Source organism: Pseudoalteromonas sp. Of7M-16, assembly GCF_022347805.1.
Classification (GTDB): domain Bacteria; phylum Pseudomonadota; class Gammaproteobacteria; order Enterobacterales; family Alteromonadaceae; genus Pseudoalteromonas; species Pseudoalteromonas luteoviolacea_F.
Genome location: NZ_JAKRFY010000034.1, coordinates 1 through 57,671, shown reverse-complemented (window position 1 = coordinate 57,671; position 57,671 = coordinate 1). Strand labels below are relative to the sequence as shown.

Genomic DNA, 57,671 nt, shown 5'->3' with positions numbered 1-57,671 from the left:
CCCGTGGGGTGTATGGCGACGTATATCCGAACGGCCTAATAGCGCTTGTTTAAGTGATAAAACAATCAACTAAGGCTTAAAGATTTTTATTCATACTTACCATGTACCAAAGGGTCAAAACCAGACCCTTTTTTAACTTAAATTGACGTAATATTTAAGAGCAAAACTTCAATGTAAATGTCATTATTAACTCTATACATGACGAGTTAATAAAGTGCATAGCACCAATCGCATATTCGCCGGCTTTAAGCCCTACGCCTACATATCCTTGCTCAGTGAAACTCTATATTTTCCACAGTGCAATAGGCATAAAGTCCCAATAAAACATCACACAATACCACTGTAAAAACATCAACAAGGCAAACACATGATATTTACTATCTTTGAAAGTACGCTGGCGAATTAATAACACCGCAGCAGTCAAAACAGATAACGGCAGTAACGCACTGCAAACGAACAGAGACAGGCTCGCCAGTGTTTTATCTCCTAGCTGTAAATAGTGTTGTTGGCTAAGTAAGTAAATAGGCACTGCGAATGCTATAAAGTTAATTACAGGTAATACTAATGCCCTATTCTGGCTTGTTTTAAGTCGTATTAACTTGTATAAACCGATCAACAATAAATAGACAAAACTAAGTAAGCCAACGCTCAAGCTCACCCAATAAAATGTAAACTTCACAATCGATATTTTTGAGTAGGTCTTAAACCCATCCGTTAGATATTGCTCACCGCGAGCTTCGTAAATAACATGTGATGGAGTGCGGCGTGTTATATCCCTATAAATACCATCACCTAGAGGCAATAATACCCGGTCTTTTGCCTGCAGCGATTGAACAGTTAGTTGCCCCCCATTTTGCGAAAGATATACCGAATGAAACATTAAATCAGGTAATGCAAAGTGAACCATTTTGTTGGGTGCCAATACATACACGCCCTCAATTTCCGGGTTTTGAACCGGTAGCGCTTCGGGCTCGACAAGCTCGGCAGGTTCTAAATCTAATTGCTCGATAAAAAGTTGGTTAAGTTTATCCAAATTTGCAGATTCGTTGTCTGTATTTACAGCCCAAAAATATGCTTTATTGTGTTCAGGGAAAATACACAAATAAGCATTGTAGCCATAGGCGCTGCCGGGGCGACACGCACCCATTGCGTCATGACGATCTCGTCCCGATAGAATTAGGCCCTGCCCTATTTTAAGCCCATGTTTAGTTGATTCAGTCTCTTGCGGAGTTGACATCAAGCTCAGCAACTGCGGAGCAATAAAGTTTGATTTTGTGTCGTGCTCCTCTGTCAGTAAAAATCGAAGAAACTTAGCCATATCAGGTGCAGTCGTGACAAACTGCCCCGCAGGCCTGAGCACAGTGCTGACTGGCGTCTGTCTTACTTGATTTTCATAGTGACCAATGGCAAGCATGGGGTCATGTTCATCAACAAAATGAAAACTACTGTGATGCATCTTTAGTGGTTTTAGTACTTGATCTAACAGGTAGTCCTCATATCGCTCAGCTGCCACTTTTTCAATCACCATACCAAGCAATGTAAACCCCATATTTGAATAGGAAAAGCGGCGTCCTGGCTGGTTTCTCACATCAAGAGTGCTGCTATCTCTAAAAGCCAACTCCAGAGGCATATCTGGGTCGGTCTGAGTGGTCAACAGTTGATGTAATCGAATGTCATCAAGTCCAGATGTATGTGTTAGTAAATGCCTAACCGTTATCGGATGCGTTTTTGACCAAGGGTTATTGATCTCAAGGCTCGGCAACATTTCAGACACGCGAGTATCGAGGCTTAGTTTTTGCTCAGTGATCAAACGCAACACACCCACAGCCAATACTGCTTTTGTTACTGATCCTACATACATTTTATGCAGTTCAGTCATTGCTTTTTGGCTTTGGGCGTCGCTCACACCTTGTGCGCCTGTTACATTGCGATCACTCTCTACCATGGCCCAAACTATGCCATCCAATTGCTGTTCTGTTAAAACCTGCTCAATTTTCTGATCAATGCCTGACACTGCATCATTGTTGCTTGTTGCATACACTGGGCTCAAGCATGAAATAACGACAGCAAATAAAGTAAATACAAGTTGGTGGGTTGTTATTATGTTTTTCACTTATTCTCCCAAACTAATTTCTTACCAATTGTGACATTCGCATCGAACGTCTAAATACATGTAAAGACTAATCGTGCTACAAGTATCTGATTAACGACGTGAAAAAAATGTGAAAAGGGGTTTGCAGTGGACCAGAATAGTGAATTAATGTCTATGTTTTTTAAAACAAGATGTTAGGCTAAATTGCTTGCAAACAAATACATCGCGGCGCGATAGCGTTTATATAGTGATTTATTTTTTTGGTATTCATACGTCACGTCAATTCGGCAGACAAAAAACGAGATTTTAGACATCGCAGCCATATGTACAAAAATACCTTCGAGCAGATTTAATATACCAATACTACTCAATTTACCTCACTACTTAGTAAGTTAATTGGGTAAGTTATGTGGTGATAGATTTTAAAGCGAACACCCGAGTAATTACAACCAAAAACGCAACAATAAAAATTCAATTGGAATACAATATACTAAAAAAAGACTCAAAAATATGCTTTAAAAGTAATAGAGGGAAACTAAATACAACAGTCTCCCAGCATTTTTATGCGTTCAAATAAACCCTTTAAACAAGCTTATTTAACAGCAGTGCTTAGTTTACGTGTCTTTGTGAAATTAGAGCGTAAATTCCCCAACCACCCATATGTGTTGATGGGCAAGTTACGTGTCCTGATAAATATCTGGTCGCGTAATCTGAACCAGGAGGCCTAACATAGTCAGGAGCACCCTGAGTCATTTTATATTTACAAATGGTAAATGGAGAGCCCGCCGCATTCGCAGTTGAAATCGCAGAAACAGCTGTAGCTAGCGCAAATGTTACACCAATAAGTAGAGTTTTCACTTTATCATTTCCTTTTTTTGAAAAATAGAGCCAATAGTAAACGCTGAACAGCGGCTGAATTCAACCTCTCAAAATTGATTAATTTTCATACTCGCAAACTTATAAAATTAGCCTAAACAAGTTAATTACCGCCTCCATATGACTCAAAAATCGCCAATTATATTGCGCAATTTATTACTTCGTTATTGCTGATTCTTTTCTGCAAAAATACCTCTGAAAAATTTATATTACTTTTAATAATGGGAAGTTGCGCCACATTCTGTGATTACCCTATTTACCTTGAGTTACACTCCCAACAATAAAATCAAGGTCCTTTGTATTAAAAACAATCAATGGGAAATATTATTCCAATATTCCAAAGAGTCATATTGATATACAAAAACAATCCTCACCTTATTAAATCAATATAAAACAATAGCTTATAGATTTAATCTTACCCATTTTAGATAATCATGAGATAATTTCACCTTTACAATCATTGCATACAATATACACTAAATTCGAAAGACTGTTAAAGGAACACGAGAAATTGATTAATTATTTGTGACTTTTTTAGCCTTTTTACCATGAGAAAAATGCCTTCGGGTATGTCAACTCACAATTTGGAGAACATGTAAAGTGAATATTAAACGAACAAAACAATTGTTATTAATGGGGTCCTGTCTATTGCCCAGCGCCCTTATATGCAGCAACGCACTCGCGACCACAGGCGCAGTCCCACAAAACAACTATTGCGCCAGTTCAGGGGGCGGAAACTATGAGCATATCGCTGGTGTATCTGCAGGAGGAGTAAACAACACCTCGTCTGGTCAGTCGGCATACACTGACTATACCAATCTTACGGCTGAACTTAGTGTTGGGCAAAATCAAATCACCCTAACTCCGGGATTCGTCAACAACGCCTATACCGAGTACTGGAGCGTGTATATTGACCTCAATAATGATGGAGACTTTAGTGATATCGATGAATTGGTTGGCTCAGGTAACGGCCGTTCGGCATTGACAACAACCTTAGATATCCCTGCTTCCGCAGAGGGCGTAACGTCGCGAATGCGTATTGCTATGAAATACAATTCACCCGTTGCAAATGCCTGTGAAAACTTTAATTCAGGTGAAGTTGAAGACTACTCTGTGACCATCAAAAAACGTGATACAACACAACTTGAAAATACTTGTCTAAGTCAAACGCCGACAGATCAGTCTGCACTCGTAGATGGCGTTCCTGTCTGCGTTAAATCTTCATCTCAGTTTCAAAGCTTCTCAGTTCCCGGAGCTGACACCGCTGGCAGTGTTGCGATCACCACATCCTATGGTCAGGGTAACTTGACCTTAGAAGCTCGCAACGGAGAAGGAGGCTACCCTCGACCCGGCGACGATAGTATACGCTCGAAACACATTGGAAATACTGAGTGTGTTGTCATCTCAAACCCAACTAAATATTGGACTAACATCGTAATGCGGGGCCTCTTCAAAGGTGCCACCATTGTCGCTGACTTAGGTGCCACCAGCTGCCGTAAAGAACCAGGCCCTATCGACCCGGGCAATGTTGCATATGAGTTTTCACACGTAAATGTGATCATTTTTCCTATTAGCTTTAATGGCACACCACTGCCTTGGTCAAGAGATCAAATCAATGCCGATATGGAAACTGTCAAGCAGTACTATGCTGAGCAATCCTATGGTCGATTCAATGTAACTTGGGAGATCAAGCCTGAAATTTACATTAATGAGCCTAAGTCAAAGTATGATTCTGACACCAAAGCTTGGCACCAACTTTATGCAGACAAAATCGCAGAAGCAGGTGTTGATATGAACTTCCCAGGTGAGGCAAATCTTGTCATGATGGCTGCCCCACAAGTATCAACTATTAACTCGCAAGCTGGCCCTCCATTTATCCAGCTATATCACCACAAACCAGGCACCATTGCACATGAAATGGGACATGCAATGGGACTGCGTCACTCAATGTCTGTTGAGGCAGGGAACCATGTAATAAATTCAGGTAACGATACGATCCGTAACTATGGTAATCCACATGCTATGATGGGGATGGGAGCGCATACGCTAGAAGAGTACAATCTGATGTACAAGAGCTACTTTAAAGGCTGGCTCACCGATGCCGAAGTACCATTGATCACATCTTCTGGTACATATCGTATTTACGCCTTTGACCATGGTACAGCAAACGGCACCAATGCCCCTGGCAATATTGGGCTGCGCTTAATGTCTGGAAATGGCGATTACACATACTGGCTTGAGTACCGCACAACAAACGACAGATATAATACCAATACTAAAAATGGTGTATTGGTCAATATCAAAGGCTATATGGAAAATGAACCTTTACCTTCGTTTTGGAATCATCGTTCAGCACTTTTGGATATGACCCCCAACTCTAAAGATAACTCTCGCTGGGCACAAGAAGATGAAACGGACGCTGAGTTAGCTATTGGCAAGAGCTTTACCGATCCTTGGAATGGTTTCAAAATCACGCCAATTGCTCGAGGTGGTCAAGAAGACTCTGCAAATGCATGGATAGATGTAAAAGTAGAGAAACTGTAAGTTCTAACTAGTGCGCATATAGGAACTATAAAAAGGATATATTTGGCAACCCCTCAAGCTGAGTCAAAACAATTTGGCTCAGCTTTATAAACAATTTTACCTTTGTTTATTCGTAGTTTAGCTTTATCACAACAAAGAATATGAGTGTTAAAATCAGCCCCTTTAAAGCGGCTTTATTGCCTTTCCCAATTTGTTACCGCGCCAATAGTCCATAGATAGCCGAGTCTGAAACCACTCCGTTAATTTCCCAGCGTTGTTTTAACACCCCCTCCTTTTCAAAACCTAATCTCTCAAGTGCTTTGCTTGACGAGATATTGTCAGGATCTATTTCAGCTTCAATTCTACGTAGCCCTAGATGGTTAAATGCGTGCTCGACCAATGCTTGTCCAGCTTCCGAGACGATTCCTTTACCCCAATAGCGGCGGCTGATCCCAAACCCAATTTCTGCTCGCTTAGATGGTTTATCATAACTAAAGAGCATAATCTTACCCAATAGCTCTCCTGTCTCCTTCCAGTAAATTCCTAACGTCATTTGAGTATTATTTTCAAGTGTTGCTGTACTTTTAGCTATAAAGCAGGTTGCTTGTTCCATTGAACCCCACGGCTCTGTATTCCAATATTTCATCACTTCATGATCTGAGAATATTGCAAATAAGGCCCTAGCATCCTCTTTAGTTAACGCCTTTAATATTAGTCGTTCAGTTTCTATAACTGTTGTTGCCATTTAGCACCTTTCCTTTAGTAGCTTGTTTGAACACAACGGCTGTTCAAAGTAAAAATTATGGGTTTTAGCAAATGAAGAGTGGCCTACCTTGAAGCACGCAGATGCACTCACAAAACACTATTTCTCGTAATACTGATAAGGTTCTATCGAGTCACTATAGTTACCTAGTTTGAAAGCCCTGTGCTCAGGAGAATATAAAAGCTCAACGAAAACTCTGCCCTTATTGGTTTTGGGATCTGATTCTTTCTCTCCGGTGTCAATTAAATCAGCCTCGAATACAATATCATTGTAACCATCCGAGTTTATGTCTTTCAGTCTTTGTCTCATTAGGCATGGTGAGTATAAAAAGCCATTGTCATGACAATCGAATACCCTAACCCACAGCCCATCTCTCACTTTAACACTGCCATTTCCCTTTTGACTGAACTCAAATTTAATCGTAGCAAATACAGACTCTCGAATAGATACTTTTTTATCTATTTTCCAGTAAATAGGCTGCTCTGATTCAAAAACTTCTTTTGGGGTTAATATTTGGTTTGCAATTGAAATGCATGGGGATATTAATAATAAAAGCAATATATACTTCATATTGTTCTCTCGATCTACTGCGCCCACATTTGAAAAATGTAATATGGTAACGACTGGCTAAAATTCACTCAAAACTAACACAATACTCAATGTCTACTAAAGTCGAGACCGTAACTGTGGCAAGTCAAACAGCAAAACATATAGCTAGCTTATATTATTTGACTTACCAACCCTCTTTGATTACTCAATCAATTCTCGCTCTAAAATAGCAATCATTTTTTCAGATTGCCCCATATTAGATGAAGCAGGCAGCACCATTTGGTTTAGTCGCCAACCCTTAGCCCCTTCAACATTCAGCACCTCATCTATATCAGGTGTACCCTGTTTAAAAAAACCAAATTTAAACGGAAGTTCTACAGTTTTATATTCGTACTTTTTCATTTTAGGTTGTTCCTCGTAATCAAGGTCTCGAACATCAAGTTCAAATGCGGATGCTAGTGCTTTCTTCGACTGCAAAGATGCTGTCGCCTCTGACTCAATTCTTTGAATCGTCCTCAGGTTAAGTCCAGAAGCAATTGCCAGCTCATCTTGAGACCAAGATTTTTCTTTTCTCATTCTTAGAATTAATTCTGCATTTATTCTCATAATGTATTTGACCGTTATCTGTGACTGCTTAATTATTTTGGTAAACCCATGAAAGTAAAACGAAACTTATACGCACCTTTTACGACAACTATACGAAAGTTATACGACACTTAGGTGTTATTAGCGCTAAATACACTTATACCGTAAATTGCTCGGCAAAAACAGATGGCGAATGTTTATGATATACGAAGAATACTTAAGATCCACTGCCCAAAGCGTACACCGACTGTACATAAACTTGAATAACAAAACGCTAAAAAACTCACTGTTAAAACTGTCTCTATCAGTCGCAACAAAAAACATCATACTATTGATTTTTATGCTTATTTTAACAAATAAGTTATACTATGATCAGGATTTCAGGTGCCTTTACAATCGTTAACAGCATTTATACTTCAAACATTGAACCTTACTTCAAGCAAAGTATGCAAAGTGCTAATATTGAGAAAAATATAATGGAATAATAACAATGAATAAACAACGGCTTACTATTACAGCACTTACTCTTGCTGTTTTGACTGGATGTCAGTCATCACCCTCTCCCCCTGCGGTAGAATTACCAGCTCAAAATGAGCAAGCTGTAACAACTACACCAAAAGCTAAAGCTGTAACAACTACGCCGAAAGCCCAAACTGAAATAGCGACCACTCCAAGTCAACAAAAATTAAGTTGTGAACCGCTTAGGTATCAGTGCCACTTGATGCAGCCAGAACAAGATATAAGCGAAAGTACAGCCAAAGATATATCCTTTGCTTTAAATATCGCAACCCATGGCTACTATAGCGCCGCAGTCATAAGGTTAGAAAAAATCAAAAGCCAAAATGTTTATGAGCAGGCAATTGTGGATTATCACCTAGCTAATATGAATATGAAGCGGATCGGAGAAGATGCACATGCCTTAGATTATGCTTTAAAAGCAATAGACAGTGAGAGCTTACCAGCAGAAGAATATAAATCGGCGCAGCTTCTGGCAATAAAACTGCTTGTTAAGCATGGTTGGTTCGAGCTTGGAGAAGAAAAATCATTAAATTATTTGGCATATATTGGTGAATCGTTTGACTTTGACATCTTTGAAATTTTCGATCAAATAGCACAGCAGAAAAAAGACCAAACACGTTACGAGTTACTGCTTGATATTCAAACAATGATTGATGGAGAAGCGCAAAATAAGGCCGCTCAACGCGTGCTCGATGAGATAAAAACTCGGATAGCAAAACAGTATGCTGATCAAATCCAATTTGAGAAACACATAAAGCCAACCGACAAACTAAAAAACAAAACATGTCAAACCCTGACCTATCAATGTCACAGCCAACGAGCAAAAAAGGTGCTGCCTGCGAATATTAAACAAGCCATTGATACGGCGACCAAGCAACAGCAAGATAACAATGCAATGGCAGCAAAAGAAACGCTTGAATCCATAAAGACAAACTCAGACTTTGAAACAGCCATGATCAATCGTAAATTGGCCTATTTATATAGTGACGTTAAGCTACATGAGCTATCGGTGCGTCATGCCAGCGCAGCGATCAATAGTGGTGCTCTAAACGCTGAGGATCACAGATACCAAATGAGATTGGAAGTATTTGGACTCTACTTACTAGGAGAGTTTGAGCAGGCAAAACAAAAAATTGAGGCTTACTTGAATTACATTGAGAAAGCATCAGACACCTACCTAGATGGCGTATTGCTTAAAATAGCCAAACAACAAGGTGATCAGCGCTTTTTTAAATATCTGCAAGATAAAACGCTTCAAAACCCCAAGCGCGCAGAAATTATACAGAGCTACATTGATTTTGGCTACTTTGGAGAAATTAAAGAAAAGAAAAAAAGCGCAGATACACCAAGAAGTTATAAGCCTGTAGTCATCTTTAGCAAAGAATACGACTATCCAATTGAAGCTGCAAAACAAGGTATTACCGGCAGCGTAACTTTAGAGTTTGACCTTAATGCGAAAGGCGAACCTGTTAATATTCGGGTAATTGAAGCAAGCCCTGAAGGCTACTTTGAACAAGCAGGGATAAATGCTTTAGAGCAATGGCGTTATAAAGTTAATCTCGACGATACAGGCAATGTGATTGAAGGAACAGGTATTCAAGTTCAGTTTGGATGGAATTTAGGTTCCGGCCAATAACGGTTTTTTCGTTTGGAGGTGTCAGAGCCTGTCCAAATTAATTCAAACAATGAAACCCCATTAATAACACCTTTGCAATAAAAGCTAGTTATATACCTAGCTTTTATTGCAGAACAAACACGCTAGCTGTTGCGATGGCAATGGATACTCGCGATAGGACATGTCAGCTCATAAAGCTTTAGCCAACATTGAGTTCATTAACTTTGATGAACTTTGTCTCCATTGGCAAATTAACCAAGCCGTGCTGTAAAAATGTAGGTTTTAATTCGATACTGGATAAATCAGTCAAAGAGAACCATTTAAACTCAAGGTCGACCTCTTCTTCAATTCCACAAAAAACTTCCTTCATAGGGAAATGGTTCGGCTCACTGAGTTGCGCCAAAAAGTAATTGGCAATTTCATGATATTGCTTATTTGAATACTCAAAAAAGTTTTCAACATACCAAAGGTGACGTTTTACGACTATTTCAACTCCCAGCTCTTCGAGCAACTCGCGATTTAACGTAGCATCCGAATTTTCAAAAAACTCTACTCTGCCGCCCGGCAGTGCCCAAAATGGATCGCCCACAGCCCTATGCAATAATACGTGATTGTCGTGAATAACAACCGCAACGCTTCGGAAGTTAAAACGGGCACTCCCTTGATCAAATTTCAGCATATCGATACTCCTAAACACATCAGTCTATATAAGACTGAGACACAACTCGTGGTCGTCATATAAACCTCTAAATCATTAGTACCCAATTTAAATCGTTTATCCAAGCAATGTTTATTGTTCTAATAGGCTTTTATGATTAAAGAATTTTTTCACTGTATTACACACCTGACCCGGTTTTGCATTCATGTTTTTATAGTGATATTCAGTCGCGTATTCGCCCTTAGGAATGACCATATCAACAAACAACTCTGTTTCATTTAGGCGTTTAATCTTATCGCCAATTTTAGTGCCGTATTCAAGTAAAGTGTTGGTATTGTGTATTGTCGAATGAATGACTCCGTTTTCGACTTTCCACTTATTCCAATACATATCCACTTCAAGTGAATAAACTAAAGAAAAAGATATTTCACACTTGTCACCTGATTTTTGATATTCAATAAAGCTATAGTCAACTTGCTTATTGTCATGATTGATGACCCATGTGCCGATTAAGTGATGAATACTATGGTTAGCTGACAGTACGCATGAAGAAAATAAAAATAAAAACAGTGATGTTAAAGCTTTCAAAGTGCCTCCTTTTGCACTAAAACCTCGCCTTACTATCGAAACGCTGCGAGTTAAGCGAGTTTATTTTCGCTTGTGAAAATAAAGTGACCTCTTGAATGAATTAGGTTTTGCTTGATATCTTTTGACCTGAGCATGTTCATTCATTACCTCCAAATGTATTTTGAATAATGTGCAGCAGATGCTATAGCAAGAAGTTACATTCACTTAGCTTTACATGAAAAAGAGATATCAGGCACTTTTGCTCTGAAGCCTAAATGGGCTTCATCGCAGCACAAACCAAATTCCCAAATCAAGCCCGATACCAACTGTGAATCAAACCGAATAATATCCCAAGGAAGATTGAGCTGTGCAAATGCATTGACTTCGCCACTGGTGACTTCAAAATACATAATCTCAGACACTTCAAAAGTGGCCAAGGCTTCGTTGTCTAAATCATCCCAAGGAGCAACAACAAGCTTTAGTTCTGATTGTGATAACGACAATACCTTAAGGGCATGAGTGCCCAAAGAGCGAAATAATAATTCAGAAATATTCTTATCCATATTTGTCTTCTTGGCTCAGCTAATACAATAAGATACTGAACTGCCGTTCACACTCTTTGGGCGTAACACTATTGGTCAGTATGAATTGCGCTTTTTATTTTTCTATATTTTACAAAACAGCCAATAAAACTTACCACACATACTGCTTTCAACGCTAACAGGCTAAAAGGGCGCCACCAGGCCCCTGTACTTGCTTCGATTATGTCTGATATGCCAAAGGCAATAAAAGCTAATGAAGCAATTATGCTCACCGTGAAATAGGCGTCTTTATGGCCTTTTAAAAGCAAATTTATGATTAAAGTAAGCGCCATGGCAGACCACAACATCGACTCAATATAGTTAAATTCCGCAATCGTCATCGCAAGTTCTCACCCATTATTATTGGCTCCCAAAAATAAACTCGACTGCATTTAAAGCCACCTTTCCGTATACCTAGCATGCGATGAGTTTACTCTTTAATATCGCATGTTTTAAGCTTAATGCTCAAAGGCCTAAACACGCATTCACTTAATAACGCAGCATAAAATAAAACCACTAAATTGACGGATATCGCCCTTAGCAAGGAAAAGTTTTCATAGGTGTCAATATTGCTAAGTATTGCGATTAAGCCTACAACTAAGCCGATCAATGCGCCACCATACAAGAACTTAACTTGGCTTTTATATAGTTCTGCCAGATATCTAGCTTTCTCTCCACCAACCATCTCTTCTGTGAATATGTATTTAAGCCCTGACAAAGACTTAAACATGCCATTTGTACCAAAAGTCACCATGGTTGCTGCATACAAAAATAAGATGAGAAATACGCCAGAAGTAACATCTAGATAATTTCGTAAGCTTGCACCGAGAAAAATCAACATGCCGACAGCACAAGATATCATTAACAATCCCACTAAACTTTTCATAATTACTTTCCTCGTCCACTTAATTTGAATGTCTGTTGAGGTTGCCTTCAGCGCTTGAGGAGAAAGTTCATACACAGATGCGAGTGCTAGCGTAGATTCAGCAGAAGCCTTACCGTCAGCTTCTATACGCTGAATTGTGCGTACAGATAAACCCGTTGCTTTGGCAAGTACTTCCTGTGACCAGCCTTTTTCTTTGCGTAGTGTCTTTAACTTACTTATTGAAAGAAACAATTTGAGCTCCTTAAAAACTTTGAAAACAACGAACGTAATTATGCGTGCGCCCCCATGAACGTCTATTTTTATATAACGACATTTAAACGCCACAATATGACAAAGCTTTAAAATCATTATGTTATAAGAGGATTGAATGCTTTTAGGTTACAGTTAAAGGCGCCTGCTCAGATAGCCCAAGAAGTTACGCTCTGGTTAAATAAAATCACAATAGCTTGCGTGTGCCACTCACGACACTAGTAAATATTTAGGAGTAAAAGGCTCGATACTTCATGGGCTGCTTTCGAGCAATTGCTAATTAAGAAGATACGTGACATAAATAAGTAGCCCACTGTTATTTTGAAGGAGCAATATTCATGATAAAAACCGCCATTCTATTGCTAGTTACAGCCCAATTGATTGCATGCTCAAGCACAAAAACAAGTCCTGTAGAAACCATCCCGCCTGTTGAAAAATTATTTAACCATGCTGCTTTTGAACACCAACCCACAATTGACGAGCATGATATATTTTCTTTGCCCAAACAAGAGCAACATAAATTTTTGACTTACTATAATGCAGAGCTCAATAAAGGTATTCGTCCAGACAGAGCTGTACTTAATTACCTCGAGCAACGCCTTGACCGATTTACTTTCGATGGCGCAACTCTAACAGCACGAGAATCTCTAGAAAAAAACGAAGGCAATTGCATATCTCTGGCAATATTAACTCAGGCCTATGCATCGCTAGCGAAAATAGAAACCACATTTAGAGAAGTAGGCACGGTTCCTGTTTTTCGTAAAAACAACAATACCATATTGATCTCTAATCACTTTCGCACTAAATTGTTAGCGCCGAGTTCATCGAATGAAGCCAATCAATTTGAGATCATTCGCGCCGGCACAGTTGTCGACTATTTCCCTGCCCAAGACAGCTTTTTCATCGATACCGCTAGTTATGATGACCTAGTTGCTAAATATTATGCCAACAAAGCCGTTGATTCGCTGCTAGACAAGAATTTCAATAATAGCTATAGCTTTTTAATAAGTGCACTGAACTACAGCCCTAACGATGCGGAATTGATCAACGTCGCGGCAGTTTTACACCGTAGAAGAGGGCTACAAAACGACGCCCTAGAAATATTTAAATTTGCTGATAAACATCATTTGACTAGCCAAAACTTAATTTCGAACTATCTATCGTTAGCAAAAACCCAAGAAGATACACAGCTGGTCAATCACCTTGAGAACCTACTCGACAACAGCGTTTCGACTCCATTCGATAAAATTCAATTGGCGCAAAGGTCAATCAGAAAAGGAAGCTATAACAAAGCGATAAGAGAGCTAAAAGAAATCATTGTAGAAACGCCTTATATTCCAGAGCCCTATTTTGAGCTGGCACGTATTTATTATACTAAAGGCGATATAGAGAACACTGAGCGATTACTTGCGCTTGCAATCGAAAAGTCTTCAGATCCTCAAAAGCGCTCTCTGTTTCAAGCCAAACGTGACGCGATATCTAAAAGGAAGCATTAATGTGTGGTAGCTACATGTTGTAAATACCTAATCACATGTGGAGCTATTTTGTATGAGCGAAATAGCTAATTTACATCGAATACTTCGCTCATATCAGGTTGGAAAACAGCCAATCGTTAAGGCGGCAAAGATCGACAAAGTTTAAGTCACACTGGCAACCTACACAGCTTCGCTACCAAGCTCAATTCATGGGCCACATACCCTTTATCTTCGTATTATTTGGCATACTGATGGCTGCGAACCTGTTGTCTAGTAAAGATTTTATTGGTAATTTTCCAGCCTTGGTTAAGCTTCAATAGCAGGAAATAGTCAGTATATACCATGTTACGGTTGGTAATTGTTGCTTTTGCCATAGCCGAGTCACCCGTTACATCAATCGCGATTATCTCACCCACACGGTTGTTTTTTCTACCCTCTTCAATACCACTGATGTAGGTTTGTCCCGACCAGCGTTTAAACGCACCGCTGCTGTCAACATACTGAAGCTCTAAACTGGGTAAAAATGCCTGTTCAACTAAGGCGGGCTTTCCTTGCGCAGTGCCATCAAAGTACCATTGAATCACTTGCTTTATTTGTTCAATATCTTCATTTGCGCCAGCTGTGCTTATCTGCAACATACCAGCCAAAGACACCACCATTGCTTGAGTTATTCGTTTCATATTTATTCCTTGTTTTCTTTAAAAATATACATATTGCAAGAAGATAGATTTTGGATTGTGGGGTAATGTACAATCTTGGTACGTCGCATGTCATGGCTGACAAGTGACCGAACGTGACTTTTAATTATTCGCATATTTATCAAACAATTATAAAAATTAAAAAGGAAGAAAATGCGCTGGAAGTTAGGCCAATTTTATTTTGATGCCAATAACAACATACTGAGCAAGGGGCAGCAAGAACACCTGCTAGAACCTAAAGTGGCTGAGCTATTGAGTTATTTTTGTCAAAACCCTCAGCGCGCGATTAGTCGAGATGAGTTAATTGAACAAGTTTGGTTTGGACAGGTTGTAAGTGACAGCGCCATTAATCGCATGGTCGTAAAATTACGTAAGGCCCTTGACGATAATAACAAAATAAAACGATTTGTCGTCACCGTGCCAAAAGTGGGTTATAAGTTTGCCATCAAAGTTGAAGCGACACCCCATGATGATGAGCTTCGTATAGAATACCAAGCTGACAAGAAAACATTGCTACGCAAGCCAGCCCCTATTTTCAGCCCCAGATACTTCTACTTAGTACTGTTTTTCATCGCTGCTTGTATCACATATACAGTATTTGTTGCTCAAACGGATAACCCCCCTACTTACATCGATGCTAAGGTTTCACCTTTATCTAGGCTCTCCACTACCCAATTCGAAGGGGCCATGTCTCCAGACCTACGATACTTAGCTTTTTCAGCGCCAACCGCCTTAGGTGTAAATCAGCTGCATATCCATGATAATCAAAGCAACATAACTCACATAGTCAGCCCTGAAGGTGGAAAAGCCCATGATGCTTATTGGTCGGATGATGGGCAAAAGTTGTTTTATTTGTTTGACCACGGACAAGAGTGTGAGATCCACCAAATAGACATATCAGAGGCAGTATTCAGCGCTCCCAAGGTTATATATCAATGTGCAGATAGTCAGCTTAAAACAGTGATTCATTTACCAGCAGAGCAAAAATTATTGTTCATTGAAAGAGATGCAGATTATGCACCTTGGCAAGCCTACAGCATGTCTTTAAACACTGTGGAAAAGCGAAAAGTTGCTCAGCCTATGGCCATGGGTAAAGGAAACTATTATCTAGATAGAGATAGAAAGACAAATCGCATCTTACTATTACAGGAATCGGCCCCTGGCATTAGCCAAGCTTTTGAATTGAACATCTCAGATAACACTTATCTTAGCTTATTGACCTTACCATATATGGTTCGCTCTGCACTGTGGGGCCATGATCTCAAAACCTTGGTTCACCCCGGGGAACATCCCTCATTTGATTTAGTGGCAACGAGTATAGCCTCAGGGCAGCAGCAAGTTTTATATAGTGATTCTAGACGCATTACAGATCTCAATCGGATCAACAATGGTAAAGACTATTTGTTTTCGTCATACATAATAAACCGAGATATTCAAATTGATGGTGACGTTAATGGGCTATCTAATTCATCCGTGATGGATTACCTTCCTGCAATTTCGAATGACGCTAAGCAGCTTGCATTCATCTCCAAGCGCTCCGGATATAGCAAGTTATGGCTGCAACACATTGGCACCAATCAACTGCGCTCAATTGAACTTGAAGATCAAGGGCGCTTATTTTATCACCTAGATTGGTCTTTTGATGATAAACGGCTCCTTGCCAATACAAATAAGGGGATGGTGATATACGATATAGAGCGCCTAGAAGTGCAAAAAGTGATTGATATCTCACAAACCGTTACGGCCGCAGGTTGGTACTCTGATGAGGAGATCCATTATAGCGAGTGGCACAAGCAAGGTTGGCAGCTCAACCTGCTCAACATAAAAACCAACCAACATCAGGTGCTGGATAAAGCATATGCCTTTGTGCTTGCAGACAAAATGTCTGACAAGATGCACTATGTGTATTTTGACCAGCAGCTATCTGCAACATGGCAAGGCACAGTGATAGATTCTAGTATTTGCTCAGATGTTTTGCGCCGATACCGCATTAGTTGGCAGTTCCACAATAACCGACTTTATTGTCGAAACTCGCAAAGTAACGCCATAATAGCAATTGATAACAAGGGACAAACTTCGACTTTTCAACAAGCTAACGATATACCTTATCACTTTTCCGTATCACAACCTCATTGGGCAACTTGGCAAGTGTCATCTTATGTTAGCGATATAATAAGAACCAACTTTAGTGATAAGTCATAAAAAGTCATTTTTAATCATTGCAAGGTAACGTTTTAAAACTGCATGGTTGGCAATAATTATCCTGTCAAATTAAAACGATAGGAGAATTCTATGTTTAAAGTTATCGGGTTGCTGTGGTTCATGCTATTAAGTGCTTTCACTGAGCAAGCTTTAGCAAATATGAATAACAGTGGAAAAGTGCTGTTTATTTTATCTGCTGACAAACATGGCTACTATTTGCCTGAAGTCGTTGAACCTTATCAACATATCATTAATAACGGGTATTCGGTCGAATTTGCCAGTCCAGACGGCAGACCAGGCCGACCAGTTGCCTACAAGCTACTTTCTAAACAGGCTCAGGCTGACTACAAAATCATGCGAAAGAACAGCAATATTGACCTGCCAACACCATTAAAATCGATACAACCGAAAGACTACATCGCATTTTATGTTCCAGGTGGAGCAGGCCCTATGTTTGACCTTGCAGGGCACCCTGAAATGGCCAGATTATCCTTAGCATTTTTAGCCCAAGATAAGATCATTTCAGCCGTATGTCATGGTCCTGCAGCATTTGTAGATATAAAAAATGCAGACGGCAATTACCTAGTGTCTGGGCTCAAAGTTACAGCAAAATCAAACGCAGAAGAAGGACGTTGGGCACGGCAGAATTACGCTTTTTTATTACAAGATAAACTCCAAGCACAAGGCGCTCAATTTACGTATACTTCGCCGGGCGAGCCCTATGTCATTCACGATAATGGAGTGTTGACGGGCCAAAACCCTAAATCAGCACTTCCCACTGCCATTGTTTTGATTAAATTATTGCAAAAAGATCGCTCTTAAGCTCAAGCAGCCTGCCACATGGCAGGCTCAATGGCATGAGTTGAGGCTTCAATGACTCGGCAACTATTAACATCTCTCGCGATTTAGTTATCAAAACGGTAATTTATTATCGCCAACCCTACAGTTTAAAAACAATAGCAATACCATTGCCACTCTAGGACATCTGAATCATTCTGCCTTATAAACATCTTTGGTTTTAAGCATATCAAAAACCCGCTTCTCCCGAGTTTCGTCAAAGCCAACATCTTTAACATACGATTTGGGATTACAAAATGTGCCAAATAATAAATCCCACACCGCAAACCCATAGTTTTGAGCATGGTGTAAACTCTTGTGATGAACCCTATGCATTTCTGGGCGCTGGAGTACATACCCTAGCCAATACGGCGTTTTTAAATCCGCATGTATAAAAATATTGTACAGTGCTGCAAAAATTAAACTAACAGCAGTTCCTGACGCATCGAGGCCCAATATAAAATAGCAACAAAAGGCATTTAAAAAAGTTGCTGCAGCGCCATCAAATGGGTGCATATAGAATGAAGTAAGCGCCTCAATACGCCTTGGGCTATGGTGTAACTGATGAAATGTTCGCCATAAAAAGTCAAATTTATGCATCGCTCTGTGCCACCAGTAGGCAACAAAACTAGTTAAGATAAAACCCAATACACCTTGAACAAAAAAGTGTATATCTCGAAACTCAAATATCGATACTTCACGAAATAGATCAACGAATAAAAGTCCTATGCCTATGGTCGAGAGTGACTGAAATAAGCTGATAGAAGAAGCTAAAATCAGCCAGCGACGATCGCATTCATTCTTTGAAGCTGGCGCGATAACTTCTAACGTAAACACACCAAGAAAAGCGATGATGACAACAATCAGGGTGAGTAATTCCATTTTGACCTCATATCCAACGTGATGGTATGAACAGTCTCAAAAACAACAGGTTAAATCAATTGTTTTTCACAAATGAGAAAACGGATCTAGCTTGTTTTCTCAATACCCATAATATGCATTTTTTAAAAACGCATCACGCCTTGGCAAGAGATAGATGCCTATGCGACGAGCCCTGTGCAATAAAATTTCTCATTGCACAAACCAGTATACCCTGTTCGATGTTAAACTAACGGTGCTTGTATTGAGATGGACAATAACCTCGGCTAACGTCTTTACTGCGTAGCATGAAATGCTTCGTCTTGCGCCCGGACACTCTTGCACGCCAAAGCTTAAAACTAGACACTTTTAGCCTTTTGTTCATGAACTCGATAACTTGCTTTTCATTGAGCCCAAACTGGAGCTCAATGGCTTCAAATGGAGTGCGATCTTCCCATGCCATTTCAATGATTCTAGATTCGTCCTCTGCTGAAAACTGCATTTCTTTCTCTCTCTTATAAAGCCTTGTTCTACGGCCCTATATTCAATCTGGATCAGTCGTAAGAAGGGACTAAGCCCACAATTGGCCAGGCAGAAGCTTAGGCTCTATTCACCTAACCCACACTTTTTATTTCACTTGCCCAACAAGCCCACGAAATACTGCGACCTGGAAACGCAATTCGTGAAAAAGGCCACTGCTCTTGGAGCCAGATTAAGACAGTTTCATATAGCACCTTATCAAGGTCAATACTGTCATCTCTAATCCATAAATACACCTCACAGTCATAGCTTGGCGATTGGCTTGGGTCGATATAAACAGAACCAAGGCACTTATCCTTTGACTCATTGAATACTGAATAAGCAAATGCCAATCGTGACTCAAACTCCTTTTTATGCACCTGTAAACTCTCTATATTTTCGTCAAGTGTCATGTCGCTTTTTGGCCACTGTGAACCTGGGCCAAATATTCCTTGCAGTCTTTGCTGGCTCGACATCACAGCATCAAAGTCAAACTTTGCAACCTGTTCTTCTAACACCACGAAGTAAAAGTCCGCCGAATCAAAATACAATGGTGGATCAAAAGTATCGGGAATAAAGGGGTTTGTCATATTCAAATATGTCCGTAGTTTTCAACCCTCATAAAATCTGGGTCGTAGTGTTGATATGTCGCAATCTCTTTTTTCACAAAATGAACCCTAAGAGCTAGGCGAGTTTATGTCTTTAATTGATTTTATTGCCTACTGTGGCGCATTGACGACCCACAACAATACAATCACTCCAAATAATGAGCCAACAATAAGCTCAATGCTTAGATAACCCAAGGCATACAAACCTAAATTAAGTCAGTTGGCTCTTTACCTTTGGCATTATTCGCCTACTCACAGGAACGGTAACTCCTGTAGTCAATATAAGGTTGCCCCCCCCTGATGGTAACTTCTCTAATGATTGAATAAAGCGCTTGTTAACAATAAATGAGCGATGTACCCGTAAAAACGTGGCTGGTAGCTTCTCTTCCATGACCGCAAGACCCTGATTATGTAAAATGCAGCGGTTATCAGACATCATGATTTCGACATAGTCTCGGGCTCCCTTTAAACAACATATATAATCACACGAAGTCCACTCTACTTTTTGGCCGTTATTTATTTGGATTTTTGACGGTTGCTGCAACTCATTATACTCATCGAGCGCTTGTTGTAGACGTTCAGCCCTTGATTGAGCCACTAATTTAAGTGACCTTTCGGTTTTATATGCAATTGCGTGTTGAATGAAGAAAAACAGCAGAAGTGAAGCCACAAAATAATAAAAATAGATATCCAAGAACTTGTCTGGCTGTATCGCAATTGCACTTGAGAACACCAACAGCGCTATCGCACTTCTGGCCGCAGCTTCATTTTTCTGAAACGCTTGATAAGCAGCGATTATAAAGCTTATCCACGCAGGCACCTGAATAACAATCACGGTTTTACTCTCCATTGACTCACCTAAGTAAATCCCCACAAGCGTTAGCAGCATAGAAAGGAAAAAGTACTTTCGGTGAGCTTTTGTAAGAAAGCTTTTTACAATATGGAGCAATAAACACTGACCACTTAATGTGCCCAACAGCAAAATGAACAGTAAGCGAATATCATGATAAGAATAATCATAAGGGATAAGCCCTCTCGATACCTCGGTTAATAACTGTAGAACAACGAATAGCGTAAATAAGGGAAGAAGTACATTTCGTTGATTCTTTGACTGTAGGGCCGCTAACGTGCTCGAAAAAATCAAACCAATAACCAAAACGCCTAGCGGCAGCAACGACGGTAAGTAGTGACGCAGCACCATATTTTGTGGCGAATCGTAGTGTGTAATTATTGCTCGCTGGATAAAACCGCCTAAATTGACAATCCCATGATGTGCAGAGAGCTTGATAACTAATTCATTTTGCTGCTTTTTGATCAATTCCAATGGTATATATATGACCGAATCCATCGCCCCTGCTCGTTCACCTTTTTTTTCTACAGAGGGATATCCGTTTCGACCAATTAATTCGCCATTTAAATAAAACTCAGCAGCCGCTTTGGCAGAGAAAAACAGTCCAAGTGGTTTGTTGATGCCCTTCGTTGTGTCTAAGTCAAAAGTTGCGACTATCCAGGTTAGGCTGTTATTGGGTTCAACTTCACCAAGTGTTGTCTTTTTACAGTTTTGCCTAGGAATAGCACCAATAGATTGGGTTTCTTGTTTGTCATAACAAACCATAACCTCTTGAATAAAAAGCTTATTAAAACCATTGGCGCTCACACTTGCTGAAAAAGCACTCCAAATGATCACCAAAAATATAAAACTGATGGCCCTAAACGCCGATAACTTTGGTGTTGCTATGGTTGAGTAATGTGAGCGACTCCTTTTTACTGCCACTTGCAGAAAAAAACCTACCGCTTGCATATAAGTGCTAGAAAAATAAGAAGTAATTGTTAATGTCCTTACTAGGTAATAAATCGCTTTAAGAGGCCTAATTTAATGAACTATATCAAAAAATCAGTTATCACGGGGACCATCTTGTCACAATTACTGTTAACGTCATTATGCGCAAGTGCAAAGTTAAAACATGAACAAATAGATGCTCTTGTTGAAAAAGCACAGGTTGAGCTTAATGTTCCAGGAATAGCCTTAGCTATTGTTAAAGGTGACGAAGTCATCCACGCAAAAGGCTATGGGGTTCAGTCAATCGATAGCAACACACCTACTAGCACAGACACTTTGTTTCAAGTTGGTTCTATTTCTAAATCCTTTAGAACCGCTGCGCTTTCACTACTTGTTGACCAAAATAAAATAGGCTGGGATGACAAAGTCATTGACTATCTCCCCCACTTTAGAATGTATGATCCGTGGGTAACGCAAGAATTTACAATTCGAGATTTATTATCCCACCGATCAGGCTTACCGCTCGGCGCGGGAGACTTGCTGCAGTGGCCGGACGCTCGAGCGACGCCAGATGAAATCATCAAGGCATTACGTTACCTGAAACCTGAGAGTTCATTTAGATCAGAGTATGCATACGACAACTTGATGTATATTGTCGCCGAGGAGATCATCCGCGTTGTCACTAGAATGCCTTGGCATAAATATGTCGAAAAAGCGCTGATTTCTCCACTCCAAATGACAGGCTGTGTTGCAAGTCCGTCGCGTATCTCGGAACCAAGCAAACGCGCTACTGCGCATATGGAAGTAAATGGTGAACTAAAAACCACCTTTTTTAAAGATGACGATTTAGTGAATTGCGATATTTTGGGCATGGCAAAGTGGGCGCAATTGTTCCTTGCCAAAGGCAAGTTACCGAATGGCCAAGTACTCATTTCAGAACAACAGCTGCAAGAGATGTGGAAGCCAGTTACATTGCAAAAAGTGCCTTACATGGCCAAGAAATACTCGCAAACTCATTTCCAAGCTTATGGTCTAGGTTGGCGATTAAAAGATTTTCATGGTCATTTGCATGTCTCTCACGGTGGTGCCGTACAGGGAATGACGTCTCATATCGCTTTTTTACCGGAAAAGGACCTTGCAGTTATTGCACTCACCAATCAATGGTCAAGAGCTGCACAAGGGCTGACTGCAACGATATTAGAAAGCTATATAGAGGAGCAACCAACAAATTACATAGACCTCTATATCGAAGGTAATGCCCGCTACAAAGCGTATAAAAAGCAGCAAAAAAACGACAGTGAGCCAACTTCAGTTAATGCAGCAATACCGCCTTTAGATATCAATCAATATGCGGGGACTTATCATGATGATTGGTATGGTAAAGTATACGTCAAGGTATCCGGACCCAAGCTCAAAATTAAGTTTTCTCGAAGTGAAGCACTAAGCGGCTCTCTTACTCACCTAGAAGGAAACCGATTTGTTGCCAAGTGGACTGATCGAACGCTCAACGCGGATGCATACGTCAATTTTGAAGTGGATTTTAAAGGCAGTATTACAGGGTTAAAAATGAAGGCAGTGAGTCGTAGTACTGACTTTTCGTATAATTTCCACGATTTGAACTTAAAAAAGAAACTCTAACACGCACTGGGCCCAACGCATTTAATGTATAGCGCAGTTGGAAGCTGCGCTAGGCTTTTCAGATTCAAGAAACTTCCATTGGTGTCTTAATATGTCGACAGCTTCACTCTCGGCGCTCAACGACATATCTTCTGAGCATGCCCTTGAGGGTGAGCTGCATGTTGGCATTGCACTAAATCAGCGCTATGCAACTGAACAGGCGGATGCATACAAGGTAAAGTATGTCCTTGAGGATGACATGCCACTGCGCCCCAAGGGCCTGAACAAAGATGCTTACACGGTGTAAAGTCGCCATTTGGATGAGGCTGCACAAAATGAGAACAATTAACCTTGTCCCCACTAGGATGTGCAGCATGACCACAGGGTGTAGTAACCGTTTTACACTGCCTACTGCCACCTAAACAATTGAGTATATTCTGTGCTCTTTGACTGCCCGAAGGGTAACCACCAGCTGAAAAATGGCCAGCATTGGCATGATCCAAGATAGTTCTATTAATGTCGTAATTGAGTCCAATTGATGCTAATTTTCTCGCCGCCCAGCAATCGGCTTCAAGCTCTTGCTTGGCCGTACCGCCATAAAACCTCTCTAGCTGTCCTAAACGGGAGGTATGTCCAACAAGGTGATGCGCACATTCATGAGCAAGTGTGAACACTCTTGAGACTGTCCAGTTTTGCATTGCTTTAGGATCAATATGGATGTATTTGTTTCCTATTTGGTCGGTCCTTGCGGTTGCAACTTGCGCGTCGGGACCAACTACAACTGGTAAGCCGCAAAAATCATCATAGCCTGCAAATATGCCAGCTTTACTTTGCAGTGCATAGCAAAACAAAAAAAGGAAAATCAAACAATTTCTCATACCTACCGACCTTATAAAAAGTCTAGGCTCAAATAATCATCAGGTGTGTTTTTGTCGCGCTCACCCGCTCCAAAGCCATACCTTATTTACTATCACCTCTTAGACGCCAGTAAGTATAGTCTGCTACTCTTCCTTTGTTTGACTTTAGCTCACAATCACAAGCAGTAAACTCAATTTCCACCACTCAAGATAGCTTGTTCATGAAATAAAAATTAAGCTGTTCAAGCTGTCTTTTGCATGGATTGATGATTAATAAACAGTACTAAGTCTTTCATCGATTTGACCTTCTCAAAATATAGACAGGCTCTTTATTGAGCTATTAGATCTGCCAATCTTTTGAGAAATTTGGTTTAGCAGCTCTATCAAAGGGAAAGGTAATATTCAGCATAAAAGCTTTCCATAAAATATAAAGCGTCTTCTTCAGACCAGCGGTGCTCTTCCTCAATAAGGTTTTTGAGTTTCTGCTGAAACTCCGATGTGCCTTTAAACGCTTGGAACTTTCTCGCCTTGTATTTTGCGAATTCTTCACCACTTAAATTTAAAAATTCAACGACTGTTCCCTTATTTACCCGAATCACAATATATTCTTCGTAACTCGATCCATATCCCATGTGCACTAACCTCGTTCGTTTTCCATGAGGGACAACCAGCGCGCCAGAATACCAGTTTGCTTTAACCACCTTACTGCCTGGAAACAACTCATGCAGAATACTTTTAGTTTCGTCGCGCTGCTGCGCCTTATGGTAAAGGTCAATCGTGACATCCGTAAGCAGCAAGGCCCCCGCTTCAACTTTCCAAGAAGCTAAGTAACCCCGTCAATTTGCAGTCGAGATCGATATATTGTCAGGCTGCTGCCAATTTATTTTAGCAAGGTAGTTTTTCAGCGGATTGGTATGTAACCGATACTCAATATTTTTAATTGTGATCGAGTCCGGAATTTGCCCCGTTGCAAAGCACTTTAGCGATACGGATATCATCAATAAAATTAATAAATTAAAAATTTTCATAAAGCCTCTTTAGCCCCTGCTTTATCAGCAAGCCTGTCTCTCACTTCCATCAGTGCAAATCCCAATAAATTGAGACCTTTCCATGAGTCAGGGTTTTCAGATGCTGGATTATCTTGTACCAACCCTATACCCCATATTTTGTCTACAGGACTCGCTTCAACCAAAACTCGGTTACCGGTACTAAGCAAAAAAGCCTTTAAGTCGGCGTTTTGAGAAAACTTCGCCAGATTAGCATTGACGACTATCTCGAAACGTTTTTCGTCCCATAGAGTTTGTTCGAACCCAAGCACCTCACGACCAATCGCCTTCGCTTTTGCTGGGCTTCGGGCACTAAGCACCTTCTCACAAGCATCATAATCACCAAATAGCTTAGCTTTGTGATACATCATGTAATGCTCAGCGGTGAAAAATTCATTCCCATCTTCTTGAAACTTTGATTCATACCACTGACTGAAACAGCTCTTTGATACTTGTCCGCTTTTTTCTTGATGCCCCCAGAAAAAAACATACTTAACTTTATTTCCCTGATTGACAAAGTCAGCCAGTTTTTCTTTCGTTCTAACTTTCAAATTTCTTCTCAAACTTAACGTATTAACGCGTTTCACAAACCGGCTAGACAAGTGGCTAAATCCAATCGCCTTAAGCACGGTAAATATGTTTTTAAAACACAACCAGAAGCCTGTTCTTAGGCTCACTTAACTGGGAACCAGACACTAAAATTGAAGCAGCTGCTATCTATACTTCGTCATTAATTTTGTACTTGGAGTGTGGCTTTAAGTTCTACCTCAATGAACCGAGCTGTAAAGACTCAAACTCATCCATTGAATTTCTAGTAGAAACACCTAGTTGGGATAGCACAGAGTTTATGGCCAGCTGACCTTGGGGGTTTTGATAGTACTGATTTAAGTTTGAGCACCACTTAATTTCAGTTTTCAACGGCCCTAACACTGTTTCACCATTAGCATAAAGCACTGCTGACTGTGCGCCTACGCTACCAAAATAGTCACTTTCAATATAGGCAAATGTTTTAGTAATAGATTCACTTTGAAGCAGTTCGTGAAGTGAAGAAGAGAGTTTCAAAAACTCTGGATAGGGAGCATCTTTTTCAGAATTTACAAGCTCGTTTATGTCATCTAACAGCTCATCTGATACTTGGATAAGTGAATACCCTTGTCTGAGATCCACTTTTTTTGCGACTACCCAGTTTGATGTGATTTTAGTAATAGCATCACTCTTACCCACAATTGCGTGTATCACATAACCCATAGCCTAATTCCTCAAAAAATATATAACCACCTTAATATTAAGTGCTCAACTCGCCTTCTCTTCTCACTTTATCTTGTCTTATAGCTCATAGTTAACAGTGAATAAAAGGCGTTAAGAAAGCCGAACATACATTCGGCCAATTTAGACTGCTGGATTAAAAGTAGGTTTCTTGAAGGGCAACAAAATCCACTTCACAACTGTTGTCAACTTTGGAAAATATGCGCATTTTTTTACCAGACATCTGTGCAGCCAATATAACACTCAACATATGATTGACAGACGCTTCAGTCTTTTTGCTATAAGTAATAATCCCAAATGGTCTTTCACTTTCTTTACAGCCTGGCGTTCCAAGTGTAGAACCTTTTTCAAAGTACACTTTCACAGACTTATTATCAGAAAAGTCATACACCTTTGTGCCTACCACTTTACCAAACGCAATATCGCCAGCGAGTACATTCATGGAACATGATAATGCCCCTAATAACAGTATCTTTTTAAACATTATTTTTTCTACCTGTCTTAAATTGGGGCACATTATAACGTACGGCACATGAGGAAAAAAGTTAATTAGAGCGAAATGGTATTAAGGTTTTCATAATTTGCTATCATCGTTTATGCACTGTGTAATTGTGCGTGTTTTATTAACAAGACGAGGTAGCGTTTAGGCCGTTGCATGACGATTTACTCGTATAGATCCCTTTATTTTTTGGCAGAGTTCGAGCGAACTCCACACGCATCGCATTAAAGTTTCAACTATTACGAACACCAGCAATTCTAATTTATAGCAGAAAAACGCTTTATTTTAACATACTCGATATCGTTGTTACTGTAAGGAATTTTTGTAAAGCTGCCTAACTTTTCGATGCAAAACTTGCCATTAACTCGGTAGCTTCCCTCCATGACCTCAGAGTAAAGTGTAATAGGGATTGCATCCGAGGCGGGCTCTTCTCCCGCTTGTAATACTCCATAAACTTTACTACTCCCTGATAAAGTAACTCTAAGAAAAGGCGGGTGGCTATTCCATAGCGCCAGTTCACCAATCACATTGATGCAACCTTTTGCTTGTGAAGAGGCGCTCCCCAGCAATAAGGACAATGATACAATATATTCAACCATGGGCTCCGTTCGTTGTGTTGTGAGCTGTAACTATTAGCTAATACAAAGCAATAAAATATGGTTTGACACCACCTTATTATGGCTTTGCATTTAAAATTTAATATGCAATATTTTCTATAAACTCTTTTAGTCTAATTTCATTTCGCTTTGCGTTTTTTCCTGAAAATACCAACTCATTTTTCTCTATGGAACTTTTAAACCTTGATAAAATAGACTTTTGATACTCAGTCAACTCCCTGACTTTACCAGAACTATAGATTATTCTAGCTTCTTGGAAAATAATACCATCAATAAACTGTTGAGAGGACCCGGCCCCGTCCGCCAATATTTTTTCTCTTAGCTTTAGTAAAAATTCTAACCTTTCAACAGTTAAAACACTCAGGTATTGAAAAAACTCTTCTTTAAGTTTTGCTTCATACTCTAAAGCGATGCCTCTTTCATTTGGCGATAAACTATCTAGATATTCTTTGGATGGTGTACTGGGTTTACTGGCGAAACTACAGACACTGACTACCAAAAAAACAAGCATAAAGCATTTCATATTTCACCATTCGTATATAACCCCCAATAAACAGTCAAAATCGACAGGTCTGGTTTCACCATAGACTGACAATCACTAATAATTGCAAAGCCATACAAGCTATTTGAGTGCGCGTGACCATAAGTGCTCGTTAAGTACCCTGCCGCACTTTTAAAAATGAATCTAAAATCGCAAAAGTGAAATTTTGAAATTCAGACTCACAATGCTCGTTTACGCCGCAATTTGCAAATGCGGTAATACTTACATCGCCATCGGGAATATAAATGTTTTGAGTAAAATAGCCAAACTCAGTGCCCCCATGGTGATAAAATGTCTTACCTCTCACTTTCTCCACCCAGACTCCAAGCCCATAATGAAAATCAGAAGAAGAATAAAAACGCGGCCCCCAAGACTCAACGAGGTTCTTTTCTCCTATCATTGTCGCTCTTACGCTGCGACTAACGATACTGTTATCATGCACTATAGCTCTTAATAATTTTGCCATATCACTAACACTTGAAGCCAAGGGTGCGTCTGAGGTCGCGGTTGTGCCTATAATTTCTTTTGTATCTACCCAGACATTCATAGGCAGTGGAAACGCTGGATCTGCATCATTTATAAAAAATCCGGAAGCCAATTTCGGCTTGTGCGTTTCAACACCTTTTGAATAGCTAGATGTCATTTTAAGTGGCATGAGTATCTTATTTCTGATCGCAACAGAGGGATGCTGCTTTAATACTCGCTCTAAAATGACTCCGGCCAAAGCATATCCAGTATTCGAGTAAGCATACGCTTTCCCGGGCTTAAAATTAGCGGGTTGGTTCAAGGCGAAACCCAAAGGGAATATGTCTGTTGTGACTTTATCTTTTTGAGCGAATTGCGCTTTGAAAAAGGCATAATCGCTGACATCGTTATATTCAAAAATGCCACTTGTGTGATTTAGCAGCTGCCTTATTGTCATTTGTTCTGAATGCTGAATTTGCCTAAGCAATTGACGATCCAAGTATGTACTGATGGAAACGTCTAAGTTTATCACACCTTCATCTGCCAACATGGCAACCAACAATGCAGTTAACTTTTTACCTGCACTCCCATTGGGTATGACAATATCCGTTGTCATTGGCTCCTTTTTTTCCAAGTCTTTAAAGCCTGCACTTCCGATATAAACATCGCTTTTTGATGTAACCAGTAAAACAGCTCCAGGAATGTGCTCAGATATGAGGTTATCTAGCATAGGCTGATATTTACTATGATAATCAACTTTTTGGTACAGGCCGCTGTTTGCCATAACCTTGCAGGGAAATATAAAGTGAATGCTAATTAGCAGTACTAAAAAGGCATTTTTATTCATTAAGTTCATCCATGACTCCGAGGTTTCTATCCGAGAAATGCTAATATTTGCTCCTAAATAGCACAAGCCAAGCATCTTACCCTTTGGCTCAACGGCATTGACTAAATGTATTTTACTTAGTTTGAAACCAAATACCTTCCCAAAATGAAATTCTGAAAACACGAATAAAGTCCAACCAAAACAACAAACCCTTGTGGTCTATTGCCCGGCACACTAGCAAAGATGAAATACGGCGGGACGCGTATTCAGTGAATGCACTTATTCATTGTTCTACACAAAACTTATTCTTGGTTCGCTCTTTGTAATATTTCAGCGACTGCCATATCAAGATTATTGGTCTTTTCTGCCTTCTCTATGATAGGGATCACCCAATCACAACCAACATGGCGTAAAGACGCACGCCAGTCTTTCCACATGGACCCATCAATGCTATTTAGATTCTCAAGACCGAATGTGGAAGCTGCGCCCCAACTAGCAATAGACAGTACCCCTTGAGCATTGCTATTTGCACCCAATACAAACGGTCGTTTACGATCACTAGGGTTAATACCGAAATACAAGTCTGCTTTTTCTATTGGATCAGATATTTTTGATATAATCTTCATAAATTCGACTTCTAACTTATGTTCGTTTTAATAATAAAAATAATTGCCCAAAGCTAGCACTCATGCAGCTAGCTTCAATCCACCTGAAATACTGATTGATAGCGCTGGTTGGCAAACTCATGGAAAATATCATCTAAAAACTGTGCGAGCTTGTCTTCTGCTAGTTCCGAAGGAATAACAACATCGTATACTCTAGCCCTCATACCCGTATCAGATTCTGTGTATAAAACCCATTCGTCAGCTTCACGATAAACCGACATAACTTTACCAAATACATTAAATTTACGTTTCATGAGTTGCCCCTACATCTAATTAAAAAGGCCAATATAATTGATTAAAATACTGGCTAATACACAGTAAGGCAAGAGCAAATTCAATCGAATTAACCGTATTTTCACGCTTGGTTATATTTTATTTTAAATACATAAAATCTAAAGAGTAAAGCTTGAGTTAACGCTATAAAAGCCAAAAGCCATGGACCATTTGTGAGTAGGCTTTCGCAAAGAAACAGGCCTGGTAGTAATGCATAATAAACGTAATTCTTACTCGTGAATTTGCAAACAAGCCAATGCGTAGGAAACCCTATAAACAGCCACCCAACTAGCGAGGTTAATACGAACACACAAAAATAAAGCAAAAAAAGAACGAAAAAGCTATGAACCTCTGACCACAAAAAATCATTTGAATGATAAAGGTCAAAAAGATAGGCGGCAGGGATAAATAAACTCGAAATAAATAGACTTTTAAACAATGCGCTGTCCCAACAACCAAGAACCATAGTCTTCCTTAAAAATATAACGAGTGGAAAAGCAAACGAATACAGCGAATGAAACTTTTTACGCAAAGTGTATAAGCATTAACAACACTCTTTACGGAATAGTTTTCTTACGCATTGAGCACTAATTTCAGTCACGCCCAACGCATAAGCACTTCATACAGCAACGAGTAAAGTATAATGCACAAGCACGACGTCAATAAAACTCTAAGCTAGATAAAGCTTACTTATGCAGATGCTCATCGTTTTTACAATTCTCAATTTTTATCGTACCAACCGGCCCAATCATTGGGGGCAGGATACTCTAATTTGTAGGATTCTAACTCAGCCTTACTAGCATACTTTAGATATACGCCAAAATAATCAAAGAGATACTCTTCCCCTACCCCCATACGCCAAAACATGCTATCCGAGTCGTGTTCAGGGTATTTTATCCAAGGTGGTATTGGTGGCGATAATTTAAGGTCATCGTCAAAGCGCTGCTTTAACATGGCCTGCCAACTTTTTTCATGTTCGAGAAAAGCTTTCCAATCTTCGTCGGACATTCCCTTAGGCGGCCCTAGTTCATGTGAAGTCATAACAACTCCTGATTAGATTAAACTTAAAATTAAATAGTCAAACTACATTCTAATACTTACGACTATACCCCTTTGTTTAGCGGCCTATTCACCGCCACCGCAAGAACCACCATCTCCTCCTGAGCTATCGAGATCAGATTCGATGCTATATCTGGTTTTATTTTTCGACGAACGGAGGGAGCTTAAAATTAATAGCCCACCAAACACCAGTGAAACCCATCCAAAATGCTCCGCCGGAGCTGAGTTAATGTTTTTATAACCAATATACGCCAATGCACAGCCTATAATAAATGGTACGAGCTTTACGAGTTTTCCTATCAATCAAACCCCCTCAATGACTTGTTAGTTTATAAATTACACTTGGCATATTCAGCTTTTACTTCACTCCAAGCCGCGCGAGCATCAAAATCATCAGCTAACCCTTTATCTTTTCCCGTAAAGGCTGAGATACCATGCTGTATCATATACTTAGGTATATATTGAGGAATACCGAGTTTTTCCAACTTATTGCATAGTTTTTTCTTTTCAATAGGGTTATTCATCAATGCAGCAAACGTGCTTTGAAACTCTTTTAACTCCAATTTTGAAAGTTGAGAAAGTGAGTTTATTCGTAACACCGAGATAGCTTGATGGGCGGACTTATCTTTAACCCTCAAAGTGTCATATTTGCCATAAGCTAGTGCAGCCAAGAGTAGCTCAGACGCTTTATCAAACTCTTTGTTTGATAAACATTCAGCAACCCCAGTAAATATGTCGGCAGGACTTTGCTTGTTAGACAACTCTGCCATTTCAACACATCGTGCTGGGGTGAGTGCTTCTAAATTACCTTTAGCTTCAATATTGACCGTATCAGATACACTATTGAATGAAAGAACTCCGAACGCAACACCTAAATACCATTTCATATAAAACTCCACTTTGTATTATCAACACCCGCTTTATACGGTGCTGAAAAGTTTGGAAAGCATTCGCCATGAAGGTGCACAAACTAAAATACAAAAAATGGTTAATACAACCTCATTGCCAATTAACTTAAGCTCTACACCAAAAACTGTCCATAGGTTAGAACTATTAAATGCAATATTGACCCCAGATGAAAATGCAAAGATAAATAACCACAGAGGTCAAACTTACTGCGGCTCAGTCAATCTAACTCTATAACCCTCAACAGCAGCAAATTTATATCCAGCTAATACTTGGCGGTTAGCTTCATTCAATAGTCGCTAGGAACTTCACTAACGCCAATAACTACTCTTTAACCGCACTTATGGCTTTGTTGGCTAATGACAATTCCAACACAATGCCGAACCCGCAATCAATTTTACTCAGTTGTGCTTTTGAGATAGTCACAATATCAACCTCGCCTGCGTATAAGCCTATGACTTCTGCGTTGGCGTCAAACTTAGTCGCTGTACAGTGATAAGCTATGATGTACGTACTTCCATCCTCAACGACCGCACTAATATTCAAAAGCAAGGCGACATTGTCGATTGTGATATCAATAGATTTGTTTTCATTAGAGATAACAGCATAGCCATCAACCCACTTTACATTTATTGGATGCTCAATATCAACTGCCACTGATACTCCCGAAAGTATAAGTAATGCAACAAATATTAAGTTTCTTACTAGATGCTTCATAGGTGACTTACGCTCGCTTTGCTGGTTGAAGGGAATGAGAAAGAATACAAGCCTGCTATTTTTCGTCCTTGTTTTGTTGAGGGTATTAAGCACTTTACGTCTTTTTCCTATTGATTATTCACAGCTTATCATAGTCACCGCAATGTTTTTAAACAGAAGAGCGCATTTAGGTTTTACTAGCCGAATATTCTTGAGAGCAGGCTTCGCTTTTTGCCTAGTGTTTTATAGCCAAAATAGGTCGTAGCTTGAAGGCTACCACCGGTAATTTCACTTCCCTTATTTAACGCTTGATTCACGGCATTGAACTCGGCGCTGCGAGTTACAATACTATTAAAAATGTCCGCCAACTCAGGTTCATTGTGATAAATTTCTGAGGCAATATCGATGGCCAATTTGTAGATAGGCTCTTCTGAATAAGCGTACTCGCCTTCTTTGCCCTCAACTTTATAGGTATTAGGAAAGTCTAATTCTAATTTGTCACCCAAAACTATGCGGCAAAATGCACTGGGTAAGAATGCTGAGATCCGCTCTGCCTCTCCAAAGCTTAATCCATGGTGTGTTATTCTGTCAGTGATGTCCGAATCACTGTGGTCTTTATACTCCAAAAAGACAGGTAGTACATCTTTGATTTTTTCTCGTTCAATCATACTCTGTGAATACTCGATAAGGGGTAGAAATATTGTGGGCCTAATTTGAGCAATTAAATAACCCACTACTGATTCATTTATATTTAATTGCTTAGCAATGCTTGTTTGGCAAACAAGGAACATAAGTCAGCGACTTTATGCTCCTAACTTTTGCTTTTATCCGTTTTTTGACTCTTTTAATTCATCAATAGCAAAAGACTCTTCAACCAATGTAAAACCATAACGATCAGAAACCGATATGATACCACCTTATGCCCTAAATCTCGCAGCTCTGCAGTCAAGCGAACAAAGTAGTTTTTATTTGCCTCCAATGTGTCCTCGATATTCGTAAATATCTCACATCCAATCAATGGTGAACGCCACGCACCAAGCAAGAGTGTTGTAGCCCTCAGGTAGATTAAAATGAGGAAATGCATACATTGCAAACTGGTTGGAATACCCTGAAATGCGCTCACCTTGAAGCCACACTTCACCTCAATTTTGTTTGGTTCCTCAAACTGTTAATTTATCTTGCGATATGCGCTGTTAATTGAACCAGCTTGATAAAGAGAGCATGTGCCATTTGAATAGTTCACTAAAAACTCGAAGTCCTTAATTGAGGCTGGGTAGCCAATTAATGTGGTAAGTATGCGGTCGTGATGCCTTTTTGTATCAAGAGGGATCCAGTATACGGCAACTTCACCATAAGTAAGTTGAATACTTTCAAACGGAAAACTGTTCACGACAGTTGGGACTGATATAGTTACAATATCCATGAAACCATGGCCTTCGGCTTCAACCCTTCCCAACAAGTATTACAACACTCAAATCCTTACTCGCCTTGTTAGGCAACTTTAAAATAGACAATGCATGCAACTAAGACCAGTACAACGTATGACAACAATTGAATACCCGCCTGACGGTGCTTACTTGCAAGTGCCAGCACTGTTTTATTGGAAGCGCCCTGCAGCAGTTTTACACCTTTTGAAGAGACAAAAGCGACTGGTACTTTAAAGTATTTCGGTGCGCCTAATTGTGCCCAAATCTCAGGCTCTAATTCTTTAACTGATTGATAGTATTTATATTCAGCCAAACCTGAACGAAGTATTAGAATTGCCCAAATGGCCGCTAGACATATTGATATCGACATAACATACCTCTTCCAAACTACCTGAAAACCTTCAAATTGCTATGAATGCCATAAACAGAGACGCCACTAAAGACGCCCTGCAAGCGTTACTCATTAAACTTTGATTTAGCGCTCAACCAAACTAAACCAGTTCCCAGAATTATCAATCGCCATAGCTTCAACACCATAGAGTTGCTTTGTTGGTAGCTGGGTAAACTCAACGCCTTTAGCCACAAGTTCTTCATAGGTCTTATGGCAATTTTCAGTTTCAAAAACGCCCGCGCCAAATGCCCCCTCTGCGATTAAACTGCGTATTTTCTCAGCTGCATCTTTGCTGAGCAGAGGTCCCTCTTTTGGCTCTGCCAATACCAATTGAAGTTGTGGCTTAGATTTTGGGTGTACGGTTAACCAGCGAAAGCCACCTTCTACTTTCATATCATCACCAACCTCGAAACCAAGCTTATTTTGGTAAAAATCAAGCGCTTCTTCCTGATCCAGTACATATATTGTTGCATGTGCTATAGATGTGATCATTTATATATTCCTTTGTTATTGACTCGTTTTATCTTATAGAAATAATCAACATGATATTTCTCCAATATTGCTCATTTAACTTATTTTCCCAAAAAATGATATGCGTAACACGCTGGTATAGCCTGCGAAGGAAAGCGATAGGCCTCAGCTGACAAAGCCCACAGCTTACGGCGATACAAAGTTGGAGCCATACCGGTCTGTTTCAAAAACAATGATGAAAAGCTACCGAGACTTATGTAGCCTACTTTCTCGCAAACCTCTGATACACTAAAGTTTTCGGTAATTAGCATCCTCTTAGCACTTTCGACGCGAAGCCGTATCAAGAATTCATTAGGGGTTTCTCCATAGGTATCTTTGAAAGAGCGCAAAAAGTGATAAGGGGACATATGAGCATTCTTCGCCATATCCGATAAGTTAAGTGGGGTGTTAAAGTTACCAGCAATAAAATCCCTACCTGCATTCAGCCTTTTAAATTTATAGTTCGTAGCCATAAAATAAACTCCTTGATCCACGTAAAATATAACGCTGGTTTAAAGTTTGAGCAACGCTGTTACATTGTTATCCAGATATATAACGCCATCAGTTGCTATCGGCTTGCTGACTATCTTACCTATTTTCTATTGTTCTCGTACGGACCCTGCACCGTTCAATCATAAAGTCAAAAATATCGCTGTCTTTGTATTGATGAGTATCAACGCACGATAAGACACTCTCGATTGATCGACTAATGTCGTTCGATTCATGAAAACAAACCAACTCTGGAAACTCCGCTTTCAGATCAGAAAAATAGTCTTTATGCAAAGCACTAAAACGCTGAAACCTCATGATTTTCTTTTCTATTTCTTCGGAGCTTCGACCTAGGAGCGATGAACGCCCACGCTCTCTGTTAGCTCTGAGTGCTTCTGGCACATGAAAGTAGACGTACTTATTGGGGAATGACACTTGTTTTTCATCTATCATTTTTCGATAAAAGCTCACAATAGTGTCAAAACATCCCCAGTTCTCGTCTGGGAAGGTTATACCAAACCAAACCGGTTGAAAGACATCACCATCTAAAATAGATATCATAGCGTCGCTAGCAGAGCTACTCGCAATGTGACACCTTTCAATTTGTTTTTGGTAGTACCATAGGTCCGACTCTCGATTATCTTTACCAAATAGTTTATTAACTTCAGGTATTACATAACAACCATGCTTATCTTTTAATGCTGAAGCAATTGTGCTTTTACCTACAGCAGGCGCACCCTCAAAAGTTACTATCATTTTGGCTATATTCTCCGATTAACTGCCCAAGACCTCTAAACCTTTACAAAATTATCAGTCATAAAGTGCATTCAGTTTTTACGTCGTTGTTTAATAAACTTTGATTGGTATACCTTTCAAAACACCTCTAGAGTCCTCGACAATAAATCAAAAAAACTCTGTACATATTGTGCCTTCGCTTTAAATTGACACTTTTGAGCTGATATTAAGTGAATATAATTGCTTAGCAGACCCCATTAAGTTAATCGTTCATCAGTCCTATTGGCTTGAAACTCGATGTAACCATCTGCTCACAAAACCAGCTTGTTAGATACATACATGTGCAAGTTAGCGCTGTTACCTAGATATTCCTATTGCCCATCTCACGCACTCATAATTGCCTGTTATATCATGATCATTGTCATTATGATGATCAACATGATTGTATTCAGACAAAGAGCTATAAAGCAAAGCACTAATGCCAACGTGTATTTCCTCACATTAACCGCTTTGTCGTATTCTCCAAACTGCGTTTTCATTAATTTATATTTTAGGCTTAATAAAAACTGAATTAGTAAAACAACCACTCCCAGCGTCAGTATTGCTATTAAACACGAAATTCCTGGATTTATTGAACCATAAATATGCAAAAAAACCGCAAAAGCAACAGCTAAAGGCAATAACCAAATCACCTTTTTTCTTGCTTCATCGTACCGTTTGTTGCGGTTGTATCTATTCATGGCTATTCCTAAAACGCGGCCTTAAAGTGCGTCAAACGCATGCAACGCTTGAACGAAGAAAAACCTATAAACTATTGATATCAAGTCTTAATACCTCTTTAGGCGCTTGCGTTATTGGTATAATTCGCCAATCATTTATTAAGTGCAGTGCCTTAATTCATCTGGAAAGTTCTGCTAATGCGAGATATCAATACTTCCTAAATAACGCCTAACAGGCTGCGCGGTCTGAACTCGCAACGTAGCGTGTCCCGAACGCGTAGCCCTTATATTTATTTCTCAAAAAAACCTAGTTCTGAATCACCTTTTATTTCTATTTTTTTCAGAATAACTTTACCGCTACCTTTTTCTTCTATCCATACTGCTGAATATGCTTTGCCTAACTCGCCTCTGACAATGTATGTAATATCTGGCTCTGGTGAAAATGTAACATCACCAGTAACTTCATAAACAGTGCCTGTCATTGCCTGAATTGGCGCGGCATACAGAGTTCTACCTTTGATTGTAAACGTAGCCATCGAAGAGGGAGTATCTGTTACGACATGTTCGGTTGTAAGTGCAAAACCTTGGCCATAGGTAGCTGAGCGTGTTGCAGCTGCGCTATTGTGTATTCTCTTACCATCTACTTTTTCAAGGTAAAACAAATCAGCTTTGCCTTCGCTGTGTCTTTTTTGTGTACTTTCAAATTTAGATATTGCGCCTGAGTAGTTTTCAGGTACTGGCGAGTATGTGCTGGCACATCCTCCCATCAACAGAGTTGCCGCCGGAATGAGTAGATATTTCATTTTATGTTTCGCTCCTAATTTGAATCTAAAGTCTTAATAAGGCAGAGATTTGTTACATAGGTGTTCAAAAAGGAAAACAGCAAACTGTGTTGTCCTTTTTATTAAGCTATTTTGTTGCATTGTGCACCTCAACTATTATCCATACAACTAAAATAGCCGGGCAAATAGTTATTGGTAAGTATTGATGCAGCCGGCCATCGCGGCTGGAGCAAAGGGATGATTGTGAATTGCGCCAAAGAAAAACGCTATCACGATAACTGTGACGGCTCGAGCTTGGTAAGTTAAAACAGTGCTTCCGTTTACTTTAATGTGCGCCCAACTACCAACTCCGTTATTTCCGTGAACTTGACTGGCAACGAAGGAATACTCCCCATTGCCAATATTGTATTTCTCAATTGTACGCTCATAGTGCTCGTAGGCTTTTGTTCCCTTTTATAAGGACCACCATGCAAATCCCAATCGAAGACAAAAAACCCAAGCTTTGCAAAATCAGACCAAACTTCAGAGCTTCCCAAATTTGGAGATTCCAATTGCACCGCAATAGCATCATGCTCGGCATAGTTTTCAATAACCAAGTTGGGGATTGTGCCTTCGCCCGCCGTAGCAAATAGAGCTATGTTTCCTTCGCCATCTATAGCGAACCAGTCAAACTCTCGACCTTCCAATTTCTCTTCGTAGATACTCATAATTTAGGCATGTCACACTTTTTTCAAAAGGCTTTAAATTATAACAAATTGAAGCTAAATGAAGGTATTTAATTTAACTTAGAGTAAGCTACAAACACTTTATGGTTTTAAGTCTTGTGCACCAAGGCAATTCAATTGATTTGAGTTAAATTTTAATCTCATAACCACTGAGGCATATCGCAGTAATGCTCAACTTTACCCCTATATCACGAAGTAAAGCTGAACAATTTACTGAAGTTACGGCAAGCTTCTAATTCTAGTCACTGAGATCCGCCCATGTTGATCGCATTTACTTGAGTTGACACCAACCTGTATTGAACCACCGCTTTTTTGTGCTGCTAAAAGGACTGACAGTATTTGGTCTACTTCGGCATCTCCCTGTCTAACAGCATAAAAAGCAGCATCACAGTTTTTAGGATTGTGATGTGCTTTTTCTGTACGAAACAAAATAAAGCCTCCTGTGTAGCCGGTATTGATCTCCGCAACTTTCGTAGCCTGACTCCAATCGTTCGCAAACGAAGGTACTGACAAAAATAGTAAAGCTGCTAATCCAAATAATTTCATTATCCTCTCCATAGTTAGTTTTTTATAATATTTTTCAAGAAATCAATTCGTCATATTAAAGCATTATTAAAACCATAAACCCGTTACAAAAAGTTTAAAGTAAACATGCACATAAATAGTACAATCAATTGACTTCAAATAAAACAACTTACAAAGTCAAAAAAATACTATTTTCCACTATATTTTCGCTTACACTGCTATCTACCGTCACAAATTATCTAAAGCTAACAAGACCCAAAAATAACATCTGTGCCAAAAGGCCAACATCGGTGAACGGCTTTTACATTCATACTTCTTGTATCTTCATATGCTCTTGCTGCAATGTAACAAGCGATCTTAGTATAAATAACACCAATTGGAACATATTGCATGCAATAATGCCTATACTGTACTACTGAAAACTCTCAGTACCTAACCTGTTTACTGAGTAGTTCATAAGATTAATCGTGACAAGTTTCCCGAATACCAAAATACCTAACCCTCGGCCAATTACCGCATGAACTTAGCTTTTTCAACACTCATTGAAACCTTGAAACAACAGATAAACCGTATTTAAAGCAATGTAATAAAAGTATAGTGAAGTGACTCTCCTTGTTCATGCAAAGCTCTGTTGATGAGCACTAATGCATAAGTGAAATTGGCGAAAAATGAATAAACCCGAGTGACCTTCCCCTTTAAACTACTAGGCTATTGTACTGCCATTCAAATGGTGCCTTTGTATAAATGCCAAATGTAGCGTTACAAACAAAGGGGTAACGGTAAAAGGTAATAAATATATGTTGATAACACTCACTGAATAACTTGCAACTACTGAAGATAAAGCACCTAACACTAAATATATTTTTAGTTTTGTAGGGTGTGTATTTTCTTGTTCAGGATACAGTGTTAAACCAAGTAAGCTTATTGCACCCCAAAAGCCTATCAAGCCACCAGCGACTAAAAAAAAGACCAATATAGATAATGGTTGGCCTGCGAACAACCCAAGTAGGATTGCAGGGCTAAATATCAGACCTAATGTGAGAAGGAGTATAGATGGAGCAAAACCTACTACAAACTCAAAAATATATAATGCTCGCTTCAACTTCGACATGTACACCTAGTTTCTATATGAATTGCTAATACTACTTGGCTATCTTCAGCGAAGAATGAGGATCAACCAAACTTTCGACCTCGCCTTCATATGCTCATTTAACAGCCAACCATTTTAAACTCAAGAGTATCACCATCAAACGCTTCTAGCCCATCTTCAAAAATCAGCCTACAACTGGTATCAACGTTTCCAAGATAGTGATCCCTTGCCCATGAATTAGCTGTATACCAAAAACCATGAGGCGGCCTTTCAATGAATAAAAATGAAACGATAGCTGAAACTTTCACAGTGCTTCTTATACAAATTAACGATTTTTCATCAGTGCACTGGCCTATACGATAATAAGCAAAGAAAGAGTAAAACCCGAGTATTTTCTCCCTCTTGAGTAACTTCTAAATTCACTTACTCCAACATTGCTTCCCTTGTCTCTATGAGTAATTTTGCAATTTCAGTCGCTTTATCGATATTTGGCGATATACCCATTGAGCCAGACTCTATTTTTACTAAATACTCGGAGATTTCGTGATGCTTTTTGTCTGAGATGACTAAACTGAAAACCTTTGGAAGGTAAGAGTGATATTCATCTCGAGCAAGAGGGGTATCGGACACTCTTATCGGGTCCCAAAGATAATGAAGAATTTCATCTACCCGCCTATACAGGTCTTTTTTCTTACCGCTTAATTTCATAGTTAGTCACCTTACGCTACCAACTTGTTTCTGTGGTTTTGCCCTTTTCCTCGCCTACTCCAGTTCCATCAGACCTAGAGTTCAAGAGTTCTCTTCAGTCCATTTTAGTATTTTATCGAACAAAAACTCACGATTTGCATGGAGGGTTTCCGTTTATAAATCACACTTATAGTGTTTTTGTCGCTTTTACTAGTTCGCTATTGAATCGCTCAATCTCTGTTAGAAACAACAAAATGTCTCCTTCACTAGCGGCTTTTAACTTAACAAGGTACTCTGAGTTTTTTTGGCCGTCAAATTTGCCTTTGCCACAACGAAGATACCCGGATATTGATGCGTTTATAACTGGTAACCAATGACTTAACTTGTCAATTATTCTCCCGTTACCTTTAACACTTGGAACCCCCTTCTTCACAAAAGCATTCCATCGAATAAAAAATTCAAAAAGCCCACTATCTTTCAGAGCGTTTAACTCAGATGGTCTTAGCCCATCATTTAGCTTCATAAAGCAAGGCATACAAAAGCCGCCAGACTTATTAAATATGCTCGTTAAAATGAGCACATCACATTTGTTACAGTTTACTTTTGCAGCTTGCACTTTGCTTTACCATATTGAAATATAAAATTATATCATGTGTGAACATGGTCACTTTTCTACCAAAATTATCGTACTGTAAAATATTGAGCTAGCTCAAACTAGTAGAGTCTTGCACTGTTAATAAACTTAAATTGGTCGTTAAGACCGAAGTTTTACTGCTGTACCAAACACCAGTATTTCTGATGCCCCATCAGTGATTGAGCTTGTTGTAAATCGTATTCCTACTATGGCGTCTGCATTTAATTTTTCCGCATTTTCGATTAATCGTTCAACCGCTATATTTCGCGCTTCAACCAACATCTCGGTGTAGCCCTTAAGCTCGCCTCCGACAATACCTTTTAGACCCGCCATAATATCTCGGCCAACATGCTTCGACTGAACCACATTGCCATTGACGATGCCTAAAACCGCTTCAATTTCTCTTCCAGGAACTGTTTCGGTTGTCGTATAAATCATAGTTTCCTCTATAACACAACGTCTTAATATACTGTACAGAATTATCCTATATGACTTATTAAAACTAACCAATAAATGAGTACTTGCCAAGCTTTTAACGCCATTATTAAATAAGTTCTGACCAGCGCATAGATATAAATGTTGGACTCGTTAGAATCATAAAATGCCAATGCTCTTCCAATTATCATCTGATTAATTATCTATAAGAGGAAGCATCCGTTGCTCTGAATTCTCTGTAAAGGCCGATAAAATAACGATTGAAACTAGTAGTCATAACTGTAAAAAATAGCATGCTAATATTTATGTTTTGTGATTAAAGCCAGCCACTTAATAACCGCACTTTTTATTTGTTAGAATTTTTGCTGAAAACCGAGGAATACAACCAACTGTTATATTCCTAATTTAAATGGCTTGCTCGGGTTAATCTGAGCCCCCACCGTCACCGCCACTTCCTCCCGCGGAATCATCACAAAAGCTACCTGACTCAATATACGATATATCACCGCCAAAAAATGTATCTGACACCTCCTCTCGCATCTCGTTATAGTCACAACTTTCGCCACGTTCGTCTTGCCATTTATTGAACTGTTTCATACTTGTATATAAAGCATGGGCGTAACAGATATGCCTCCAGTTATAACCTTCGTCATGAACAGTTTTTTCAACTTGTCCAGCTGTATAAGTTTTACTTTTGCCATACCTTCTCGAAAGGTCTTTACCTAGACGGAGTATGTAACTTCTTATTGCTCTCTTCTTTTTATATTTTGCTAAAAACATAATCCCTCCTTAAAGCCTAACTATACAATGAAACATTTATACTTGGATTTACTGAAACTCTTACGTCAAATGGTGATAAGCAAATGCTAAAGCCCAAGCAATTAAACCAATGACAATTAGAGCAAGATAACCGTTACCCCTATTGCTTGATACATCTGTACCACAAACAGGACATTTAAAGTGTGAATAATGGCCTGGCTCAAGCTTTATAGGATTGATCTTACTATTACATTTTTTGCATTGCTGACTCAAATGTTCACCTTTATATTAATGTGTGCCTTGAACAGTATAAAAAGCAAAACATAATTAAAAATACATAAGCGCAAACCTGCTGTTTTGCTTCAACGGTTTGACTGATATGCTAAACACTTGAATACTCAAAAGTCATAGGTATCTTTCTTAAGCTTCTTGCGAAGTAACTCAACCGAGTCATAAAGCTCTGTTTTTGGATACGGTAATGCTTCTTTGCTGTTTGACCAAGTTAAATGAACAATAAAATACTTACCTTCAGAATTGACCAAAACATCATCTCTATCTTCTCGCTTTGCAAGAATTTCTATATTTTTACCATACAATACATGACCAATAGAAAGCTCCGCGACTATTTCTGTCAATAGTGCTAATTTGTGTGAAGAACAATAATCTTCTATGTCATTCCATGGTTCAGAGTACATAAGCCTCCATGAGAATATAACGCCCCGAATTGAAGCATTTTTTAGTTACTTGATAGCTCTGCTTTCACCATTTTTATTAGTTCAGGCTTAAGCGCGGAAAGGCTTTACTACCTAACACTGAGCTATCATCGAATGTCATTATTAATATTTTTTGCCACCATTAACAAATCGACTTTAAGCTGTTGTTAACTTAACAATTTTCAAGATTTTATTTTTATTTCCATCTAATATGTAATCAATGGAAACACATCGGCCGTTTTTGAAAAAGTTATCGTTATGCAACCCCCCATGAAAATATGGCCCTGCATCATGATTACTAAAGTAAAATTCCACCCCTTCGATACTAAATGACTCAATCAAGGTGCCCGCTTTAGGTTTGCGTGATTCATAGTTGCTAATACAGCCTTGAACTTGCTGAAACTCTTTGTTTTCAATAATATTTCTTACTTCAACTTTCTCATGATATTGAGAGATTTCAGCTGAGATAGCCAACAGGCATATAGCCACAAAGGCTCCCACCAAGGTTGTTCTTTTAGTTTTCGTTATATCAGAGGCAACTTGAGTTATAACAGGAAACTTAATGACCAAAAACAGCACTACTAAAAAAGGGATTAAAGATAATAAGTGGTCAATACTTGTATTTATTACTGGCTCAAAATATATACTAAATTTTTACGAATCCAATTGATATCTGCGCAACGGATTAAAAAGGTTTGGCTATAAAACTGGTCATCAATCTTCGACATGTCGAAACTTCCTTAGATACTTATTCCGCCCTAATAAAGGGCTGACAACGATGAGTCAAACTGCTAAACGTAGCTAAGCAAGGCGATTACAGCCGTGAACTTAATTGGCTATTGTATCGCGTTACCCTCACTTATTAATACGTTTTTTTCTTTAAGCACCTCTAAAACGAATTCTGGTATACCATAGAATATAAAGTAGTCGTCTTGATATGCAGACCCTGCTCGTAACTTCTCCTTTATGTAAAAGCGCCAATTAAGTATTCCTGAATTGATGGCTTTGTTCCAGTCCAATAAGTTACGCCCCATATGAGACATAATAATTTTTTGACTGTCCCTGTTTAATTTCCAGATTTCTTGTTTTTGAAAAAATGGGTTTGGACGATACACAACAAGCTTTTCTAATACCGCCTCTCCCATATAATAGGGTTCAAGTTCTTGTCGTAATTTTTCTTTGTGACGTATGCTGGTAGCGCAAGAAACAGAATCGAAGTCTAAAGAAAAACGATCACAGCCTGCAATAACCGCCCCCTCCAATAACCACTTACTAGCTTTAAAATCTATTTTATCGTCTGAGATAACAATGTACTTCATTTTACTTTCCGAAAAGGATAATGCAGTCTGAGCAGGCTCAAATAAGCGGCGGTGGAGCAAAAGCCAAGTGTTTTCCACACTTTTGAATAATTTGTTATGTAATGTTCACGCCATTCAACGCAAGGAGTAAACACAGGCCATTAGTAGAAGCCTCTAAGATCTTTTGACTATACTCATCAGAGCCTACTATAGAAACGGCTCTCTCGAACAGCTCTTCATGCGAAAGGGTATTGCAGCTGTCAAAGTTATCAAATTCGGGGTGGCAGTAAAAGCCAACTTTGCAATCAATGCCATTATACCTAAAACCTATTTCGAGTCCTCTACCCCAATTTTTATCATTGGTTGTTGCAAAGAGAGTAATAACTTCTCCACAAAAGTTGATCTTTGATTTCATATGGCCCAACCGTTACATAACGTCAGTAAAATCGGCTAACTAATTGATCAAGAAAATATCTCGATTATCACCCTCGCCGCCTATTTTGTTGTCTGCACCTAGTGAAATAACCTCAAACCTTTTATTGGAGACCTTAGCAGGATTATTATATTTATACTCGTTCCCCCTACTATCTAAAGGTATTGAATTAATAATACTCACTTTAGATCCAATCAAATCTGATAGGGTATGAGGGTAAGTTTGATGATTTATATAATACACTTTTATAGCCGCTTCTAACGCTGCTATATCACGCACTTCTTTAGGAGGAACGCTGTCACAATGATGTTTATTCTTGAATTGTGGCATCACTATTAAGACCAATACGGCAACAAGCAAGGCTCCAAGCGCCCAACATACTCTCTTTTTTATCACAGGTGACCTCGTTGGTTTCATAATGCCAAACAAGTGGGGCATAAATGCTGGCTATATTTAGTGACTAAGACTTTTGTGGTTTAAGTGTTTGTTACAAGCTTTTTACTTTACCTGAATATTTGAAAGTAGTACGTTTATACTTTCTTGTGTTAAAGATTGATAGTGTATTTCCGCCAACCAATTTTTATTGTGAAATAGTAAAATTCGACCCCCATCGAGATCCTCAACCAGCTGGATTGCCTCTAGGTGCTCATCTACTCTAAAGTAATAAAATTCCTTTTCAGACTTATATACATAAAGTACTCTCAAATTCAACAGCACCAACATTTGGCTTACTTCTAATAGAGAGCTAAAGACATCAACCCTATCCGGCTTTAAATTAGTTAATGTTAAAAACAGCTCTAACTCACTGTTCATAAAATCAATTCCAACAGTATTACCACGTTTTAAACTTGAAACTAAATAACCAGTATGCATATCCTCTAACGACATATTCGAAATGATAATTGACCCATCAGTTTCTGCTGAAAAAGAATGCATTACTGGCTTAAATTCATCTAACTTATCATCCACAAAGCCATCTGGTAGTCCAATTGAAAGAAAGCCCAAATCAAAGTGGTTTGAAGGCTTGGAGGTTACTTTTTTAAATGTGACAGTAACTAGCCCAGTAAAGACCTTATCTCCGCCCGCCTCGCTCTTTGATTTATCAATTAAGTAAATGCCCCACAATATAGGGCCAAACTTAATGACTATGGCTACTAATAAACAAAAGGATATTATGTACTTTACTTTTTTACTCATAATTACCAAATAACGGGTAGCTTACAACGCGAGTCGCGCTTACTGCGGTAGCCATATTATTTATCATTTCGGTCTAAGTTTCTCAATAATTTGCGCATCTACCCAGTAGAAATCTCCATTTCCTGATTTATCAGGGCTATTAAAGAAAAGATATTTGCCATCTGGTGTTACGTATCCTCCATTTTGTGAGGTACTCGTGTTTATCTTATCTCCTAAGTTAATGGCAGCCCCCCATGAGCCGTCTTCTTGTCGAAAACTAACGTAGATATCGCTACCACCATAGCCGCCATCTCTTCTGCTATCCCACAAAATATAAGACTCATCCGGTGCAATAAAGGGATGGATATTCACTCTTCCGGTGTTCAACTCTTTGCTGAGGGGTTTTGGTGCTTCACGTTTACCATTGTTCAGGCGAGCATATCGAAGAAGACCTCCTCCTCCCCTACGATATTCATCAAAAAAATAAGTGCCTTTTGAGGAAACCGTAAGGGCCATGATGTCGATGTTTTCATACTCTGAACCAAGACTTTTTAACTCTGACCATCCACCATCGATTCGCTCTCTATATTTATTTGTATAATACATAGTTTTACCATCAGGAGAGATAGACCCGCCCACCCCTCGCTCTACTTCCGACTCGTGCCATCGATTATTCTCGAATTTAAGAACAAAATGCGATTCTTTTTTACTTTTGTTGTTTTTCCTAGAAAAGTAGAACTCTTTCATGTCGGGAGTGAACACAGCGCCCCACTCATGATGTTCTGAGGAAACAATATCAGGCGCAAACACTTCGGGAGTTAAACCTGGCGGTTTTTGCCCAAAATAAGGGCCTACAGGGGCTAAACGTATAACTTGACTATGGCTTTTGCTGCTCATAGTTAGAACCAAAAACAGCAGGGTAACTGAAATGCAAATATGCTTCATGATTTGTCCTTATTTGAAGCTGATTAGAGTGGCAGTCAGTTTAGTTTAATCGGGAGAAAAGACCTGACGTTCTTATGACTTTAAGATGGTTTTTCTCTGGAAGCGACAATCCATCTATTGGATGCATACAGCGCCATTCTAAGGGATTGATAATGTATGGATAAAATTTTTGGCGAAGCGAAAACATCCTGCAAAAAAACTGCCTACTTGGTTAGCATTGTTTTAAGCTGTCGAGCTGGATTAGGCTCTCTATCCGAATAAACTTGATTACCCCATGCAGCTTATTGCTTTTTATAGGGAAAACTAATATTCACACTATTTTTGAACCGTATATGCAAAGAAGCCGTATAACACCCTCTTTTCGATAAAAGGCATGAGGCCACCATAACATAATTAATATTAAAGACAGGTAACCTAACAAGGCTACACAAAGACAAAAATTTAGCTAGGTAAACCATAGAATGCTAGTCCTTTTAAAGATACACTAGCGCGGATTTGAATTAGGGCAAACATTAGAAAGTAGGAATTTACATTGAAATTCACCAACAAAGACGTATTGCTATTTGATTTAGATGGAACATTAATCGACAGTGTGCCAGATTTGGCGCTCAGTATTAATCAAATGCTAAACGCATTAAACATGACCCCCTACCCTACAGAAACTATTCGTAGTTGGGTTGGTAACGGTGCAGCGGTGTTAACCAAAAGAGCATTATCAGGCAGTATTGATATTGCCCCTGATTTAGATACCACTTACGTCGAAAAAGCGCTTTCAAAATTCCTATCATTCTATGACCAGAATGTATGCGTTGAGACAACACTATATCCTAATGTAAAAAGCACATTAGAGTCTCTGCATAGCAGCGGTTATCGCTTGGTGATTGTAACAAACAAACCAGAACAGTTTGTTCGCCCGATCTTGAAACATTTAGGTTTAAATGACTTTTTCGAAATGGTTGTAGGCGGTGACAGCCTGCCAAAACGCAAACCAGATCCAATGCAACTAACTTATGTATGTGAAACTCTTGGCGTTTCCCCCTCGTCGTGCTTAATGATAGGTGACTCGAAAAACGATATTTTTGCAGCGACAGCGGCAGGCATGCAAAGCATCGGTTTAACCTATGGATATAATCATGGTGAAGACATTAACAGTCATGGCGCATCACTGGTATTAGATAACTTTGCAGATATCATTGAAGCCCTAGTTCCAATAACGGAACCTACACATTAAGAGTATCAACCTTCCCAAGGTTTATCGTTTTATCATTTCAATTACTTTCTAGAACATGCTAAATAAACACTTTGAGCACGCCAATACCCGCGTAGGAATCATAGGCGGTGGTATTGGCGGTGCCACTATCGCATTAAAACTAAGCCAACAAGGCGCCAATGTATTACTTTTTGAAAAAGAAAGTAGCCTAGTTAATGGTCCACCAATGTGTCACCTACACGCAGGCGGCAATTTATATAGAGAAATATCAGACCAACAATGTATCGATCTGTTACAACAATCGATCAACACTGCAAAACTATATCAAGACGCTATCGATTACAGACCAACAATCGTAGCGGTACCATCGCACGATAACGGAGAGCCAAGCGACGTTGTATCAAGGCTAACAGTGCTTCAGCAAGAGTATCAGCGACTAGTCGCGTCAGATCCACAAAACGATATTTTGGGGCCAGCATCAGAGTATTTTAGGTTATACCAACGTTCAGACCTCGAAAGGCTATCGCAATTAACCGTGCCAAAGCTCCCAAAAACTCCTGACGAATGGATGATAGCTTTTGCTAAACAAACTGATTTAACTCAGCTTAAATTTCCCGTGTTTTTGGTTCAAGAATATGGCATTAGCGTTTTTAGACTAGCAGCATTGACCAGTTTAGCCCTAGAAAACAGTCAGCATTGTGAATTATTGACAAACACCCAAGTCACTTCAGTTTCGCAAAACAGTGCTCAAAAATGGCACATAGAGACAAAGCGCTCGGGTGCAGATGAAACGTTTGAAGTAGACTATTTGATTAATGCGTGTGGGTTTAGAACTGGTACTATCGACGACATGGTAGGGCTTAAGCCACAGCGAATGGTTGAATTTAAAGCCGCTTACATTAGCCGTTGGAACAACGACCAGACTAATTGGCCTGAAGTTATTTTTCATGGCACTCGAGGCACCAAAAATGGCATGACCCAATTAACCCCCTACCCTAATGGTTATTTTCAAATACATGCAATGACACCTGACATAACCCTTTTTGAAGATGGCTTAGTCTCATCGAAGCAAGAAAGTGCCCAGCCAGAGTTACCGAACAAATACATCGACAAAGTCAATCATCAGTGGGACGAGCAGGTAATTAATGAAAGAACCACCAAAGCCATTGAAAAAGTAGCTGGCTTTATCCCTGCGTTTAATAGTGCTGATATTGGCGGGCGTCCGATGTATGGTGCGCAGCAGATACCGGGGGAAGATGCGACATTACGAGTTGCCGATGTTGCTTTTCAATCAAATAGCTATGCGCGATGTGAAATCGTCAAGGCATCATCTGCCCTGCCGGCTGCAAACACTATCATTGATAAGCTCGTAGAACTTGGCTTATTAACTGGCAGATACTCAAAATACTGTCACAGTGCTTTTGTTGATACTTCTGCAACTAGTGATATAACAGAGCAGCAAATTGCTCAACGGGCAGAATATCTTGCAAAAGAGCGCGGTTTTCCTGTAGACCTCGCTAGGCGAACAATGCCAAAAACATTAGGTAAATAATTACAACGGCTCTAGATCTGTCAAAATCTTCAGCCGTTCTTTAATTTGATCTGAACAGTAAGAGTATGAGCAATATTTAACCTGGCCTTTTTGATGGCTGATAGAGCTTAAGTCTGTCGTTAAATGGATTTGTGCCTGTCCCATGCTGTTCTTGGTTTTGGTTATGTTTTATTTACAACGCTTTTAATGCCTATTTAATACGTTTGAAAGTCGCACGTAAATATCCGTCTTGATCCCCTAGACCAAGCTCAATAAGCGGATAGGTTCCTTCTTGAACCATAGTGTCACCCGTTATTGTTATTTTGAAAGGAATGGATACCCCCTCATAATTTGGAAAACTGGAATATTCGATATGTTCCGTCAATATATTATCTTCGTAGCTATAGCGACCCAAAGAACCACCAAAATTATCAAACGCTACAACTTTTTGTTCTTTCGTCAGTTGAAACGAGCTAAACCTTGGTCGGTTATTACCAATACTTGAAAACGCAAAATGGCTATCAGTAAATATTTTAATCATTTCACGACTTTTACCATCGAAGGTGGTGTATTTCTGGTCGCCTATAACTAGTGTTTCTAATTCTAATTGCCACTCACCTTCTAGCGTGTCTGCTTGACGGCTGCTGTTTACTGTTAAGCACCCGCTAAGAAACCCTAACGCTAGTACTAAAGTAAATAAAATTCTCATTGCTCACATATCCATATTATTTTAAAAATCAGTGGCACTATCAGAAATAAATTACCTGAAAGCTGGTGTTGTCAATAAAAATAAACGCCTATCTATACCGCTTTCGCGCTCGCTCTCAAATTCGACAGGGCTCAACCCGTCATTTTCAAAATATCTTCTTTTGTGCCTATTAAATACTGCTTGTACCCAAATATACCTGAACGCGCATTTGCTATCGACTGAGAATTCTTCACATAGATTAATTCAACTTTCAATCTCGTATAACAAGACTCTATCGCCGTTTAATCCCAGCTGTTGCCTTTGGGGCTCAAACTTCGCTTAACGCTTAACCTTTCAAGGTAATTCACGTAGTTTGTTATCTATTTTTCATTGATTGCATTGCGCTTCTTTCTGGGTGAATGGTTAGCCCTAGCGTCACACCTCTTGTTGCTGTAGCCATATTCGTTGCTTGCGTAATGGGCTGCTCTGTCATATCCACACATAAATGATGTCCGTCTTTGATTTTTGATTTGGGTTCGTTGTTGTGAAGTTTTACCACAGTATACTTGTGAAGACGTAGCTGCTCTTCGTATTACTCTTTGTAATGGCCTACATCATCTAAGGTATTAAACTGCTTATCGGAGAGTAGTTTAAATAAGCGCTTCCAGCTCGATACTTGCCGCGCACTTATACCAATTCTTTGGCAATTTGGGCTTGCGTTACTCCAGGTTTCTCAGCAAGCTTAACTCTGATGCAAGATAGCAGGCTAAACTTAGCGACGAACGAGCACAAGCCTGCTGTTTTGGTGTATGTATCAATTGCCCTGCATCTGATAAAGGAAGTTTATGTCTGCCCAAACTTATTTCTTACCTTATACTACTGACTAATCTAATAAAAAAGACAAGCGTTCATCCGCTTTAGATGGGGTCAACTCGATGATTTCAGACTTAACTACATTTTCAATAACAAAAGGATCTTCCGCGACTATTCTTTCAATTTCTTCTTTAGACACGTTTACTGCGATAATGCCACCACCTGCGTTAGGCTGTAAGCTTCCAGATAACATAAAAACGCCCGTATCGAACCCCGCTTGAAGCCACTCTTTATGGCCTTCCATAAAGTCTTTGGCTCGGGATTTGTTGTCTGATAACTTTAATTGAATAATAAACATTTCATAACTCCTTTGATATTCTCATGTATTGATTTCAAAATGCCTGAGCTATCTAAAGCACATAACATTTTAACAAACGGAAAAATAACAGGTTAAACTACGCGAAGAATGGCCGCAAGCCTACTGTTTTATATGCGATTTAACCGCTTTATTAACAACCTAACCTCGGTTAATAAACACAGACTCTACAAAATGATGTAATTCACTCTGGTTGGAAAGGTATTCATCTATCTCTCCCCAGCATGTAAAAGTACTTTCATTGAAGCCCCCTTCAATATCATTGAAATACAAGCAACAATTACCATAAATAGCTACAACCCAAAACCCACCTCCTTCATCACCAAGTGGCGACAGTTCCCACTTTTGAAGCTCGGGTAACTTTATTTTTTGCCACACAATTTTGGCTCTTGAACTCATTTCAAATTCTGAGATTTCAATGATTCCTTCAAGGTGGCTTTTTGTTATCGGTTTCCAGGTACTCATATGCATTTAGATAGTTAGCGTTTTAATTAACGGTGATAAATAGCTGACTCAAATTAGTTGTGAAGGTACGTAAGCCAACTGTTTTTTCACCCACTTTTAGGTAACTTGTTACGAGCCGATTACTACGGACTCTTTCACAAAGGCTAACCACTTATCACCTTTGGATTTAATGATTTCATTTGAATGAGCATGCCCCCACGACTCACGGAAAACGAGGTAAACCTCTCCGAGTTCATAAGTAAATGCGATATTGCACATTCCACCTTTTGAAACTGGGGCTCTTCTCACCAGTATAGAGCTAGACCAAAAAGCAGGTTCAATATGGCGATTAAAATCGGTACTTATATGTTTTACTGATTTAGGTATTCTGGAACGTCTCCAGAAGAACTCTTTTTCAGTTTGACCTTTTATATTTTCAATTACCTCAAACACTACAACTTTATCAGTTATTTTGATAGTTTTAGCTAACACTATCGTTGGTGTTTTCTGGACCAGTTCAGCATGCGTTAAACCATAACCAGGAGGCGGTACTGGACATGCCAAAACCCCTAGGCTAAAGAATATTGAGAATACCAAAGTACATAACGAAATTTTCATAAACTAAAGAAGAAATATAAAAAAGAAATAAAAAAAGAAATGGACAGACACATTTTAAAAGGCCTTACCGAAGTCATTCTATAAGCAATTGGCCTAATTAGCTTTTTATCAGGTGTAAACTAGTATTTTGCACTCATTCATGTCCCTGAACATTCAGGTAATTCACAGAAAAACTGTATGACTGTCCCACCCTATTTTTCCAATATTGCGCTCCTTATTCACATAGCGCCTTGCTCTGCTGTAATTTTGGTTCTACAGCTTTTGTGCTATCAAGCACAAAAGCTGTAATGATAAAATGCCAACAGGAGCAATTTGCTATGCTGTTAAGACTGCAGCTCTATTCGAATGCAGGGTCATACTTTTCGAAAGAAGGGACATTGTCAACAGAACCGTTTACACCGCCAAAAAGGTAAATGGCGCCATTCAACATGACAGAACCCATACTTTGTTTACCTATTGGCATTGCAGTATTTTCACTCCAGATTGAACTGGCTGTATCAAAAACGTGTACAGTATCACGCGCAACATATCCGCCGATTATGTATATATTCCGTTCAATAGCTTCAACAGAAAACCCGTATCGCATGGGTTGATTTAATTCGCCTGATCTTACCCATAAATCAGAAACTGGATCATATACTTCGAACCCTTTTTCGTTACTTGCTCCACCAAACACATATATTTCACCGCCAAAAGTTACACACTGGCTACCCCACCCTAGATTTGAGTTAGATTCCCTATAAGACCATGAGTCATCTGCTGGGTTATACTTTTCAACCGTGGTTAATGTAGTAGGTCCGTTCCTTCCTCCAAATACATATATCTCACCGTCATATACGCAGCTCGCGTGATTATCGCGTGGAGTGTCCATAGAAGCCCTAGCAGTCCATTGTTGAGTTTCCAAGTTAAATACTTCCACAGAACTTATAGTAGAATTACCTCCGATACTTACAGTTGACTGACCTCCGATAGCATAGATTTGATTATCAATGGCATTAGCTGTATGGCTCCATCGAGCTAGCTGCATGCTTGTAATTGACTCCCAGCTTTTAGTAGACGTATCGAAAACGTCCACATCGCTCATATGCTCGTTATTTTGGTTTAGACCGCCAAGTACGTATATTTTCCCGTTTATCTCAACTCCTTCAGGGCCACGCCTATACGTAGGCAGATTTGGTAATACTTGCCAAGGATTGCTCACCACTTCAAGGTCAAACGCTTCAAGTTGGGCGGAGCTTTCACCGTCAGTGACAGAAATAATAATTTCGGGATAAACACCGACATTTTCATTGCTTGGAGCACCCGCAATCTCACCTGTCAGGGAGTCAAAAGAAGCCCAAGAAGGCAAGTTTTGAACACTAAATTCAAGTGAATCATTCTCTATATCCGAAATCGTTGGAACAAACGAGTACGCATTATAAGCCACAGTTTCAGTTACTGGGGTTCCTGTAATTAAAGGTACGTCATTTTCACCAATAACACTCACTTTCACAGTTGCTATTTCACTTGAAATTTCACCCTGCTTTAATTGGTATGAAAAGGTATCGTTACCTTCGAAATTTGCGTTAGGAGAATACCTTAAGGTCGGGTAATTTCCAGAAACTACCCCATTAGAGGTTGATGTTATAATCTCGACGCTAACCTCGATGCCCAACGGATTGTTGGTTTCAATATTGACTTCTATGGATTGGTCTTCGTCAACTTCGACTGCTTGGTCCGCTACGATAAAGTTTTGTTGGTATGGCGATGTATCGAATTCATCCTCAATACCATCGTTATCATCATCCGTGTCTATTGAATTGAAAATACCATCCAAATCGGTATCTAAGTATTCGTTAATGTCTACTCTTTCAAACCCTTCTACGCCATCAATCCAGTCATCTAGATTTCTTGACACTAAAGATGGATCTATCTCGGGAATGGTTGCACGCAACGATTCCAGCAACTGAGTATCGTCGATGGCTCCATCTTCTCCAAAGTCAGCTTCCAACTCATTTAAGAGTTGTGTTAACTCAGCATCTGGATTCGTAGAGTTGGCATTGGATTGATTTAATGCATATCTATATAAAATTGAGGAAACTGAAAGTAAATAAGGGCTTCCACTGGATAACTCATCATCGTAAATAGATAAAGATGCAAAATTATTTTCAGTAGAGTTAGGAATGACTTCACTAAAAGTGGTGAGAAATTCGCGTTCAGCTTGGTTTTTAGCATCATCGAAGTTTAGTCCACTTTCACTGATCAGACTTCTAACTCGTTGACTTGTGAGGTGAGTTAAGAGGTTAATGTAAGCTGTCTGCTCTTCTCGGTCAGATAAACCTATGACAGAGCGTAATGTTATGGTGCCTTGAGATAATTCGCCTGTGATCTCATTTCGGTAGTACCCAGTGCCAGATAGTTCTATTAAGTCGGAACCGTCATTCAACAAAAAATTAAATCGCCCTAGATCATCAATTGTGTTGGTGATTACTGTAGAGTCTGTATTAATCGCATCAGCAGAGAGTTGATTAACAGTAACTGTTGATCCGATGACAAACGGGCCTTTTTGAACGGCTCCCTCTATCTGTACCGTAGAGTTTGAAGTTGAAACTGGATCTGGAGTTGGAGTTGGAGTTGTAGCTGTTTCGCCCCCTCCGCCGCCGCACGCGCTTAAAAATAAAGCACTAAGCAAACCTGGAATTATCTTTTTTTTAAACACTTTTTAAACCTTTTATACTTTATAAAAAAATGAATCTAAAATTGCCCACAACGCCTTAACAAATGCAGAAAACAGCAAGTCAAGCCGTGCAAAAAACAAGCAGATCACTTAATTAATTTGTTATATTTCCGACATTATAAACCAAAAGACATATCGAAAATATGCGAATAAAATTATTAATACATACATCAATCTTCTGCTTCTAAAAATTTAAGAAGAAAAATCAGAATTTAAATATTTACTAACAAATAAAACACAAAAAGATAAAGCCACAAGTAAGTAAATAGAAAAGCGAGAAAATAAGTAGATAAGTAGTGGAAAAATGGACAGGCACATTTTAACAGGCCAAATCAAAGTGCTGGAACATTGTTCAAAATTGAGCTTGCACCACTCGTAAAAATGTCAAAAAGACCATAGCATGAGAATTCAATTGAAAATAAAGGCTTTAACTAACCTTTAAAGCCAAACTTCCTTACACTAGAACATGCCATTTTTATCCACATAAACCACTAATACTGTTTTAGGAATAAAACAAGTGGACTGGGGATAAAACAAGGGGATAAAACAAGTGGACAGGCACATTTTAACAGGCCCAAACCAAAGCACTAAAATATTACTCAAAAGAGGGTTCTCACCATTCGGTAAAAATACCAAAAAGAAAATTACATGAGAATTAAACTTAAAATATTAATTTTTTCATTTTCATAAACGAATGAGCTTAAAATTGAGAATAATGTCTTTAACTAAAATATGCTACCCGACTCCCTTATACCAGTTCATGTCATTTTTAGCTGCATGAACTCTTAATACTGTTTCAGTGCCTACGAAGTTTCCATAGTGATTGCCATAATTTTTTACCCTATCTAACCAGCTCGTCACTTCAATTTTCATTGACACAAGTACATGGGGCATATCTTTTGACATGTAACCTTTCTCTTTAGAGTGTAAATGACGGCCCGTCCAATCAACGAGCTCGAGGTAATCCAAAAACAAAAATGGTAATGCGTGTTCTTGTTCTCTTCCGCCAAACGACTTTAGTGATATGGGTTGTTTGATGTGAGGCTCTGTTTTTCTGATGTTTGCTTTACTGCTTTGGAATTGCTTTATTCGCTCTTGAATCGATGTAAAGTCGCAGTCCTCTAACTTGTTTGCCATATTCGCTCGGATTGGGTTTAAATCCACATACGCCATGCAACTAAGCAATGCCGTTTCATCTAATAAAGCTTGTGATTTATATCGCCCTTCCCAATATTTGCCTGTACAGTTGTCTTCCTTGTTTGCTTCCTTTGCTATGTATTCATTAAGGTTTTTCATAAACCAGCTGATGTCATAAAGCCTTGCACGCCATTTTGCAATCAACTCAGATTTAAGCAATTCCTCCGCCCTACTCAGGGTTTCACCGCGTAAGCCTCTATCAATGATTGGACTACCTTTGTATAACTTGTACCACCTAGATATTACTTCAGCTTCCGACCAATCTAGAGCCTGGTGCCTATTCACTTTTACAACCAAATGATAGTGATTGCTCATGATGGCGTACGCTGCTATTTCAATTGCAAAAACACCACTTAGCTGTTTTATTCGCTCTACCAACCATGTTCGTCTGTGGTCAAAATTTTTGCCCGTATACTTGTCCTCTCCGCACAAAAAAGCACGGCGTACACACCGTGCTATTAAGTGATAATAAGACGTCGATGATAAATCTATTAGCGCTTTCCTTGCTCTTGTCATTCCTATTCACCCACTAAAAACTGGATATTTAAACAGTAGTAAAAAAGTAAAATTTAAGCAATAGATTTATGACCACAAATTTGTGGCTATCACATATCGCAAAAAATTTGTGTCTGTCCCATATGTATGGTCCCATATGGCCGAATTCAACATGCAAGTGCACCAAGTATAAAAACAAGATAGAAATAAGGCACTTCTCAGCTTCTGCTAATGTAAGTGTGCGACCACTTACATTTTAGGAGTTAAGAAATGCCTTATGAACATCTTAACAGCTTTGAACGAAAAGCAATCTATTATCGCTACAATAGCGGTGAAA

The 57,671-nt window shown here is 39.3% G+C and carries 68 protein-coding genes (1 of these 68 running past the window's edge); 9 read left to right on the top strand and 59 right to left on the bottom strand.

The window, feature by feature from the left end:
• On the top strand, positions 1-73 hold the final stretch of the coding sequence (locus MHN81_RS24900) for a hypothetical protein (protein ID WP_239427041.1). It extends 1,757 nt beyond the left edge of the window; the window shows 73 of its 1,830 coding nt (coding positions 1,758-1,830); its start codon lies beyond the left edge, outside the window; the stop codon is at positions 71-73.
• A gap of 210 nt (positions 74-283) precedes the next feature.
• Here the strand turns inward: MHN81_RS24900 and MHN81_RS24895 are convergent, their stop codons facing one another.
• Positions 284-2,113 carry a serine hydrolase domain-containing protein gene (locus MHN81_RS24895; RefSeq protein WP_239427040.1) on the bottom strand — a complete coding sequence of 610 codons (1,830 nt, stop codon included), beginning with the start codon at positions 2,111-2,113 and terminating at the stop codon, positions 284-286.
• 588 nt (positions 2,114-2,701) lie between these two features.
• Complete coding sequence (locus MHN81_RS24890; protein WP_023401044.1) at positions 2,702-2,950, bottom strand: hypothetical protein; 249 nt, start codon at positions 2,948-2,950, stop codon at positions 2,702-2,704.
• Positions 2,951-3,568: 618 nt separating this feature from the next.
• On the opposite strand from MHN81_RS24890, the gene MHN81_RS24885 reads away from it, so the two are divergent.
• Positions 3,569-5,512, top strand: coding sequence for a GEVED domain-containing protein (locus tag MHN81_RS24885; protein ID WP_023401045.1), 1,944 nt, complete (start codon positions 3,569-3,571; stop codon positions 5,510-5,512).
• 193 nt (positions 5,513-5,705) lie between these two features.
• On the opposite strand, the gene MHN81_RS24880 is transcribed toward MHN81_RS24885, so the two are convergent.
• The 3 genes from MHN81_RS24880 to MHN81_RS24870 form a co-directional block, all read right to left on the bottom strand.
• Positions 5,706-6,236: a GNAT family N-acetyltransferase gene (locus MHN81_RS24880; protein ID WP_023401046.1), complete on the bottom strand. Its 531-nt coding sequence runs from the start codon at positions 6,234-6,236 to the stop codon at positions 5,706-5,708.
• A gap of 117 nt (positions 6,237-6,353) precedes the next feature.
• On the bottom strand, positions 6,354-6,824 hold the full coding sequence (locus MHN81_RS24875; protein WP_023401047.1) for a hypothetical protein: 471 nt from the start codon (positions 6,822-6,824) through the stop codon (positions 6,354-6,356).
• 180 nt (positions 6,825-7,004) lie between these two features.
• On the bottom strand, positions 7,005-7,409 hold the full coding sequence (locus MHN81_RS24870) for a DUF4177 domain-containing protein (RefSeq protein ID WP_023401048.1): 405 nt from the start codon (positions 7,407-7,409) through the stop codon (positions 7,005-7,007).
• A 469-nt stretch (positions 7,410-7,878) separates the two neighbouring features.
• On the opposite strand from MHN81_RS24870, the gene MHN81_RS24865 reads away from it, so the two are divergent.
• A complete protein-coding gene (locus tag MHN81_RS24865) occupies positions 7,879-9,543 on the top strand; it encodes an energy transducer TonB (protein WP_239427039.1) in 1,665 nt (554 codons plus the stop codon).
• A gap of 178 nt (positions 9,544-9,721) precedes the next feature.
• Here the strand turns inward: MHN81_RS24865 and MHN81_RS24860 are convergent, their stop codons facing one another.
• The 4 genes from MHN81_RS24860 to MHN81_RS24845 all read right to left on the bottom strand — a co-directional run bounded on the left by MHN81_RS24860 (position 9,722) and on the right by MHN81_RS24845 (position 12,445).
• Positions 9,722-10,201 (bottom strand): NUDIX hydrolase, encoded by a 480-nt coding sequence (locus MHN81_RS24860; protein ID WP_023401050.1) that lies wholly within the window; start codon positions 10,199-10,201, stop codon positions 9,722-9,724.
• Positions 10,202-10,312: 111 nt separating this feature from the next.
• Positions 10,313-10,768 carry a hypothetical protein gene (locus MHN81_RS24855; RefSeq protein WP_023401051.1) on the bottom strand — a complete coding sequence of 152 codons (456 nt, stop codon included), beginning with the start codon at positions 10,766-10,768 and terminating at the stop codon, positions 10,313-10,315.
• Positions 10,769-10,968: 200 nt separating this feature from the next.
• Positions 10,969-11,310, bottom strand: a complete 342-nt coding sequence (locus MHN81_RS24850; RefSeq protein ID WP_023401052.1) for a hypothetical protein — start codon at positions 11,308-11,310, stop codon at positions 10,969-10,971.
• Positions 11,311-11,758: 448 nt separating this feature from the next.
• Positions 11,759-12,445, bottom strand: coding sequence for a helix-turn-helix transcriptional regulator (locus MHN81_RS24845; protein ID WP_239427038.1), 687 nt, complete (start codon positions 12,443-12,445; stop codon positions 11,759-11,761).
• A gap of 356 nt (positions 12,446-12,801) precedes the next feature.
• On the opposite strand from MHN81_RS24845, the gene MHN81_RS24840 reads away from it, so the two are divergent.
• Positions 12,802-13,959 carry a hypothetical protein gene (locus tag MHN81_RS24840; protein WP_239427037.1) on the top strand — a complete coding sequence of 386 codons (1,158 nt, stop codon included), beginning with the start codon at positions 12,802-12,804 and terminating at the stop codon, positions 13,957-13,959.
• A gap of 215 nt (positions 13,960-14,174) precedes the next feature.
• On the opposite strand, the gene MHN81_RS24835 is transcribed toward MHN81_RS24840, so the two are convergent.
• The gene (locus tag MHN81_RS24835; protein ID WP_023401057.1) at positions 14,175-14,618 is read right to left on the bottom strand and encodes a nuclear transport factor 2 family protein; all 444 of its coding nucleotides are present in this window, start codon (positions 14,616-14,618) and stop codon (positions 14,175-14,177) included.
• Between the two features lie 171 nt (positions 14,619-14,789).
• Between MHN81_RS24835 and MHN81_RS24830 the strand changes: the two genes are divergently transcribed.
• Both MHN81_RS24830 and MHN81_RS24825 read left to right on the top strand, forming a co-directional pair.
• A complete protein-coding gene (locus tag MHN81_RS24830) occupies positions 14,790-16,838 on the top strand; it encodes a winged helix-turn-helix domain-containing protein (protein WP_023401058.1) in 2,049 nt (682 codons plus the stop codon).
• Between the two features lie 90 nt (positions 16,839-16,928).
• Complete coding sequence (locus MHN81_RS24825) at positions 16,929-17,660, top strand: type 1 glutamine amidotransferase domain-containing protein (RefSeq protein WP_023401059.1); 732 nt, start codon at positions 16,929-16,931, stop codon at positions 17,658-17,660.
• A gap of 168 nt (positions 17,661-17,828) precedes the next feature.
• Here MHN81_RS24825 and MHN81_RS24820 read toward each other — a convergent pair whose 3' ends face one another.
• The 4 genes from MHN81_RS24820 to MHN81_RS28295 all read right to left on the bottom strand — a co-directional run bounded on the left by MHN81_RS24820 (position 17,829) and on the right by MHN81_RS28295 (position 21,434).
• Complete coding sequence (locus tag MHN81_RS24820) at positions 17,829-18,557, bottom strand: sterol desaturase family protein (protein ID WP_023401060.1); 729 nt, start codon at positions 18,555-18,557, stop codon at positions 17,829-17,831.
• A 226-nt stretch (positions 18,558-18,783) separates the two neighbouring features.
• A complete protein-coding gene (locus MHN81_RS24815) occupies positions 18,784-19,035 on the bottom strand; it encodes a TIGR03643 family protein (protein WP_023401061.1) in 252 nt (83 codons plus the stop codon).
• 112 nt (positions 19,036-19,147) lie between these two features.
• On the bottom strand, positions 19,148-19,642 hold the full coding sequence (locus MHN81_RS24810; RefSeq protein WP_239427036.1) for a hypothetical protein: 495 nt from the start codon (positions 19,640-19,642) through the stop codon (positions 19,148-19,150).
• A gap of 229 nt (positions 19,643-19,871) precedes the next feature.
• Positions 19,872-21,434, bottom strand: coding sequence for a LytTR family DNA-binding domain-containing protein (locus tag MHN81_RS28295; RefSeq protein ID WP_239427035.1), 1,563 nt, complete (start codon positions 21,432-21,434; stop codon positions 19,872-19,874).
• A gap of 102 nt (positions 21,435-21,536) precedes the next feature.
• Here MHN81_RS28295 and MHN81_RS24800 point away from each other — a divergent pair, with 102 nt between their 5' ends.
• Entirely contained in the window at positions 21,537-23,078 is a 1,542-nt protein-coding gene (locus tag MHN81_RS24800) for a serine hydrolase (RefSeq protein ID WP_239427034.1), read from the top strand.
• Positions 23,079-23,194: 116 nt separating this feature from the next.
• On the opposite strand, the gene MHN81_RS24795 is transcribed toward MHN81_RS24800, so the two are convergent.
• The 38 genes from MHN81_RS24795 to MHN81_RS24610 all read right to left on the bottom strand — a co-directional run bounded on the left by MHN81_RS24795 (position 23,195) and on the right by MHN81_RS24610 (position 47,246).
• A complete protein-coding gene (locus MHN81_RS24795) occupies positions 23,195-23,935 on the bottom strand; it encodes a hypothetical protein (RefSeq protein WP_023401065.1) in 741 nt (246 codons plus the stop codon).
• Positions 23,936-24,297: 362 nt separating this feature from the next.
• Positions 24,298-24,711: a hypothetical protein gene (locus tag MHN81_RS24790; protein WP_231105438.1), complete on the bottom strand. Its 414-nt coding sequence runs from the start codon at positions 24,709-24,711 to the stop codon at positions 24,298-24,300.
• A gap of 39 nt (positions 24,712-24,750) precedes the next feature.
• The gene (locus MHN81_RS24785; protein ID WP_023401067.1) at positions 24,751-24,942 is read right to left on the bottom strand and encodes a hypothetical protein; all 192 of its coding nucleotides are present in this window, start codon (positions 24,940-24,942) and stop codon (positions 24,751-24,753) included.
• The gene (locus tag MHN81_RS24780) at positions 24,939-25,511 is read right to left on the bottom strand and encodes an NADAR family protein (protein ID WP_023401068.1); all 573 of its coding nucleotides are present in this window, start codon (positions 25,509-25,511) and stop codon (positions 24,939-24,941) included. The genes MHN81_RS24785 and MHN81_RS24780 overlap by 4 nt, the downstream gene beginning before the upstream one ends.
• A 211-nt stretch (positions 25,512-25,722) precedes the next feature.
• The gene (locus MHN81_RS24775; protein ID WP_023401069.1) at positions 25,723-26,208 is read right to left on the bottom strand and encodes a hypothetical protein; all 486 of its coding nucleotides are present in this window, start codon (positions 26,206-26,208) and stop codon (positions 25,723-25,725) included.
• A gap of 154 nt (positions 26,209-26,362) precedes the next feature.
• Entirely contained in the window at positions 26,363-26,710 is a 348-nt protein-coding gene (locus MHN81_RS24770; protein WP_023401070.1) for a hypothetical protein, read from the bottom strand.
• A 272-nt stretch (positions 26,711-26,982) separates the two neighbouring features.
• A complete protein-coding gene (locus tag MHN81_RS24765; RefSeq protein WP_239427033.1) occupies positions 26,983-27,324 on the bottom strand; it encodes a hypothetical protein in 342 nt (113 codons plus the stop codon).
• Between the two features lie 97 nt (positions 27,325-27,421).
• A complete protein-coding gene (locus MHN81_RS24760) occupies positions 27,422-27,853 on the bottom strand; it encodes a hypothetical protein (protein WP_239427032.1) in 432 nt (143 codons plus the stop codon).
• Between the two features lie 142 nt (positions 27,854-27,995).
• A complete protein-coding gene (locus tag MHN81_RS24755) occupies positions 27,996-29,357 on the bottom strand; it encodes a serine hydrolase domain-containing protein (RefSeq protein ID WP_239427031.1) in 1,362 nt (453 codons plus the stop codon).
• Positions 29,358-29,476: 119 nt separating this feature from the next.
• Entirely contained in the window at positions 29,477-29,800 is a 324-nt protein-coding gene (locus tag MHN81_RS24750) for a hypothetical protein (RefSeq protein ID WP_239427030.1), read from the bottom strand.
• A 74-nt stretch (positions 29,801-29,874) separates the two neighbouring features.
• Positions 29,875-30,093, bottom strand: coding sequence for a hypothetical protein (locus MHN81_RS24745; RefSeq protein WP_239427029.1), 219 nt, complete (start codon positions 30,091-30,093; stop codon positions 29,875-29,877).
• Between the two features lie 739 nt (positions 30,094-30,832).
• On the bottom strand, positions 30,833-31,153 hold the full coding sequence (locus MHN81_RS24740) for a hypothetical protein (protein ID WP_239427028.1): 321 nt from the start codon (positions 31,151-31,153) through the stop codon (positions 30,833-30,835).
• A gap of 84 nt (positions 31,154-31,237) precedes the next feature.
• On the bottom strand, positions 31,238-31,474 hold the full coding sequence (locus MHN81_RS24735; protein WP_239427027.1) for a hypothetical protein: 237 nt from the start codon (positions 31,472-31,474) through the stop codon (positions 31,238-31,240).
• Between the two features lie 26 nt (positions 31,475-31,500).
• Positions 31,501-32,058 carry a hypothetical protein gene (locus MHN81_RS24730; protein ID WP_239427026.1) on the bottom strand — a complete coding sequence of 186 codons (558 nt, stop codon included), beginning with the start codon at positions 32,056-32,058 and terminating at the stop codon, positions 31,501-31,503.
• Positions 32,059-32,401: 343 nt separating this feature from the next.
• Positions 32,402-32,734: a hypothetical protein gene (locus tag MHN81_RS24725; RefSeq protein WP_023401079.1), complete on the bottom strand. Its 333-nt coding sequence runs from the start codon at positions 32,732-32,734 to the stop codon at positions 32,402-32,404.
• A 236-nt stretch (positions 32,735-32,970) separates the two neighbouring features.
• A complete protein-coding gene (locus MHN81_RS24720) occupies positions 32,971-33,441 on the bottom strand; it encodes a hypothetical protein (RefSeq protein WP_155250798.1) in 471 nt (156 codons plus the stop codon).
• Positions 33,442-33,941: 500 nt separating this feature from the next.
• The gene (locus tag MHN81_RS24715) at positions 33,942-34,196 is read right to left on the bottom strand and encodes a hypothetical protein (RefSeq protein ID WP_239427025.1); all 255 of its coding nucleotides are present in this window, start codon (positions 34,194-34,196) and stop codon (positions 33,942-33,944) included.
• 68 nt (positions 34,197-34,264) lie between these two features.
• A complete protein-coding gene (locus tag MHN81_RS24710) occupies positions 34,265-34,570 on the bottom strand; it encodes a hypothetical protein (protein ID WP_239427024.1) in 306 nt (101 codons plus the stop codon).
• Positions 34,571-34,675: 105 nt separating this feature from the next.
• Positions 34,676-35,083 (bottom strand): VOC family protein, encoded by a 408-nt coding sequence (locus MHN81_RS24705; protein WP_239427023.1) that lies wholly within the window; start codon positions 35,081-35,083, stop codon positions 34,676-34,678.
• An 80-nt stretch (positions 35,084-35,163) separates the two neighbouring features.
• On the bottom strand, positions 35,164-35,574 hold the full coding sequence (locus MHN81_RS24700; RefSeq protein WP_023401084.1) for an AraC family transcriptional regulator: 411 nt from the start codon (positions 35,572-35,574) through the stop codon (positions 35,164-35,166).
• A gap of 115 nt (positions 35,575-35,689) precedes the next feature.
• A complete protein-coding gene (locus MHN81_RS24695; protein WP_023401085.1) occupies positions 35,690-36,346 on the bottom strand; it encodes a hypothetical protein in 657 nt (218 codons plus the stop codon).
• 383 nt (positions 36,347-36,729) lie between these two features.
• The gene (locus tag MHN81_RS24690) at positions 36,730-37,065 is read right to left on the bottom strand and encodes a hypothetical protein (RefSeq protein WP_239427022.1); all 336 of its coding nucleotides are present in this window, start codon (positions 37,063-37,065) and stop codon (positions 36,730-36,732) included.
• A gap of 269 nt (positions 37,066-37,334) precedes the next feature.
• Positions 37,335-37,847 carry a hypothetical protein gene (locus tag MHN81_RS24685; RefSeq protein ID WP_023401087.1) on the bottom strand — a complete coding sequence of 171 codons (513 nt, stop codon included), beginning with the start codon at positions 37,845-37,847 and terminating at the stop codon, positions 37,335-37,337.
• Positions 37,848-38,146: 299 nt separating this feature from the next.
• The gene (locus tag MHN81_RS24680; RefSeq protein ID WP_239427021.1) at positions 38,147-38,533 is read right to left on the bottom strand and encodes a hypothetical protein; all 387 of its coding nucleotides are present in this window, start codon (positions 38,531-38,533) and stop codon (positions 38,147-38,149) included.
• Between the two features lie 237 nt (positions 38,534-38,770).
• Entirely contained in the window at positions 38,771-39,097 is a 327-nt protein-coding gene (locus MHN81_RS24675; protein ID WP_023401089.1) for a hypothetical protein, read from the bottom strand.
• A gap of 682 nt (positions 39,098-39,779) precedes the next feature.
• The gene (locus MHN81_RS24670; protein ID WP_239427020.1) at positions 39,780-40,187 is read right to left on the bottom strand and encodes a hypothetical protein; all 408 of its coding nucleotides are present in this window, start codon (positions 40,185-40,187) and stop codon (positions 39,780-39,782) included.
• Between the two features lie 98 nt (positions 40,188-40,285).
• Complete coding sequence (locus tag MHN81_RS24665; protein ID WP_239427019.1) at positions 40,286-40,474, bottom strand: hypothetical protein; 189 nt, start codon at positions 40,472-40,474, stop codon at positions 40,286-40,288.
• 115 nt (positions 40,475-40,589) lie between these two features.
• Entirely contained in the window at positions 40,590-40,874 is a 285-nt protein-coding gene (locus MHN81_RS24660; protein ID WP_023401091.1) for a hypothetical protein, read from the bottom strand.
• Positions 40,875-41,040: 166 nt separating this feature from the next.
• Positions 41,041-41,286, bottom strand: a complete 246-nt coding sequence (locus MHN81_RS24655; RefSeq protein ID WP_239427018.1) for a hypothetical protein — start codon at positions 41,284-41,286, stop codon at positions 41,041-41,043.
• A gap of 321 nt (positions 41,287-41,607) precedes the next feature.
• A complete protein-coding gene (locus tag MHN81_RS24650) occupies positions 41,608-41,925 on the bottom strand; it encodes a heavy metal-binding domain-containing protein (RefSeq protein ID WP_023401093.1) in 318 nt (105 codons plus the stop codon).
• Between the two features lie 420 nt (positions 41,926-42,345).
• Positions 42,346-42,702 (bottom strand): DUF6559 family protein, encoded by a 357-nt coding sequence (locus MHN81_RS24645; protein WP_239427017.1) that lies wholly within the window; start codon positions 42,700-42,702, stop codon positions 42,346-42,348.
• A 377-nt stretch (positions 42,703-43,079) separates the two neighbouring features.
• Positions 43,080-43,376, bottom strand: a complete 297-nt coding sequence (locus MHN81_RS24640; RefSeq protein WP_239427016.1) for a hypothetical protein — start codon at positions 43,374-43,376, stop codon at positions 43,080-43,082.
• Positions 43,377-43,550: 174 nt separating this feature from the next.
• Entirely contained in the window at positions 43,551-43,883 is a 333-nt protein-coding gene (locus tag MHN81_RS24635) for a hypothetical protein (RefSeq protein ID WP_239427015.1), read from the bottom strand.
• A 347-nt stretch (positions 43,884-44,230) separates the two neighbouring features.
• Positions 44,231-44,713, bottom strand: a complete 483-nt coding sequence (locus MHN81_RS24630) for a hypothetical protein (RefSeq protein WP_239427014.1) — start codon at positions 44,711-44,713, stop codon at positions 44,231-44,233.
• Between the two features lie 94 nt (positions 44,714-44,807).
• The gene (locus tag MHN81_RS24625; RefSeq protein WP_023401099.1) at positions 44,808-45,107 is read right to left on the bottom strand and encodes a hypothetical protein; all 300 of its coding nucleotides are present in this window, start codon (positions 45,105-45,107) and stop codon (positions 44,808-44,810) included.
• A gap of 39 nt (positions 45,108-45,146) precedes the next feature.
• Positions 45,147-45,521, bottom strand: a complete 375-nt coding sequence (locus MHN81_RS24620; RefSeq protein WP_239427013.1) for a type II secretion system protein GspG — start codon at positions 45,519-45,521, stop codon at positions 45,147-45,149.
• A 102-nt stretch (positions 45,522-45,623) separates the two neighbouring features.
• A complete protein-coding gene (locus MHN81_RS24615; RefSeq protein WP_239427012.1) occupies positions 45,624-46,322 on the bottom strand; it encodes a hypothetical protein in 699 nt (232 codons plus the stop codon).
• A gap of 63 nt (positions 46,323-46,385) precedes the next feature.
• Positions 46,386-47,246: a hypothetical protein gene (locus tag MHN81_RS24610; protein ID WP_239427011.1), complete on the bottom strand. Its 861-nt coding sequence runs from the start codon at positions 47,244-47,246 to the stop codon at positions 46,386-46,388.
• A gap of 532 nt (positions 47,247-47,778) precedes the next feature.
• On the opposite strand from MHN81_RS24610, the gene MHN81_RS24605 reads away from it, so the two are divergent.
• On the top strand, positions 47,779-48,477 hold the full coding sequence (locus tag MHN81_RS24605; protein ID WP_023401104.1) for a phosphoglycolate phosphatase: 699 nt from the start codon (positions 47,779-47,781) through the stop codon (positions 48,475-48,477).
• 55 nt (positions 48,478-48,532) lie between these two features.
• The gene (locus tag MHN81_RS24600; protein ID WP_239427010.1) at positions 48,533-50,008 is read left to right on the top strand and encodes an NAD(P)-binding protein; all 1,476 of its coding nucleotides are present in this window, start codon (positions 48,533-48,535) and stop codon (positions 50,006-50,008) included.
• Between the two features lie 190 nt (positions 50,009-50,198).
• Here the strand turns inward: MHN81_RS24600 and MHN81_RS24595 are convergent, their stop codons facing one another.
• From MHN81_RS24595 to MHN81_RS24565, 7 genes are all read right to left on the bottom strand, one after another.
• Complete coding sequence (locus MHN81_RS24595; protein ID WP_239427009.1) at positions 50,199-50,696, bottom strand: lipocalin-like domain-containing protein; 498 nt, start codon at positions 50,694-50,696, stop codon at positions 50,199-50,201.
• A gap of 355 nt (positions 50,697-51,051) precedes the next feature.
• Positions 51,052-51,234, bottom strand: a complete 183-nt coding sequence (locus MHN81_RS24590) for a hypothetical protein (protein ID WP_239427008.1) — start codon at positions 51,232-51,234, stop codon at positions 51,052-51,054.
• Between the two features lie 324 nt (positions 51,235-51,558).
• Entirely contained in the window at positions 51,559-51,846 is a 288-nt protein-coding gene (locus tag MHN81_RS24585; RefSeq protein ID WP_023401107.1) for a hypothetical protein, read from the bottom strand.
• Positions 51,847-52,005: 159 nt separating this feature from the next.
• Positions 52,006-52,263, bottom strand: coding sequence for a hypothetical protein (locus MHN81_RS24580; protein WP_052027423.1), 258 nt, complete (start codon positions 52,261-52,263; stop codon positions 52,006-52,008).
• Between the two features lie 174 nt (positions 52,264-52,437).
• A complete protein-coding gene (locus MHN81_RS24575; RefSeq protein ID WP_239427007.1) occupies positions 52,438-52,872 on the bottom strand; it encodes a hypothetical protein in 435 nt (144 codons plus the stop codon).
• A gap of 391 nt (positions 52,873-53,263) precedes the next feature.
• Complete coding sequence (locus MHN81_RS28290) at positions 53,264-55,624, bottom strand: kelch repeat-containing protein (RefSeq protein WP_239427006.1); 2,361 nt, start codon at positions 55,622-55,624, stop codon at positions 53,264-53,266.
• A 753-nt stretch (positions 55,625-56,377) separates the two neighbouring features.
• Positions 56,378-57,355, bottom strand: a complete 978-nt coding sequence (locus MHN81_RS24565) for a transposase (RefSeq protein WP_023401111.1) — start codon at positions 57,353-57,355, stop codon at positions 56,378-56,380.
• Positions 57,356-57,671: the final 316 nt, after the last annotated feature.

Bases quoted from the DNA above. Each gene is read 5' to 3' on its own strand.
- MHN81_RS24580 (WP_052027423.1), bottom strand. From the start codon at position 52,263: ATGAGTTCAAGAGCCAAAATTGTGTGGCAAAAAATAAAGTTACCCGAG.
- MHN81_RS24715 (WP_239427025.1), bottom strand. From the start codon at position 34,196: ATGGATATTGTAACTATATCAGTCCCAACTGTCGTGAACAGTTTTCCG.
- MHN81_RS24750 (WP_239427030.1), bottom strand. From the start codon at position 29,800: ATGAAGATTATATCAAAAATATCTGATCCAATAGAAAAAGCAGACTTG.
- MHN81_RS24730 (WP_239427026.1), bottom strand. From the start codon at position 32,058: ATGAAATGGTATTTAGGTGTTGCGTTCGGAGTTCTTTCATTCAATAGT.
- MHN81_RS24760 (WP_239427032.1), bottom strand. From the start codon at position 27,853: ATGCTTGTTTTTTTGGTAGTCAGTGTCTGTAGTTTCGCCAGTAAACCC.
- MHN81_RS24675 (WP_023401089.1), bottom strand. From the start codon at position 39,097: ATGAAATTATTTGGATTAGCAGCTTTACTATTTTTGTCAGTACCTTCG.
- MHN81_RS24585 (WP_023401107.1), bottom strand. From the start codon at position 51,846: ATGTTTATTATTCAATTAAAGTTATCAGACAACAAATCCCGAGCCAAA.
- MHN81_RS24785 (WP_023401067.1), bottom strand. From the start codon at position 24,942: ATGAAAATTTTTAATTTATTAATTTTATTGATGATATCCGTATCGCTA.
- MHN81_RS24565 (WP_023401111.1), bottom strand. From the start codon at position 57,355: ATGACAAGAGCAAGGAAAGCGCTAATAGATTTATCATCGACGTCTTAT.
- MHN81_RS24770 (WP_023401070.1), bottom strand. From the start codon at position 26,710: ATGTTTAAAAAGATACTGTTATTAGGGGCATTATCATGTTCCATGAAT.
- MHN81_RS24830 (WP_023401058.1), top strand. From the start codon at position 14,790: ATGCGCTGGAAGTTAGGCCAATTTTATTTTGATGCCAATAACAACATA.
- MHN81_RS24795 (WP_023401065.1), bottom strand. From the start codon at position 23,935: ATGAGAAATTGTTTGATTTTCCTTTTTTTGTTTTGCTATGCACTGCAA.
- MHN81_RS24775 (WP_023401069.1), bottom strand. From the start codon at position 26,208: ATGGGTTATGTGATACACGCAATTGTGGGTAAGAGTGATGCTATTACT.
- MHN81_RS24610 (WP_239427011.1), bottom strand. From the start codon at position 47,246: ATGAAGCATATTTGCATTTCAGTTACCCTGCTGTTTTTGGTTCTAACT.
- MHN81_RS24680 (WP_239427021.1), bottom strand. From the start codon at position 38,533: ATGAGTATCTACGAAGAGAAATTGGAAGGTCGAGAGTTTGACTGGTTC.
- MHN81_RS24880 (WP_023401046.1), bottom strand. From the start codon at position 6,236: ATGGCAACAACAGTTATAGAAACTGAACGACTAATATTAAAGGCGTTA.
- MHN81_RS24720 (WP_155250798.1), bottom strand. From the start codon at position 33,441: ATGATTGAACGAGAAAAAATCAAAGATGTACTACCTGTCTTTTTGGAG.
- MHN81_RS24705 (WP_239427023.1), bottom strand. From the start codon at position 35,083: ATGATCACATCTATAGCACATGCAACAATATATGTACTGGATCAGGAA.
- MHN81_RS24865 (WP_239427039.1), top strand. From the start codon at position 7,879: ATGAATAAACAACGGCTTACTATTACAGCACTTACTCTTGCTGTTTTG.
- MHN81_RS24645 (WP_239427017.1), bottom strand. From the start codon at position 42,702: ATGTTTTTAGCAAAATATAAAAAGAAGAGAGCAATAAGAAGTTACATA.
- MHN81_RS24800 (WP_239427034.1), top strand. From the start codon at position 21,537: ATGAACTATATCAAAAAATCAGTTATCACGGGGACCATCTTGTCACAA.
- MHN81_RS24825 (WP_023401059.1), top strand. From the start codon at position 16,929: ATGTTTAAAGTTATCGGGTTGCTGTGGTTCATGCTATTAAGTGCTTTC.
- MHN81_RS24600 (WP_239427010.1), top strand. From the start codon at position 48,533: ATGCTAAATAAACACTTTGAGCACGCCAATACCCGCGTAGGAATCATA.
- MHN81_RS24685 (WP_023401087.1), bottom strand. From the start codon at position 37,847: ATGAAATATCTACTCATTCCGGCGGCAACTCTGTTGATGGGAGGATGT.
- MHN81_RS24820 (WP_023401060.1), bottom strand. From the start codon at position 18,557: ATGGAATTACTCACCCTGATTGTTGTCATCATCGCTTTTCTTGGTGTG.
- MHN81_RS24745 (WP_239427029.1), bottom strand. From the start codon at position 30,093: ATGAAACGTAAATTTAATGTATTTGGTAAAGTTATGTCGGTTTATCGT.
- MHN81_RS24630 (WP_239427014.1), bottom strand. From the start codon at position 44,713: ATGAAGTACATTGTTATCTCAGACGATAAAATAGATTTTAAAGCTAGT.
- MHN81_RS24695 (WP_023401085.1), bottom strand. From the start codon at position 36,346: ATGATAGTAACTTTTGAGGGTGCGCCTGCTGTAGGTAAAAGCACAATT.
- MHN81_RS24625 (WP_023401099.1), bottom strand. From the start codon at position 45,107: ATGAAATCAAAGATCAACTTTTGTGGAGAAGTTATTACTCTCTTTGCA.
- MHN81_RS24650 (WP_023401093.1), bottom strand. From the start codon at position 41,925: ATGATTTATACGACAACCGAAACAGTTCCTGGAAGAGAAATTGAAGCG.
- MHN81_RS24815 (WP_023401061.1), bottom strand. From the start codon at position 19,035: ATGCAGTTTTCAGCAGAGGACGAATCTAGAATCATTGAAATGGCATGG.
- MHN81_RS24810 (WP_239427036.1), bottom strand. From the start codon at position 19,642: ATGACAAACCCCTTTATTCCCGATACTTTTGATCCACCATTGTATTTT.
- MHN81_RS24690 (WP_239427022.1), bottom strand. From the start codon at position 37,065: ATGAATAGATACAACCGCAACAAACGGTACGATGAAGCAAGAAAAAAG.
- MHN81_RS24670 (WP_239427020.1), bottom strand. From the start codon at position 40,187: ATGTCGAAGTTGAAGCGAGCATTATATATTTTTGAGTTTGTAGTAGGT.
- MHN81_RS24615 (WP_239427012.1), bottom strand. From the start codon at position 46,322: ATGAGTAAAAAAGTAAAGTACATAATATCCTTTTGTTTATTAGTAGCC.
- MHN81_RS24740 (WP_239427028.1), bottom strand. From the start codon at position 31,153: ATGACTTCACATGAACTAGGGCCGCCTAAGGGAATGTCCGACGAAGAT.
- MHN81_RS24660 (WP_023401091.1), bottom strand. From the start codon at position 40,874: ATGAAATTAAGCGGTAAGAAAAAAGACCTGTATAGGCGGGTAGATGAA.
- MHN81_RS24860 (WP_023401050.1), bottom strand. From the start codon at position 10,201: ATGCTGAAATTTGATCAAGGGAGTGCCCGTTTTAACTTCCGAAGCGTT.
- MHN81_RS24875 (WP_023401047.1), bottom strand. From the start codon at position 6,824: ATGAAGTATATATTGCTTTTATTATTAATATCCCCATGCATTTCAATT.
- MHN81_RS24640 (WP_239427016.1), bottom strand. From the start codon at position 43,376: ATGTACTCTGAACCATGGAATGACATAGAAGATTATTGTTCTTCACAC.
- MHN81_RS24835 (WP_023401057.1), bottom strand. From the start codon at position 14,618: ATGAAACGAATAACTCAAGCAATGGTGGTGTCTTTGGCTGGTATGTTG.
- MHN81_RS24850 (WP_023401052.1), bottom strand. From the start codon at position 11,310: ATGGATAAGAATATTTCTGAATTATTATTTCGCTCTTTGGGCACTCAT.
- MHN81_RS24595 (WP_239427009.1), bottom strand. From the start codon at position 50,696: ATGAGAATTTTATTTACTTTAGTACTAGCGTTAGGGTTTCTTAGCGGG.
- MHN81_RS24870 (WP_023401048.1), bottom strand. From the start codon at position 7,409: ATGAGAATAAATGCAGAATTAATTCTAAGAATGAGAAAAGAAAAATCT.
- MHN81_RS24710 (WP_239427024.1), bottom strand. From the start codon at position 34,570: ATGTCGATATCAATATGTCTAGCGGCCATTTGGGCAATTCTAATACTT.
- MHN81_RS24840 (WP_239427037.1), top strand. From the start codon at position 12,802: ATGATAAAAACCGCCATTCTATTGCTAGTTACAGCCCAATTGATTGCA.
- MHN81_RS24700 (WP_023401084.1), bottom strand. From the start codon at position 35,574: ATGGCTACGAACTATAAATTTAAAAGGCTGAATGCAGGTAGGGATTTT.
- MHN81_RS24765 (WP_239427033.1), bottom strand. From the start codon at position 27,324: ATGGTTGAATATATTGTATCATTGTCCTTATTGCTGGGGAGCGCCTCT.